Below are 56166 nucleotides of genomic sequence, written 5' to 3' on the forward strand. Positions count from 1 at the left end.
GTAGAGATTGAAGAACTGAAAAATCAAATCAGTGAAATTCGAGGACGTATTTCCGAACACCAGATCCAAGTTCGCATCAACAATGCCCTCGCTTCGATCGAAACCATTGCTGGTCAGATCCTACCAACACTAGACGCGGAATGGCCTGATGCAGCAATCAACTTTATGCTCGCAGATCTTACAATTAAGGTCGTGCAAGGAACGCGAGATGACTATCTTTGGGAAATTGGCAGTGGTGCGAATTGGCTTGCCTATCACGTCTCCATGACGCTGGCATTCCAGCGGTTTTTCCTACAAACACCGGCCCATCCGGTTCCTAATTTCTTGATTTATGATCAGCCAAGTCAAGTCTATTTCCCACAGAGCCCGCGCGATGATGAGGTCTCAGACGCCGACTGGCACAATGAAGACATCGTGGCGGTTCGCAAAGTGTTCACCGCCGTCAGTCTCGAGACTCAGAAGGCGAGAGGTAATCTTCAAGTCATTCTGCTTGATCATGCGGACGAAAAAGTCTGGGGTGATATTGAAAACGTTATGCTCATTGAAGAATGGCGCGACGATCAAAAGCTTGTGCCAGTTGAGTGGCTTCAAAGTGAGCGCTTAAATTGACCAGTTCAACTGAGCTCACGAAAATAGAATGAAAGCAGCGACCTCTGTGCAGCGCAACGGTGACAAACCGAGACATCCAGTTACTATACACGCGCTTCCAAGTACGGTCGCTTTTTAGAATGAAAGATAACCTGGTTCACCCACGGAGTCCGCATTGGTTGACAGATGACAAAATCCGTAAATGACGGTCAAACATATTCTGCAAAAATTACAGAAACCAACCTGGCGCTCGCCGATCTCAAGTTGTCTTGGGTAACGGCGCAGTACACCGCTGAAGACGGGCTCGGCCCGCTCCAATCAATGCACGAGGCTGGCGATTCCGTCGTTGCGATCGCGAAAGACGGTCCTGATGGCATGACCATCATCGGCAGTGGTGTTTTGGTCGCACCCGGATTGATTCTGACAGCGACGCATGTGCTAGAAGATTTTAAGGGTAGTGGCCATTCGCCGGTGTTTATGACTTTTCTGCCAAACGGCACGCGGATTTGGCTGCCTTATGATGTTTGTACGATTTCCGGTCCGAGCGCACATGATGACAAGCGGAAGTTGACGTCAGACATGTCCCTACTGAGCTGCACGTTAAACTCGGACGCATTATCTGACAAACCGTTAATGATTGCGCCCATGAAAGTGGTCTTACCGCTCATCGGGGACCGTCTTTGGGCCTTTGGTTTCAGACACCAACATATTGAAGACGGTGTCCCCTCGGTCACGCCGTTCGTGTCATCCGGACTGGTATCCGGAGCCTTTCCCCATGGCCGGGGTGAATGGATGCCGTCGCCATGTATCGAAGTTGAAATGGAAGCCCTTAGCGGTATGAGCGGTGGCCCAGTGGTCAACGACGAAGGAGAGCTTGTTGGAATTGTCTCATCTTCGCTCGATAATGGGGGGCCATCTTTCATAACTCTCATCTGGGAAGCGTTGCGTCTTGAGGTCAATTGTCCGCCCCCAATGTTTGACCGGTTCCATCAAATTAACATCTTGCGAGCGCACAGACTTGGTCAAGCAAAAGTAGCCGGCAAGGTCGAAGACAAACCGTGGGGCGATGTCGTTATCAGCTTTTCCGACGCGGAGCAGGATCTCTACACCAGATCAACAGCCATACCTTCTCATGTTGACGAGATGCCACCTGCTGAGCAGAAGTTTACAACTATGCAAATCGAGGCGTTTGTCGAGCGCTACGACGGCGATATGGAAGACGCCGTTGAAGAGGGGGCGGAGCGGACACTTGAGAATTTGTCGCTACCGGAAGTCCTTCCATTTCTTGCAACGTCAGACGTTCCTCAGGATTGCCTCAATCTTATCACAGATGCGTCGGTGGAGGTCTTTGAGGGGATAGAAGACTTTGAAGTTATTTCGATTAAGGAAACACAAACCCAAAAACTATCGATCCAGTGCTACTTTCATCTCAGGTCTGTTGTCTGGATTGTTTCCGTACCGACCGCAGAATATGAAAGTCACGTAAGCGCTCTGGCCGTCCATTTCATGAATCCTGAATCTTCAGATGGAGTGACAAAAATGGAGTTGATCCAAAGATGTTCGTTTAAAGCGACGATCACTTTCGACCGCCAGTCAGAGGCTTTTGATGACTATGGTGTTGAATGGTCCGCAGTGCGTCGGCGTAAGAACCGGACATCGAAACGATGACGAAAAACTCCTAAGGTGTGAGCAGAAACGTTGCTGTTGATCAAGCGGCGTTTATGACCTCAGCGTAATGCTCTGCTGCATTGATCATGCCCTGATGGGTCTGGCATGTTCCTGGCGCGGCGCCACGTGCTCGGTCGCCCGCAAGAAGCGTGCTTGCGCGAAGTGTGAGTTCGCCGCAAGCTCGATTTTGCGCCTGCAGCGAAAGTCGGGAAAGCGGGCTGTAGCTGCAGCATCCAGACGGCACGCTGGATGGCAGTTCTGGGCCCGAAGTACCTCAATTGACGCTACCGTATTGGCGTGTCGCCAATATAGGCCTTGGTTGTCGACGCAGGAAGACCCTAAAGTGGGGGTTGGATGCAACGCTTACGGAAGAATGGATCATCTGAAGCAATCTTCAGATCCGCTTCGGATGCCCGAAACGCCGCTTGCGCAATGCTTTGGATGTCGGCACCCGAATCAAGCAAGGCAATGACTTCACGCCATTTTTTCGACCCTTGCAACGTGCCGAGCCGAATATGGCCCATGCTGTCCTCCCAAACTAAGGACAGGCTGAATCAGATCAAGGCAAAAAGCAAAGGACTTCTAGTCGCAATGCTTACCTAGCGCTTACCCGCCTGATTAAACCAAACGCAACAAAACTGCTAAGTTATTGAAAAAAGTGGTGAGCCGTGATGGGTTCGAACCATCGACCTACTGATTAAAAGTCAGTTGCTCTACCAACTGAGCTAACGGCCCACTGGGGGGCGTATTAGGAAGGTGGCGCGTTGGGGTCAACCCCCAAATGTCATCTTATCTGGAATAGTCCAAACACTTGGCTTATATGGCCCAAATGAACATGCAAAACCAATCATATTTGCCCTTCGTGAAAATGCATGGGCTAGGAAACGACTTTGTTGTTGTGGACGAACGGGGAATCACCCCGCGCGTTGACGCAACCTTGGCAATTGCGATTGCGGATCGGCATCGCGGCGTCGGCTTCGACCAGCTTGCTGTCTTGTCCGATACCCCCAATGCCGACGTGCATCTGACGTTTTGGAACAGTGATGGGTCACTGTCGGCGGCCTGCGGGAATGCAACCCGCTGTATCGCCCGATTCCTAATGGATGAGACAGGGCGCGATGCGCTGACAATCACCACAGACCGCGGCACGCTTTATGCGCGCGACGCTGTCGATGGGCTAACCTCGGTGAATATGGGGCATCCGCAATTGCGCTGGGATGAGGTCCCGCTCGCGTATGAGGTTGATACGCTTTCTTTACCTATTGATGGCACCCCTGTTGCAACAGGCATGGGCAATCCGCATTGTACCTTCTTTGTCGATGACGCTGAGGCCATCGATCTCGCGGCCCGTGGTGCCGAGGTCGAATACGATCCGCTGTATCCGGAACGTACGAACGTACAATTCGCGAGCCTGATCGGCCCCGATCATCTGCGGATGCGTGTTTGGGAACGCGGGGTTGGCGTGACGCTGGCCTCAGGCTCGTCCTCATGTGCAACTGCTGTCGCAGCGGCGCGGCGCGGGATTACCGGGCGCAAGGTGCAGATCGATTTGGACGGCGGCACGCTGCACATCGACTGGCGCGATGATGGGGTTTGGATGACAGGCCCAACTGCGCATGTCTTTGATGGGCAATGGCGGCTGTGATGGTTGGCAATGCGCCCAAGTTTTCCAACCACGGATGCCGGCTGAACGCTTACGAATCCGAGGCGATGAAGGAACTTGCCACATCGGCGGGCGTCGAGAACGCTGTGATCGTCAACACCTGCGCGGTGACGGCTGAGGCCGTGCGCAAAGCCCGCCAAGATATTCGCAAACTGCGCCGCGACAACCCGGACGCGAAACTGATCGTGACCGGTTGTGCCGCGCAGACTGAGCCCGACACGTTTGCAAACATGGCCGAAGTCGATGTCGTAATCGGCAATACCGAAAAGATGAACCCGGCGACTTGGGCCAATATGGCACCCGATTTGATCGGACAGACCGAACCCGTACAAGTAGATGACATCATGTCGGTCACAGAGACTGCTGGCCATCTGATCGACGGTTTCGGCACCCGGAGCCGCGCCTATGTGCAGGTTCAAAATGGCTGCGATCACCGCTGTACATTCTGCATCATTCCCTATGGCCGCGGCAATTCACGGTCCGTACCTGCGGGCGTTGTCGTCGACCAAATCAAGCGACTGGTTGATCGCGGCTATAACGAGGTCGTGCTGACAGGCGTTGACCTGACCAGCTGGGGTGCGGATTTGCCAGCGGCGCCAAAGCTAGGCGATCTGGTGATGCGCATTCTAAAGCTGGTGCCAGATTTGCCACGGCTGCGGATCAGTTCGATCGATAGTATCGAAGTTGATGAAAATCTGATGCAGGCAATTGCAACCGAACCACGGTTGATGCCGCATTTGCATCTGTCTCTGCAACATGGCGATGATATGATCCTCAAACGGATGAAGCGCCGCCATCTGCGTGATGACGCGATCAAATTCTGCGAGGATGCTCGCAAATTGCGCCCAGATATGACCTTTGGTGCCGATATTATTGCCGGATTTCCAACTGAAACGGACGCCCATTTTGCCAATTCAATCAAGCTAGTGGACGATTGCGACCTAACTTGGCTGCATGTTTTCCCTTATTCCAAGCGCGAAGGCACCCCAGCAGCAAAAATTCCGACGCAGGTGAACGGGAACACGATCAAAAACCGTGCAGCACAGCTACGCAGCGCGGGCGCCGCCAAGGTCACCGCGCATTTACAGGCGCAAATTGGCGCGACCCATCATATCTTGATGGAAAATCCACGCATGGGGCGGACTGGACAGTTTGCCGAAGTTAGCTTTGCCAACGATCAGCCCGAAAGCCAGATCGTCACTGCCCAAATTACCGGCGTCGATGGCACACAGTTGCAGGTCGGATAATGCGCACGCTCCCAACTTTCTGGTCATTCCGGCGCTGCCCCTATGCAATGCGCGCGCGGCTGGCCATTCAATCAAGCAAGCAACAGGTTGTGCTGCGCGAAATTGTATTACGCGATAAGCCCACCCCATTCTTAGAGGCTTCGGCCAAGGGCACGGTGCCCGTTTTACAACTGCCAGACCGCGTGATTGACGAAAGCCGCGACATTATGATTTGGGCACTCACGCAAAATGACCCCGAAAATTGGCTAGATATGCCGTCAGAGGGCATGGATCTTATCACGACCTGCGAAGGCCCATTCAAACAGGCGCTGGACCACACGAAATACGCGGTACGCTATCCAGATTTGGACGAAGCGGAACAGCGCGAAAAAGCGATGGGGTTTTTACGCGACTTAAACACCCGATTGGCGGAAAATGCTTACTTGATGGGTGATCAGATACGGCTCGCGGATATGGCGATCCTTCCTTTTGTGCGGCAATTCGCAAATACTGATCGTGCGTGGTTTGACGCGCAGGGGTTAGGGCCCCTCACACGGTGGCTGGATGAATTTCTGACTTCGGATCGGTTTTCGACCATCATCACCAAATATCCCCCTTGGCAAGACGGGCAGGATCGGGTTTTGTTCCCCCAGACCTAAACCGAGGGAAATACAATGAAATTATTGATGTCGCCCGCGTCTCCGTTTGTACGCAAAGCCCGCGTTGTCATCCGTGAACTAGGGCTGACAGACAGTATTCCAGAGGTTCCAATTAGCACCAGCGCCTTGGCGTCTAATTCGACGATTGTTGCCGCCAATCCCATCGGTAAAATTCCCGCCTTGGTCCGCGATGATGGGCCCGCCATCTATGATAGCCGTGTAATTACGCGCTATTTGAACGATTACGCGGACGGGTCGCTTTATCCCGATGCGCAAATCTGGGAATTACTGACGCTTGAGGCGACTGCAGATGCTATTATGGAAGCTGCGCTTGCCATGACCTATGAAATCCGCTTGCGACCCGAAAATGAACGTTCACCGGATTGGATCGAAGCCCAATGGGCGAAGGCAGCCCGCGGCATTAGTGCTGTCAACAAAATGTGGATGAGCCATTTGAACGGCCCTTTGAACATCGGGCAGATCGCGATTGGCTGCGCACTATCCTATGTCGACCTACGCCATGACGCGCGTGGTTGGCGCAATGGCAACACGGCCCTATCTGATTGGCACGCAAAGTTTATTCAGCGCGACAGCTTGATTGCCACCGCGCCACAATAATCAAAAGTTAAAGCTGACGCCCATGTTCACCGCATTGGTGAACACGTCAGTTTCAACGGTGCCGCCGCTATCAAGATCAGCTTTGTTGGCTGAAAACGTGCCTTTATATTCCCCAAAAACAGACCATTGGTCGTTGATGGGGTAGGTAGCGCCCGCGATCCATGTGGCTGCAGGCCCAGTCAATTGGTAACCGAATGTTTCTGACGTACCATTCGTGACCTCTACATGCGGAATCGCAACGCCAATCCCGCCACCGACATAGGGTGTCAGGTCACCAAATGCGCCATTCCAACGGTGGTAGGCATTCACAGTCAGTGTGTTTAGCCCATCCGTGAATTCAAGAACCTCATAGCCTGCTGGCAATTCGCCATCTTCCGGGTAAATTTTGTTGTGCGCAAAATCGAGCCCGTATCCAAATGTGTCGCTTCGCCAACGAGTCGCGCGAATCCCATAATAAATAGGGGCTGAAGATGACCGCCCCTCCCATGAAATTGAGAAATCATCGTCGCCAATCACGTCGTCACGCACAGAAACATCTGATGAAGGTGCAGACTGTACGCCGCCATAAAAGCTCAACTCTACCTGTGCTGCAGCTGCAGCTGGGGTCATAAAAATCAAGGCAATAAGTGTGAGCGCGCGTGACATCGGGTTTTCCTACGAGAGAGTGGCAGTTCTTAAAACCGAACTATGCGGGGTACCCATCACTAACAAGTCACCATTAAGAGAGAATTAAATGTTCAAAGTGAAATGTGTCTGCGGCGACACAAAAACCATATAATTCAGCGATGCGTTGGCGAGAATCCGATCATCTCAGACGAGAGTTGGCGTACCCTAGTGCAATTCAAATCGAGAAAATCTGTGCCGTGATTCTTTGGATCATGTTTACGAAGTCTTGGTTGTTTCGCCACAATAAAGACGACAATGGCGCCTGCGCCCTATTGTCCGCTGGACGGATCATGTTTTCATGGATAAACAGCGCCAGAATGGGCTGAATTTTTTTGGCCCGTCTTTCCCGTGGGCAATCGGCCCAACCAAAGAATCGGAGATGCAAGCCGTGTCACATGCAGACGATCATCAGGGCACACGCCGCGACTTTATATACTATGCAACCGCCGGAGCCGGTGTTGTTGCAACAGGTGCAGCGGTGTGGCCACTGGTCAACCAAATGAACCCTTCAGCTGACGTTCTGGCGCTTGCGTCAATTCGCGTCGATATCAGCGCCGTTGCGCCGGGCACACAATTGACTGTGCTGTGGCAAGGTAAGCCTGTTTTCATCCGGTCACGTACCGAAGAAGAAATCGCTGCTGCCCGCGCCGTAGACGTATCGGAATTGCCTGACCAAGGTGCCGAAAACGAAAACCTTCTTGGTGAAGAAGATGCCTCTGACGAAAACCGCGCATTGTCCGAAGATGGGACATGGCTAGTTCAGATGGGTATTTGCACGCACCTTGGCTGTGTGCCTTTGGGCGAACAAGGTGACTTTGGCGGCTGGTTCTGCCCATGCCACGGGTCGCACTACGATACAGCCGGCCGTATCCGTAAAGGTCCTGCACCGCGCAACCTTCTCGTCCCTGTTGCGTCTTTCGTAGACGAAACAACAATTCAACTCGGTTAAGGAGCGCGCACCATGTCTGGTATTCCCCACGACCATTACGAACCAAAGACTGGCATCGAAAAGTGGCTGCACACGCGCCTACCGATTGTCGGGCTTGTCTATGACACCCTGATGTTGCCAACACCAAAGAACCTCAACTGGATGTGGATCTGGGGCATTGTTCTGGCATTCACGCTGGTTCTGCAAATTGCGACTGGCATCGTGCTTGTCATGCACTACACGCCGCACGTTGATCTGGCCTTCGCGTCGGTTGAACACATCATGCGCGACGTGAACGGCGGCCATATGATCCGCTATTTCCACGCAAACGGGGCGTCATTGTTCTTTGTTGCAGTTTATTTGCACATGTTCCGCGGCCTGTACTACGGGTCTTACAAAGCGCCTCGCGAAGTCACTTGGATCATCGGCATGCTGATGTACCTGATGATGATGGGTACTGCGTTTATGGGCTATGTTTTGCCTTGGGGCCAAATGTCGTTCCACGGGACGGCTGTTATTACTGGTCTGTTCGGTGCGATCCCATTCATTGGTGAATCAATCCAAACATGGCTTCTGGGTGCATCTGCGGTTGGGCAACCTGCGCTAAACCGCTTCTTCTCACTGCACTATCTGCTGCCATTTGTTCTGCTGGGCCTAACAATCGTTCACGTTTGGGCATTCCACACAACCGGCAACAACAACCCAACAGGTGTTGAAGTCCGCCGGACAAGCAAAGAAGACGCAGCGAAAGATACGCTTCCATTCTGGCCTTACTTTGTGATCAAAGATCTGTTCGCATTGGCCATTGTTTTGGCTGTGTTCATGGCGATCGTCGGATTCATGCCAAACTACCTTGGCCACCCCGATAACTACGTCCCAGCGAACCCGCTGGCGACACCGTCGCACATCGTTCCAGAATGGTACTTCTTGCCATTCTACGCCATCCTGCGTGCTTTCACGGCCGATGTTTGGATCGTGCAACTGGTGAACTTTGTAAGCTTTGGGATCATCGACGCAAAGTTCTTTGGGGTTCTGGCCATGTTTGGTGCGATTGCTGTAATGGCGCTGGCACCTTGGCTGGACACATCATCTGTTCGTTCGGGCCGTTACCGTCCGATGTTCAAATGGTGGTTCGCGCTGTTGGCCTTCGACTTCATGGTTTTGATGTGGGTCGGTGCGATGCCAACTGACGGTATCTACCCATACATCTCTTTGATCGCTGCAACCTATTGGTTCGGTTACTTCCTTGTTCTTCTGCCACTGCTTGGCGTGATCGAAAAACCGCTACCACAGCCCGCAACAATCGAAGACGACTTTAACGCGCACTACGCGCCGAAAGCCGGGGCTGACGCCTCTGCCAACTCGGCCGAGTGAGAAAGGACCAATGAAAATGTTCCGCAAACTCACACTGACCGCCGCAACGGCGCTTGCCCTGACAACAGGGCAGGCGATCGCCGAAAGCGAAACACATGTCCATGATTATGACTTTTCGTTTGAGGGTCCTTTCGGCAGCTACGATCAGATGCAACTTCAGCGCGGCCTTCAGATCTACACTGAAGTTTGTTCTAGCTGTCACGGCCTTGAATATGTTGCCTTTCGCACATTGCATGACGAAGGCGGCCCAGCACTGCCTGAAGATCAAATGCGTGCTTACGCCGAATTCTACGAGGTCTACGACCCAGAAGTAGACGATTACCGGCTCGCAACACCTGCGGATAAGTTCCCCGCTGTTACAAGCGCAAACGCACCTGATCTATCATTGATGGCCAAATCACGCGCTGGATTCCACGGTCCCTTGGGTACCGGGATCAACCAATTCGTTAAAGGTATGGGCGGTGCGGAATATATCGCATCGATCATCGCTGGCTATGAAGAAGCACCTGATTGCGCACCCGAGGATTTCGACGGCTACTACAACGTGGCATTCGCGTCCGGTGGCTATCCTGATTCATGTATCGATGACCACGGTCACAACATGGTGCCGGGCAGCTGGATCGGGATGGCACAACCGCTTTGGGGTGACGATGTTGAATTCGCCGATGGCCATTCCACGGACATCCACCACGAAGCACAAGATGTCGCGGCCTTCCTGATGTGGACCGCAGAGCCTAAAATGATGGCACGCAAGCAGGCTGGCCTGTCCGGTGTGATCTTGCTGATCCTTCTGTCTGTGTTGCTATACCTCACAAACAAACGTCTGTGGGCGCCACACAAGCATAAAGACTGATCTAATATGTCACTGAATTAGAAAAGGCCCGCCAACTGGTGGGCCTTTTTTGTGGCGTAGGGTGGATCTTGATCCACCTTACTTGCCAAGATACGCAGCCAACACAGGCGGCGGATTATCAAACAGCGCAGCTGTCGGAACAGGGTCCGTGACAACGCCATCCGCCACAACTGCGACCGCATCCGCAATCCGTTTTGCGTCATCCGGATCATGGGTCACCATAATTACAGAGCGCCCCTGATCCGTTAACCGCTGCTTTACAAGATCAAGCATCTCGGCTTTGAGACTTGGTCCCAGCGCAGCAAAGGGTTCATCCAATAACACTAGCGGACGATCCGCCAATAGAACCCGCGCCAATGCCGCCCGGCTTTGTTGACCGCCCGAAAGCGCAGCCGGTTTGCGTGTTCCCATCCCCGCCAGACCCACGCTTTCAAGCACCACATTCACATGCGACATCTGACTGGCAGACAGGCGCAGCCCAGGCCGTAACCCCAGCCCAACATTCTGCGCGATTGTCAAATGTGGAAACAAGTTGTTGTCCTGAAATAGCATGCTAATCGGGCGACCCGCAGGGGATTGCGCTGTTATATCCGCGCTCGCCCAGGACACGCGCCCTGACGCTGGGGTCAAAAACCCGGCAATCGCTGCAAGCAGGGTGGATTTTCCCGCGCCTGATGGGCCGATTAATGCGGTAATCGCGCCCGTCGCAAATCGCAAATCCGCCCGCAAAGAAAAATCGTCGTACCGCAGTTCAAGATCTTCACAAATCAACATCGCTACGTCCCCAATGGTCGCAAATCCAAAAAATGAGCAAACTGATCCCCAATAAAATCACTGCCGCACCTGCTGCGGCATCCATCCGGTAAGCTCCCATAAGCCGGTGCATTGCAAGCGGTAGGGTTTCTTCGGCCTTGCCTGCAAATAGGGCAATCACCCCCAGATCACCCATCGACAGCGCCGCTGAGAGGCCTGCACCAAAACCCAAAGGCCGCCTAATCCGTGGTAAAACCACGATCCGCAGCCACGCCCAGCGCGTCAGCCCAACGGAGGCCCCAAGCCGTCCGAAATCTTCATGCACCGCAACAATCGCCGGACCAATTGCGCGCAAGACGAAAGGCAGGGCAAGCGTCGCGTTCACCAACATCGTAATCACCAAGGCAACATCGCTTGGGCTGACAAAAGGATAGACGATGAGAAATGCACCCGTCCCGACAACAAGCCCAGAGGCAGCAAGAGGCAACACGCCAACCACCGCAACAGCACGCCCACCCAATAAGCCCAACGCAATCGACATCGTACAGCACAACGTGGCTGAGCCGATAGCCACCAAAACAGACCGCATAGCGGCCAACCAGACAGAGCTTGGCATTTCCAACAACCCGGGAAGGCCGCGTAGCATAACCATCGTAAGCGGAATCAAAAGAAACAGGGCTGCCAAAGCGATTGCAAGGTAGTCCCAAAACGGGCGGCGCATGTCCCAGCGTGTGACTGTGCGATCAAACCCTGCGCCCATCGCGTCAACTCCAGTGACGCGCCAAGCAATCACTGCAGCCACGGCACAAAGACCAAACTGAATGCACGCCAGCATTGCCGCACGTCCAAGATCGAAATCAAACCGCAGCGCTTGATAAATTGCCAATTCCACCGTCGTACTTTTTGGGCCGCGGCCCAAGGTAAGTGCGACAGCAAAGCTGGTCAAACAAATAAGAAAAATAACTAAAAACGTGCTTGGTACCACGGCGCGCAGCATCGGAACTTCCAACACCCTGCCAATCGGCACGTTTAAACTGGCCGCCAATCGAAACCGCTCGGATGGGATCGCAAGCCAGCCTTGCAGGATAAACCGCACTGCCAGCGGAAGGTTAAAGAATACATGCGCTAGAATGACACCGTGAAACCCATAGATCGAAACAGGTTCTATTCCGGCCCAAATCAGTATATAATTCAAGATCCCATTGCGCCCAAAGACGGCGATCAATCCCACAACAGCAACGATCACCGGCAATAAAAATGGGGCGCCAAGCAGGGTTATCAAAGCCTGCCGTCCCCAAAATCTGCGTCGCGCCAAGGCCCTTGCAACCGGGATCGCGAGAACAACGCTTATCAGTGCGGACAATAAGGCCTGCACGACCGTAAACCGGATCGCGGCCCAATCCGCCGCGCCAAGACCTGTCGTCAGGTCCGCCCGCAGCGCCACCGCTGCGAGCGTCCCAAGCGTCAACGCAAGCACCAGCGCCCCCGAAAGGACGCCGGGCCAGCGTGGACTTATTGAGACAGCGCGTTGCGCCATTCTTCAAGAGCTTCCGCCCGGATTGCTGCAGCATCCTCGGGTGATTTCAACAGCGATACGGCTGGCGTCACCAAGGTTTCGAACCCATCGGGAAGACCGGCTTGTGGTGTCACCGCCGGATACATCCAATTTGTGGTTGGGATAATCGATTGGAACCCTTCAGACACGATGAATGCCATGAATTGGTCGGCCAGCTCCGGTTGATCCGTGCTAGCAAGCTTGGCCGCAACTTCGACCTGCATGTAATGGCCTTCTTCAAAGGGCCATGCCACTTTGCTGGCGTCTTCTTCGGCGATCAGGTGATAGGCAGGCGAAGTCGTGTAGGACAGCACTGCATCAGCCTCGCCATCAAGGAACATGCCATAGGCTTCGGACCAACCGGGCGTGACTGTAACGATGTTATCAGAAAGTTCAGCCCAGATGTCAGCCGCTTCGTCCGGATAGGCTTCTTTCACCCACATCAACAAGCCAAGGCCGGGGGTAGATGAGCGCGGGTCTTGAATAACGATTTTCAGATCACCAGTAGCGAGGTTCCGCAAAGAGACGGCCGCTTCGGCGTCTGCATTCCCAACAAAGGCGAAATAGCCCCAGTCGAAAGGCAAGAATTCTGCATCATCCCATGCGATCGGCAGATCAAGATCTGCTGTCACACCATGCGGCGCAAACAACCCGGTCTCACGCGCGGCAGCGGTCAGGTTGGTATCCAACCCCAATACCACATCAAATTCAGTCCGCGGCCCTTCAAGCTGGATGCGTGCCAACAGGGCAGCCCCATCAGAGCTACCAACGAATTCAAGGTCGCAGGCGCATTCTGCTTCGAATGCGGTTTCAATTGCGGGGCCGGGACCCCAATCGCTAACAAAGCTGTCATATGTCAAAACTTGCAGTACCGGGGTCTCAGCCAATGTGCTTGTAGCACAAAGGGCAAGTCCCGCGACAACTGGCAGATAGATTGGTTTTTGCATCATATCCTCCAAATGCGACGGGCGGAATGGGGGATAGCGTGATTGCCATACCTTCCCTCCGCCGGTCTTAACCGGTTCAGGTTCAACGGGTCCGCTTGCGCATCTCAGCCGATATGGCCCCCCGAGGTGCGGCTTACATACGCATGTTTTACCAAAATGCAAAGACCACGAAACTCTGCGGGTATCAGGGTTGATCTTTCGTTACATCTTGCCTTGAAAGCCGCAGGCACAGGCCAAGTTTAGGAGATACCAATGCAAGATGCGCTCGTTCAATTTCTTCTTCGCACAACCACACAAGATTCAGCCCATGACATCGGACACCTGCACCGCGTTTGGCGAAATGCACAGATCATTGCAGACCAAGAACCGCCTAGTGACCGGGTTGTACTGCTGCATGCCGCCTATCTGCACGACCTCGTTAATTTGCCCAAATCACACCCAAACCGCGCCAATGCCTCTGCGATCTCGGCCGAGAAAGCCAAACTATTCTTGCGCGATCAGGGACTGAGCAGCGCGCAAATCGATGCAACCTGCCATGCGATTGTCGCACATAGTTTTTCGGCCAATGTCAGCCCACAGACGCTTGAAGCAAAAATTATTCAAGACGCAGACCGGATCGAGGCGCTAGGCGCAGTGGGTTTAGCCCGATGCTTTGCCGTGTCGGGCGCTTTGGGGCGTCCGTTGTTTGATCCGGCCGACCCGTTTGCGACGACCCGCGCGCTGGACGACCAATCCTTTGCAATAGACCACTTTGCGGTAAAATTGCTGCGCCTTCCTGACACCATGCAAACGACGTCCGGCCGTGATCTTGCCGCGCAACGCGCTGACATCCTGCGCACGTATCTGGACGACCTCGCACAAGAGCTGAATTTTCCCGTCTCTGGCTGGTAGAAAAGCAGCCCCGCAGCCGCGATTGAATGTGGCGCGATGTTCCTGTAATCCAAGGCCAATCAATGGGGCGCGCATATGTCGATGAATAGTTTTGGTCACCTTTTCAAATTCACAACCTGGGGCGAAAGCCATGGGCCAGCACTGGGCGCGACCGTTGATGGCTGCCCACCCGGCGTGCCAATTGACGCGGCGATGCTGCAACAATGGCTAGATAAACGTCGCCCGGGCCTGAACAAAAACACAACCCAACGCAATGAACCTGATGCGGTTGAAATCCTGTCCGGTGTGTTTGAGGGCAAATCAACCGGCACCCCAATTCAGCTAATGATCCGCAATACCGATCAACGGTCCAAGGATTACGGCGATATTGCCAACACCTTCAGGCCCGGTCACGCGGATATCACCTATCACCAAAAATACGGCATCCGCGATTATCGTGGCGGCGGTCGGTCATCAGCGCGCGAAACGGCTGCGCGGGTTGCGGCTGGTGGGGTTGCGCGCGAAGCAATCAAAGCGATTGCGCCCAACGTCCAGATCAGAGGCTACATGACCCAAATGGGGAGCAAAGCCATTGATCGTGCCAATATCGACTGGGATCAGATCGATCAGAACGATTTTTTCTGCCCAGACGCGCAAGCCGCCGCAGAATGGAACGACTATTTGGCTTGGCTGCGCAAAGACGATCATAACTCAGTTGGTGCGATCATCGAAGTTGTCGCCCGCGGGGTCCCGGCGGGGATCGGTGCCCCGGTTTATGCTAAGTTAGACACTGATTTGGCCGCCGCGATGATGTCGATTAACGCCGTTAAAGGTGTTGAGATTGGCGAAGGAATGAACGCCGCATCGCTCACAGGGCGTGACAACGCGGATGAAATTTTTATGGGACCAAACGGGCCTGAGTATAGTTCAAACCACGCAGGCGGCATTTTGGGTGGGATCAGTACTGGGCAAGACATTGTCGTGCGTTTTGCGGTCAAACCAACATCATCTATCCTCAGCCCGCGCAAATCGATCCGCATGGATGGGTCCCCGATGGAAGTCATCACCAAAGGCCGCCATGATCCTTGTGTCGGCATCCGTGCAGTGCCTGTGGGAGAGGCGATGATGGCCTGTGTAATCTTGGATCACCTGCTCTTGGATCGCGGTCAAACAGCTGGCACACGCGGGAAAATCGGATAACTGCGCCTTGCGTAGCAGCTATGATAGCTGTTGCAAAAAACCCATTGCGGCTTAAAATACTTAGTAATTATTGACTTATTTTCGTTATTCGGCAACAAATTTGGCGCGTGGTTTATATCGCAGCCATGCGTGATAGAGTTCGAAATTTGAGGCATATAAAATGAAACTATTTACCGCCGTCTTTGGCACATCAACTGTTGCCGCCATCTCTGCTTATGCGGGTGGTGTTGCGGATATGATTGTTGAAACCGCACCCGTTGTTATGGAACCCACCGAAACAGTCGGTTCAAGCGCCCCTAGCTGGGTTATTCCCGTAATTATCATCGCAGCCCTTGTTGGCGCTGCAGCGTTGTCTGGCGACGACGATGATGATGACACCGGCGGCCTATACTAAGGCTTTTAGTACCAATTTACATCTTTTGAAATTGGTCTAGGAAACGATCATGATCGGTGAAAAGCCACATATTATGATCGGTATATGTACGCGGCAGCGGAACACGCTGCTGCGTCGTTTAATTGACGGCATCCAAGATCAACCTATGCCCGCAGGGTATAGCGTTGAGATTGTTGTTATTGATAACAACGATGTTCCTACAGCAGAACCTGCGCTAGATGGTACCGCAACCCGCTTTCCCATTTCTGTCGAACATGAACCGCAAGCGGGTCTGGTATTTGCGCGCAATCATGCGCTAGACGCCGCCACTGCACGCGGGGCAACTTGGTTTATCGGCGTCGACGACGACGAATGGGTCGATGAAAACTGGCTGGCGGAAATGGTTGATGGCTTTGAGACGCACAGCTCTCCGGTGCTGATCGCACAATGTATCTATGAATATGACGGCGCGCTCAGCCCGTACCGGCAGGCGCGTCAACTCCAATCGCTGACCAAAGGCAAACGCCCTTCGATCCTTTCCAGCGGCAACTATGCAATCCATCGCCGCATTTTCGCGGACGATGACGGGCTGAGTATGCGCTTTGATCCGTTTTTTAATGAAAGCGGTGGTGAAGACGTTGATTTCTTTCTGCGCATTCAACACATCCACGGCTATGTTGCCGCATCTGTCCCCGGTTCAATTGTCTACGAAGCTTGGGATGGTGAACGCGCGACGCTCAGCTATCATCTAAAACGGTGCCTCCGCAATCAAGTGGCGGGCTACCATATCCTACGGCGACACCGACGGCTGGGGCTCTATGGCAATGTTATTCAAAATGCTTTTCGTGTGATGGTAAAAACGAACCGACATCTTGTCTACGGCATTGGCAAGCTACTGCTTGGTGCATTGACCGTTCCGTTCAAGCGTAACGAAGGTCAGAAATTAATCGGTCTCGGGATGGAAAGATGCGTTCTCGCGGCAGCCCTTGGGGCGTTTTTGTTCGGGATGTTACCCGTCGGCTATGGCGCAAGTGTTCAAGGGTCGCCTGATGGCGTCAGACCAAACAGCTAAGGCGCAACCGGTTGCTTTGACAATTGCACCGCCAGAATCCCGCCGGCGATGATCACAACACCGATGATATCCAAAACGCCGATTGCTTCGCCCAACAGCAAGGCCGCAATGGCCACGCCTAGGAATGGGTTTAAAAAGTGGAATGTCGATGCTTTGACGGCGCCAATCCGTCCCACCAGCATGAACCACACCCATGTGGCCGCCAAACCGGGGATCAGCGTAGTATAGACGAACGCCACGATCAGTTGCCAGTTCCAAGTGACGACCCAATCCTCAAGCATTAATGCCGGGCCCGCCAAGATCGTCGCCCCCACAAGCATTTGCAGCCCGACGATCATCAAGACATTTCCGCCTGATGCTGCACCCATGACGGCCAATGTCGCAACCGTCAGCGATACGACTCCGATCACACATAAAAGCAAACCAAATGGGTCAACACCACCTTGCAGCCGCGCACCCATAATCAAGGCAACGCCGATCACCCCAGCGACCAACCCGGCTAGCCCTAGCGGCCGAACCTTGGTTCCGAAAACCACCCATCCAACCAACGCGACAAGCAATGGCATTGTCGAGGCGATAATTGCGGCCAATGACGCAGGCACGGTTTGCATCGCGACAAAGTTCAGGCCCAGATAGAGAGCGTTTTGGCACAGGCCAAAGATCAACACACCGGTCCATTGTCGGGGCGTTAGCTTGGCCGACTGCCCAAGTGCAAAGGCGATCATGACGCCTAACAACCCGGAAATGAAAAACCGAAGCGCAAGAGCGCTAAGCGGCGGGGCATATTCCACGATCACCCGCGCAGAAGTGAAGGCCGAAGACCACATCGCCGCAAAAGCGAGCCCCATGAGAATTGCTTTGATATCCATTGCGGGACGTTTGCTGAACACCCAAGAAACGTCAATCCAAGATCGCAATTACATTGTATCAATACGATTGTGCGGCCGCACCAAACCGCGCACAAAAAAGGGCCGCCCGATCCGGGCGACCCTTATAAACAGTACATTCAGCATCAGGCCAAATGATTTAGCCGTTCACGCTGTCTTTCAGCGCTTTGGCGATTGTCATTTTGACAACCTTGTCGGCTTCTTTTTTGATCTGTTCGCCTGTGGCAGGGTTGCGGACCATACGCTCTGGGCGCTCACGGCAATAAATTTTGCCGACACCAGGAAGCGTCACAGCACCGCCGCCGGAAACTTCTTTGGTGATGATGCCTGTCACGGCGTCCAATGCAGCGCCTGCTGCTTTTTTATCTGTGCCAAGTTCTTCAGCTAGTGCAGCAACAAGTTGCGCCTTCGTTAGTGGTTTAGTCGCCATTTTCTGGTCTCCCTTAATTGCCCGCCCTATGGGGCCTCTACCCGCGCATTTAACGGTATGTTGTGGCACACCACAACGATTAGTGTGCACTTTCAAGTTAAAATAGCGACTTTTCGCCCGTTTTTTACGACTTTATAGGAATGCGGTCTCTTCAAAGCTGCGTAATTTGCGGCTGTGGATACGTTCCAGCGGCATTTCACGCAACCGTTCCATCGCCCGAATACCGATCATCAGGTGCGCCGCGACCTGTGTTTTGTAGAATCCAGAAGCCATTCCGGGTAGCTTTAGCTCCCCATGCAACGGCTTATCACTGACGCATAGCAGCGTGCCATAAGGCACCCGGAACCGGAAACCATTGGCCGCAATTGTCGCGCTTTCCATATCAAGCGCGACCGCACGCGATTGCGACAACCGCTGCACCGGACCTGACTGATCGCGCAACTCCCAGTTACGATTGTCAATCGTCGCCACTGTGCCCGTCCGCATAATCCGCTTGAGCTCGTAACCTTCAAGCTTGGTCACATCGGCCACGGCAGTTTCCAGCGCAATCTGGATTTCAGCCAATGCCGGGATCGGCACCCAAACGGGTAAATCATCATCCAACACGTGATCTTCACGCAAATACGCGTGCGCCAAGACAAAATCACCAAGTCGCTGCGAATTGCGCAGCCCAGCGCAGTGCCCAACCATCAACCACGCATGTGGGCGCAACACTGCGATATGATCCGTCGCGGTTTTTGCGTTCGACGGGCCAACGCCGATATTGACCAAGGTAATCCCGCCGCCATTCGCGCGTTTGAGGTGATAGGTCGGCATCTGCGGCAGCTTTGCGGGTTCAGCGATAACCGTGTCCGCATCCGTGATTTCCACGTTTCCCGTACTCACAAAGCTGGTGTAGCCGCTGTTAGCGTCCGCCAACATTGCCCGCGCATAGTTTTCAAACTCTTCAACATAGAATTGGTAGTTGGTGAACAGCACGTGATTTTGAAAATGCTCGGCTGCGGTCGCGGTGTAATGTGACAGCCGCGCAAGTGAATAATCTACCCGCTGAGCGGTAAAGGGCGCAAGCGGCTGTGCGCCGTCAGGATAGGCGAACCCTTCGCCATTCACGATCGCATCATGCGTTGTCGACAGGTCTGGCACGTCAAAATTATCGCGCAGGTTAAAATCCAGCGACCCATCTTGGGGAACAGTTAATGTTGGATCATTTGCGACGGCAAAATGCACAGGCATCACCGTATCGGATGGGCCAATAACAACCGGTACGCCATGACTGTTCAGCAAAAGTTGGATCTGCTGTTCCAGATAGGATTCAAACAGGTCTGGCCGCGTAACAGTGGTTGCATAGGTTCCCGGTTCCGCGACATGACCAAACGACAGGCGCGTATCCTTCTTGGCGTGAGTTGTCGTGGTCAGGCGAATTTCAGGGTAATAGGCGCGCACGCGGGTTTCGGGTTGGCCGGCGTCCATGGCTTCTTGGAAACGCGCTGACAAAAACCCTGCGGCGGTATCATACAGGGACCGCAACCGCGCGACGGCGGCTTTTGCATCGGTAAACGCTTCGTGGCCGGGCACATCGGGTGTCCGGGTCTTGACCTGTTGGGTATTGTTCATAGGTCGTCCTCAAATAAATCAGTCAATTCAAATTTCTCAACGTCCACCAGCCCCAGATCAGAAATCCGCAACGAGGGGATGACAACAAGCGCCAAAAGCGAATGTTGCATATAGGCGTTGTTTAAGGTGCAGCCACATGCGTTCATGGCAGCAACCATTTCATCGGCCTTCGCCGCAACCTGAGCGGCAGGTTGATCAGACATAAGCCCCGCAATTGGCAGTTCAACCAGCGCCAGTTCTTTGCCATCTTTCCAGATGGTGACACCACCGCCGACTTCACCCAGTCGATTGGCCGCTGCTGCCATGTTGTCGCGGTCAGTGCCCACGACAATCATATGGTGGCTATCATGCGCCACAGTCGAGGCCATCGCCATATTACCCGTGTATCCAAAGCCCGAGACAAAGGCGTTCACGACTTTACCGGTACCTTGATGCCGTTCAACAAGTGCGATCTGGTAAGTGTCATCTGCGCCTTCGACCAGCCCATCAACAACGGGAAGTTCAGCGGTAAGGGCTTCGGTCGGGGCCTGGTTTTCGACGACACCGATCACCTTGACCTTAACCTTATTCTTGCCACCAGGGGCAGTGATCGCGAAATCATCGCCGCCCAACGCCTTGCCCATATTCACGGTTTGGCGCGCGTCGGTGGGCCAATCATAATGTGGGCATTCGACGGTTATCTTACCATCAATAGCAACCGTGCGACCACGTGCAATCACCCGTTCTACCGGCAGCGTTACTAAGTCAGACGTCAATATTACATCCGCCCGGCGCCCCGGCGCAATCGACCCCAATTCCCGTTCCAAGCCAAAATGCGTGGCCGTGTTGATCGTCGCCATCTGCAACGCAATCAACGGATCACAGCCGCACGCGATCGCGTGGCGTACAACGCGGTTCATATGACCATCGTTCACCAGCGTCCCAGAATGGCAATCATCGGTGCAAAGGATAAAGTTGCGCGGATCAAGACCACGTTCCGTGATCGCTGTGATCTGGCTTTCGACGTCATACCATGCGGACCCAAGCCGCATCATTGATTTCATGCCCAACCGCACCCGCGCGATTGCGTCGGCTTCGGCGGTGCCTTCGTGGTCATCAGCCGCGCCACCTGCAACATAGGCAGCAAAGGCGTTGCCTTTGTCCGGGCTGGCGTAATGGCCGCCAACGGTTTTGCCCGCATTCATTGTCGCAGCCATTTCGGCCAACATTTGCGGATCGCCATTGATCACACCAGGGAAATTCATCATTTCACCCAGACCAATAATACCGGGCCACGCCATGGCTTCGGCCACATCTTCGGCGGATATTTCGAAACCTGTTGTTTCAAGCCCCGGAGCAGAGGGGGCGCAGGATGGCATCTGCGTATAGATATTGATGGGCTGCATCAGGGCTTCGTCATGCATCATGCGCACGCCACGCAGGCCCAGCACGTTGGCAATTTCATGCGGGTCCGTGAACATCGTTGTTGTACCATGGGGTATCACCGCGGCGGCAAATTCAGCCGGGGTCAGCATCCCGCTTTCGATATGCATATGCCCATCGCAGAGACCCGGAATCAAATATCGGCCCGCCGCATCAATGATCTCTGTATCTGGCCCAATACAATGGCTGGCGTCCGGACCCACATAGGCAAAGCGCCCGCCCGCAATGGCGACTTGCCACCCGTCGAGCACTTCGCGGGACTGCACGTTAACGAGTTTACCGCCAGAAATGACAAGGTCAGCATGCGCGCGCCCTGCGGCAACAGCGACCAAACGGGGGGCCAATTCGGCCCAAGATTTGATGTGATATTCCATCCCCAATGGTTTCACCGATTTTAGCCGGTTTCAAGAGGGGATGGACCGCAAAAAGGTAAAGGGGCCGCACTGGATTCCCAATGTAGCCCCTGCAACAATCGGTGTTTAGCTGGCGTTAAAACGTCGCCAAGAATGCGTAGATGTCAGCCGCTTGCTGTGCATCGCGGACCTGATAGGCCATTTTACCGCGGGCGCGGCCGTCGCCAGTTGCTTCGCGCAGATATGCTGTTGGGTTTTGTACATAAGCAACGAATGATTCTTCATCCCATGTTGCGCCTGTCTCGCCCAGCGCAACCAGCGCATCGCCATACCGGAAGTCTTCGATCGCGCCCAATGCGCGGCCATCTATCCCGTAAAGGTTTGGACCCGTGCGCGCATTGCGACCAGCAAGCACTTCGCCAGCATCGTCACGCACAACGTGGCAAGCAACGCATTGACGGTTAAATTGCTGTTCGCCAGCTGCTGCATCACCTTCGGCAAGCACAGGAGAAGCAAGTGCGGCCAAGGTCGCGGCGAGTGTAATAGTTTTCATGATCGTTGTCCTTTTTCGATCTGATCAATGACTGTTTGCCCCAGTCGCATAAAATATAGTGTACTGGGCAGTCTAAACCAACCTTAAAGGCAATTATTCTATGCTGCGATGCATCAAAACATCGCAGCTTTGCCGCCATCGTGTGTAGCATGGCGGCAAAGCTTGGTTTCGTCACGATTTGCTTGATCTTTGTGCATGCGCGCGCAATTGGGCCTCTTTGCGTTCGATTTCATAGGTTTTGCGCGGACGTCCATCGTGAACCCAATTGTCTGGCGCATCCCAGCGGGCATTGCGTGTTGCGGTCAGGAAGCTGTTGGAAAGTATTGATAGCATGACTATTCCTTTCTGAATGTTGATGATGAACAAATAAAAGGATTGCAGTGTTTATGCGACTCTGTAAGATTTTCATTATGTTAGTTGAGCTTTCATATGAACTGGCGTGATGTCCCTTCGCTTTCGGCGCTGCGTGCCTTTGATGCGGCTGCCCGCGCGGGGTCTTTTTCGCAAGCCGCCCGTGAACTAAACGTCACCCACGCCGCTATCGCCCAACACGTGCGTTCTGTCGAATCCGACCTTGGGGCATCATTGCTCGTACGTCAGGGGCGCGGAGTGGTGCTAACGGATGCGGGTGCGCGTTTGGCTGATGCGCTTTCGGATGGGTTCGGGCAAATTATTGCAGGTGTAAAATCCGTGCGCGCCGATGTGGACGCCCGACCGCTGTCGATCACCGCAACCCATAACTTTGCAGAAAGCTGGCTGATGCCAAGAATCGGGAAATTTTGGGCCAAGTACCCTGAAATCGCTCTGTCCATTGTTCCAAGCAACAAGCTTGTAGATCTGCGCAAAGACGGGTTTGATGTTGGCATCAGATACGGTGATGGAAACTGGCCGGGGCTTGAAACGACGCATCTGCTTGCCGCCGACTATACGGTTGTTGCGGCGCCGGGCATTGTCAAAACCGATCAAATCGCACAATCCGGCGCAACATGGTTTTTCGAAGACGCTCATCAGGAATCGCAACGCTGGGTCCGCGAGGCTGGGTTAATCGGGCCCTCACAAAAATCTGTCACCGTTTCCACATTGGGCATGGCCCTATCTGCCGTACGGGCAGGCGGCGGCATAACCATCGCAGCCAGCGCATTGGTAAGCGATGATATCAAGGATGGGCGGCTTGTCGCGTTAAGCCAAACCCAACCTGAACGAATTGGGTATTACATCATTCATCCGCCCGGCGTTCTATCGGACAGAGTTAAGACATTTAAGAAATGGCTGTTGAAAGCGCTTTAGCGCGGGCTGCGTTTTGCCAAAATCCGTTGCAGCGTCCGGCGGTGCATCGAAAGCCTGCGCGCCGTCTCAGACACATTGCGATCACACAGTTCATACACCCGTTGAATATGTTCCCAACGCACGCGGTCCGCGCTCATTGGGTTTTCTGGTGGTGGAGGAAGGGCCGCATCACCTGCCAATAATGCATTTGTCACATCATTAGCGTCCGCAGGTTTCGCCAAATAGTCAGTCGCGCCAATTTTTACAGCCGCCACCGCAGTTGCAATCGCACCATATCCAGTCAGAACGACAATCCGACTTTCGGGACGCTTTGCACGCAGCAGTTCAACCACATCCAACCCGTTCCCATCTTCTAGCCGCAAATCAACAACGGCATAGGCTGGCGGGCGCACATTTGCGATTGCCTTGCCAGCCGCCACAGATTCAGCCGTTTCAACAGCAAATCCGCGTTTTTCCATCGCCTTGGCCAGTCGCCGCAAGAACGCTTCGTCATCATCAACAAGAAGAAGGCTCTTATCGTCGCCCAGATCCAATGGCTCGGTCATTATGGTGCGTTCCTCGCTAGTGTCCGCCTAAGTGTAGGTTTATAGCACCCTTCGTCAACCTGTGATCATGCACGCGGCGACCTGAGCAACGTGCTCTGCGCTGTCGTCGCGTCCGAATATGGCTGCAACACCGGATTCCGGAAGCGCCAAATAGGTCGAAGTCGAATGGGTGATCAGATAGTAATCCGGGTCTCCGTCCTCTTTTTGATAAAATGTGCGATAGGCTTGCGATACAGCTGCGACCTGTGTGTCCGTTCCCGTGAGCCCGATCATTTTAGGATGAAAATTATCGGCATAGTCACGCACCACATCCACGCTATCGCGATCTGGGTCGATTGAGATGAACACTGGTGTCGCGCTTAGCCCTTGGTCAGCCAAAATATCAATTGCCGCTGCGTTGCGCGCATTGTCGAGCGGGCAAACATCGGGGCAGAACGTATAGCCGAAATAGATCAATGTAGGCTCAACGATCACATCGCGATCCGTCACAATGGCCCCGGTTTCGCTACGCAAGGTAAACGGCCCGCCGGTGTCACTTCCGACCATTGCAACACAATCGGGTACTGGCACCAGCTGGGTGATCGCAAAGGTCGTGCCAAGCACGCCCACAACCGTTGTTCCTGCAAGTACTGCGATCAATTTAGACATCTACGTCCCTTTCCCTATTCACGCATTGATCCCCCAAGCGGCGCTGCTTATCAATGATCTACCTTGCCAACGGGATCACACATATGTCTGTTTCTGACTTTAGCCAGTTTCAACAGCAGCAACGTAGCAATTGGATACGGCTGCGCACGCTGACGTCCCTGCGCTGGGTCGCGACGATGGGGCAGACCGCCGCAATTCTAATGGTTAGCATGGTCTACGGTCTTCAAATCAACCTTGGTCTTGCCACCCTATTTATCGGGGTTTCTGTTGTTGCCAATCTTGTCGCGACCGTTGGATATCCCGAAAACACTCGGCTTTCTGAGCGTGGCGCGTCGCTTTGGCTGGTTTTTGATTTGGTGCAGCTTGGTCTTTTGTTGGCCATCGCAGGCGGGCTGAATAACCCTTTTGCGATGTTGATGTTGGCGCCCGTCACGATTGCCGCCACTGTTCTCCACCTGAGCACGACGGTTTTTCTTGGGCTAACGGCCATCACAATCATCACGACAATCAGCCAATTACATATGCCAATCACGATGTCTGATGGCACGGTTTTGGTGCTTCCTGGGATATTTCAATTCGGATTTTGGGCCTCGATCGTCATTGGGATCGTGTTCTTGTCGGTCTACGCGCGCCAAGTCACCACCGAAATGCATGCCATGCGCGAAGCTCTGGTCGCCACGCAACTCGCGCTCGCGCGTGAACAAAAGCTCACGGATCTTGGAGGCGTTGTGGCGGCCGCGGCGCATGAGCTCGGCACACCTCTGGCAACAATCAAACTTGTTGCGAGTGAAATGAAAGAAGACCTCGGCGATCATCCCGATCTGTTTGAGGATGCCAGCCTTATCGGCCAACAGGCCGACCGATGTCGCGACATCTTGCATTCAATGGGGCGCGCCGGAAAAGACGATTTGCACATGCGCCACGCACCGTTGGAGGCCGTTGTACGCGAAGCCGCAGAGCCACATATGGAGCGCGGTAAACATGTGCAATTTCAAATCGATACATCCCAAGATCAGCCGACCATCGCGCGGCGCCCCGAAATCATCCATGGTCTGCGCAATCTGATCCAAAACGCCGTCGATTTTGCGCAGACCGAAGTCTGCGTCGCCCTAACTTGGACAAACACCACCCTGAATGTACGCATTTCAGACGATGGTCCGGGGTTTCCTGGGTCTGTCATCGGGCGGATCGGCGACCCTTACGTGCGACAACGCCGACAATCCGAAAATGCGACGCGCCCCGGTTATAAGGGCATGGGATTAGGGTTGTTTATCGCCAAGACCCTTTTGGAACGCTCTGGCGCTCGGCTTGCATTTGCGAACAGCCGCAGGGCTGGCTTGGGTGAAAGCGGAGCCGTCATTGACGTTACTTGGACGCGCGATGCACTGCCAAATAGCGGCGACCGCGCAAGCACACCCTTGGGTGAAAACCAACAAAACAGCGCTGGTACATAAGTCCGGGATCACGCTTAACCTCGCATTAACCTCAATTAGCGATGTTCATCCTCAGTTTTAATGGGGACGTCGTCAGATGGTCGTTAGCTTCTTCGTGACCACAGCTATGGGCTGTTGCTTGGTGCTCTTATGTGCCGTTACCTTCAAGTCTCGGCGTGACCTGCGGTACCTTAATCGACAACTTGAATTGTCCACGCCCCCATTCGATGACAAAGCTATATTTCTTTTTCATGATAGTGACTTAGTTGATGCGACACCCCAAGCCACGGCATTGTTTTCTGGTGGTACAGATGGCCTGTCAGACCTAGATGCGCTTGTCCAGCTGCTTGCGCCACATGTCCCCAATCTACGGCAGATCACTGAAAATCCGCCCGCCACGAAAACACGAATCGACGGGGTGACGACAGATTCGATCTGGATTGAAATCAATGAAACGGGCGGCCGCACGCGCATTGTTGTCAACGGAACCCACGGCAAACTTTGTATCGAAAAAAAAGCGACGATCGCGCAAGAAATTCAGCTATCCGAACTTGCGATGCTACGCGACCTAACCCAGCACAGCCCACAATTGGTTTGGCAAGAAACGTCCGATGGGAGACTTTTATGGGCAAATCAAACCTACCTTACATTCGCCGATAGCATGCTTTCGCCCGCCAAAGGCGCCCCAAAAACCTGGCCTAGCACGTCAATATTCCCCGGCCTGCACGAAACGCTTGGGGCGGGCACAACGGGGGCGCGTCGCCTTTCCGTAAAGTCACACGACCAATCAACCGAGCATTGGTTTGACATCACTAGCACCCCGTTTAACGCTGGTTTTTTACACTACGCAAGCGACGCAAATGGAATCGTGCGCGCCGAACGCGAGCGACAGAATTTCAAGCAAACCTTAGGGAAAACATTTGCAGAGCTTTCTTGTGGGTTAGCCGTTTTCGACAAGAACCGTCGATTGACCACGTTTAATCCGGCGATCCTTGATCTCACCGGGTTACAGTTCGAATTTCTGAGCAATCGGCCAACGCTTGACACAGTTTTAGACAGGCTACGCGAAAAACGGATGCTGCCGGAACCCAAGAATTACGCGAATTGGCGCGCAAAATTTACTGCTGTCGAGGAGGCGGCAAAAGACGGAAGCTATCGCGAAACATGGGCGCTTCCGGATGGGCAAACCTACCGGGTCTCGGGGCGTCCACATCCTGACGGGGCATTTGCGTTTATGTTCGAAGATATTAGCGCCGAAGTTTCGCTCGCCCGCAGGTTTCGTGACGACATTGAAACTGGGCAAGCTGTGTTGGACGCTATGCCGGATGCGGTTGCAGTATTTTCAGCTGCGGGAACGTTGCTGATTTCCAATCAGGCGTACACGGATTTTTGGCAAACAAATCCAGCCGTTTACCACGAACAACGGTCGCTCCAAACTGAAATGAAAGTCTGGAAAAACTACAGCACAAACACACAGATTTGGTCACGCATACGCAGTTTCATCCATCAAGCCGGTCAACGTGACGCGTGGAGCGATACAACATTTCTGGATGATGGTCGCCAATTGACCTGCCACACCAACCCAATTGCCGCTGGCAAAACGCTGGTTCGGTTTACAACAACCGCCAAGGTGAAGCCAGAAATTCAGAAACTGATGATGCGCGACCCTGCGATCCAGATTGGAAAACGCTGATTTCACCTTGCAGACGCGGTGACAAGCAATAGTGTTTCGCCATGACTACCATTGCACTTCCAACCGAAACAGAGACCGTAAAACTCGCCCAGCGCATCGCGGGCATTTTATCTCCCGGCGATACTTTATTGCTATCCGGCGAAATCGGCGCTGGAAAATCCGCTTTTTCGCGCGCGTTAATCCGTGCAAGACTTGGCCGAATGGAAGACGTGCCGTCGCCGACATTTACGCTTGTACAAACCTATGATGATCCGTCAGGTGACATCTGGCATTGCGATCTTTACCGTTTAACCCACCCAGATGAAATTTTTGAACTTGGTCTGGACGAAGCCTTTGCCACCGCAATTTGCCTCATTGAATGGCCGGATCGGTTAGGCCCAGATGCGCCAAGCACCGCCTTGCAGATGAAATTTCACGCAGGCGACACCGCGCATAGCGTTGAAATCACCACGTCCGCCGCTTGGGCCGACCGATTAGAGGGCGTGCTATGACCGGGCGCGCCGATCTCATCGACAGATTTCTAACGAATTCTGAGTGGGCCAATTGGCAGCGCCTCGCACTGGCCGGCGACGCATCAAGCCGCCGGTATGAACGGTTAAGCAATGGTCGATCTCAAGTCATCTTGATGGACGCACCGCCCGAAAACGGCGCATTAACGGAACCTTTCGCGCGTATCACGAAACTATTGCAGGATATAAATCTAAGCCCACCTGACGTATTGGCACACGATAAAACTCTTGGAATCATGATTTTATCGGATCTAGGCCCGGATGACTTCGCGGGATGGCTGAAACAACACCCAACAGAATCTTTGGGGCTTTACCGCGCCGCGACAGAAGTGTTGGTGCATTTGCAAAACACACCTGCGCCCGATGACCTTATCCATATGACACCAGAAGTCGGCGCACAAATGGTCGAAATCACCGGCGAGTTCTACGCAGCAAAGCCGACACCCGACCTCACCCAAGAAATGCAACGCGCTATGGATGTTCTTGCCCCTGTCGCCGACACGCTATCTCTGCGCGATTACCATGCGGAAAACTTAATCTGGCGGCCAGATCAGCACGGCCTCGCACGGGTGGGGTTGCTTGATTATCAAGACGCATTTATCGCACCAACAGGTTATGATTTGGCATCGCTTTTGCGCGATGTCCGGCGCGATATTGACCCTGCGCTTGCGCAAGAAATCACCGCATATTTTATGGCCAAGACCAAAGCTAGTCGCGAATTTCCGGCACAATTAGCCTGTCTTGGTGCCCAGCGAAATCTGCGCATTTTGGGCGTGTTTGCACGCCTATCAAAGGTCATGGGCAAAAAACGCTATATTGATTTAATCCCGCGCGTCTGGGCGAATTTAATGGCTGATCTGCGGCATCCCGCGCTGAAGCAGCTAGATCAAGCGGTACGCGATACGCTTCCCACGCCAGATGAGGCCACATTGATCAGGTTACGCAGATGACAACACCCATTCTTTTATTCGCGGCCGGGCTAGGCACACGTATGGGCGCGTTAACCAAGACCATGCCGAAGCCATTGGTGAAGGTCGCGGGTAAACCTTTAATTGATCACGCACTCGCGTTCACTCAGATATCGGCGGTCGGAAACAAGGTCGTGAATGTGCACTACTGTGCTGATCAAATGCACGCGCATTTGGCCGGACGAGGTATTGCAATTTCAGATGAGACTGACTTGCTACGCGACACAGGCGGCGGATTGCGCCATGCCCTGCCGTTGTTAGGTGCAAGCCCCACGTTAACCATGAACACCGACGCCGTTTGGCGCGGGCCAAACCCGATTGAAACGGTGTTGAACGCTTGGCACGATGATATGGAAGCGCTGCTTTTGGTGGTCGAAAAACGCAATGTACATGGCCATTTAGGCAAAGGCGATTTTCGGTTGGGTGCTGAAAACCGGCTGCACCGCGCCCCCGACATGATTTATACTGGGGTGCAGATGATCCGCACGGAAACGATTGATCACATTGATGATCTTTCTTTTTCGCTCAATCTCGCGTGGAATGATATTGCCACACGCGGCGGGCTTTATGGCGTAAAGTATGACGGCCAATGGTGCGACGTCGGCCAACCCTCAAGCATCCCTGTCGCCGAGGCGATGTTGCATGTTTAATCCCACCGACAGCCCCCGCATTTTCGGCAGCGCCCTTGGCGTGGATTTCGCGCAATCACTGGTCGATGGGCTGGTGACGCGAGGGCGCGATATGTCGCTGCACGACTGGGCACGCACCGAAATTTACGTCAACACCGCGCGCATGGAGAGTCGAATAAGAGGTATATTCGTCTCCGGTCCAGCACGACTCTTTCCGAAAATAAAGCTCCTATCAGAGCTTTCAGATGATCCTCGGATAGACGTCCCCAAAGCAATTTCTCCACTACGCCGAAGGTTTGAACTGCTGCAAGCCGTCGCAAAACTGATCGAACAACAGCCCGATATCGCGCCACGCGCCGCGTTTTATGACCTGTCGGATAGTCTTGCAAAGCTGATGGACGAAATGCAGGGAGAAGGCGTCAGCCCTGATACGATTGCCAATCTTGATGTCTCGGATCAATCTGGGCACTGGGCGCGGTCGCTTGCGTTTATTCAGATTATTTCAGCATATTTTGGCACCGCGCAAGACGCCCCAGACAAGGAATCCCGTCAAAGATTGGTTGTTGAAGCGCTTGCGCAAAAATGGGCTGAAACCCCGCCAACGCACCCGATTATCGTGGCCGGTTCAACTGGATCGCGTGGCGCGACCGCGCTTTTTATGCAAGCTGTCGCGGCATTGCCCCAAGGGGCGATTATCCTGCCCGGGTTTGACTTTGACCTGCCTGATCCGGTCTGGCACGCGATGGACGATGAAATCACCGCCGAAGATCACCCACAATTTCGGTTCCGGCGCTTGATGGATATGATGGAGTTTCAGCGTGAAGATGTACAAAATTGGTCAGATGTTTCACCTGTGCACCCTGAACGCAACAAGCTGATTTCATTATCTTTAAGACCCGCACCCGTCACCAGCCAATGGCTGACAGAGGGGCCGGACCTTGGCGACCTTTCGGTAGCGACCAAAGGATTAACCTTGGTCGAAGCCGCATCACCCCGTGCAGAGGCCGAGACAATCGCGCTACGTTTACGCCAAGCCGTAGAGGATGGAATCACCGCTGCGCTGATCTCGCCTGATCGGATGTTAACCAGACAGGTGACCGCAGCCTTGGATCGCTGGGATATTCGCCCCGACGACAGTGCCGGCACACCGTTGCAATTATCGCCACCGGGCCGAATGCTGCGCCATGTGGCGGATATGCTGGGCAAACCACTGACCGGTGAAATGCTGTTGGTCTTGCTCAAGCATCCTTTGTGTAACTCGACCGACACCGAACGCGGGCCGCATTTGCGCCACGCGCGCGAACTCGAACTCTATCTACGGCGCAACGGTCCACCCTTTCCTACGCCTGAAACGCTCCGTGATTGGGCGAAGCTTGGCGAAGGGCGCGACGATTGGGCCAAATGGTTGGCCGATACGGTTTTCGATTTCGCCACCCCACGCGAAGTGCCGCTGGCCGATCACCTTGCAACGCATATTGATCTGACCCAACGCCTATGCGCAGGGCCTGCGGGCGGCGAAGCCGGTGCATTATGGCAAGAGGCCGCTGGCCGCGCGGCGCGTAAAACTCGCGATGAAATTGCCCAAAACGCAGCGTACGCAGGCGAGATGCAAAGCAAGGACTACGCGGCACTCTTTGGTGCGATTCTTTCCGAAGGCACTGTACCTGAACACAACAAGAACCATAGGCAGATTCTCATCTGGGGTACGCTCGAAGCCCGCGTGCAGGGCGTTGACCTTGCAATTTTAGGCGGCATGAATGACGGGATTTGGCCAAAATCCCCAACACCCGATCCTTGGCTTAACCGTGTGATGCGCGCCAAGGCGGGGTTGCCATTGCCAGAACGATTGATCGGTCTATCAGCTCATGATTATCAACAGGCTATCGCAGCCAAAGAGGTTTGGATTACCCGTGCAAAACGGTCGTCGGATGCTGAAACCGTGCCATCGCGCTGGGTGAATAGATTAACCAACCTCTTACGCGGCTTACCGCAGCAAAACGGTGTGGTCGCTTTAGATGCGATGTTAGATCGCGGGCGCAAATGGTCCGATATGGCTGCCGCTCTTTCACGCGCAGATCACCGTAGTGAACCAGCATCGCGTCCGTCGCCTTGCCCGCCCTTAAACGCGCGACCAGATCAGCTTTCAGTGACACAGATTAAAACGCTGATCCGCGATCCTTTTGCGATTTATGCGCGCAAAGTGCTGCGCCTTAATCCGCTTGATCCGCTTGCACCCACAGCTGACGCACCGCTGCGTGGGACGATTGTGCACGAAGTCTTGGAAAAATTTATCGCGGGCGGCTTTGCACCTGATGATCGGGACGCATTGATGAATATCGCCCGTGATTGTTTCACCGCCAAATGCCCTTGGCCTACGATCCGCGCGCAATGGATCGCCCGTATGGATAAATCCGCCGACGCATTTTTAGCGGATGAGGTCACACGCCAAACACTATCTGACAACCGCGTTATCGAAAAACGGGGTGCGATTATGGTTCCCAACGTTGGGGTAAAGCTAACATGCATGGCCGACCGGATCGACATAACCCCAGACGAGCAAGCGTTGATCTATGACTACAAAACAGGCGTCGTTCCAAGCGAAAAACAGCAAGAGAATTTTGACAAACAGCTTTTGCTTGAAGCTGCGATGGTGGAACGCGGGGCCTTTACCGATATCGGAATAAAACCCGTGCAAGCGGCGACATTTATTGGGGTGAATGCAACAATGAAAACGAGCGCGGCGCCGCTAGCGAAAAACCCTCCTGATCAGGTTTGGGCAGAGTTAGAGACGCTTTTTGCGCATTGGCAGCGTATCGACCGTGGGTATACCGCCCGCATCGCCTTGTTTTCGAAAACCGACTACAGCCCATATGATCACCTGTCGCGCTTTGGCGAATGGGACACAAGTGACGATCCAAAACCACTGGTGCTGACATGATCCGCGATGCAGCCTCCCAACGCCAAGTTGATGCTGCCGATCCGCAAACATCCACATGGCTTTCTGCCAATGCTGGGTCCGGCAAAACCCGCGTGCTGACAGATCGCGTGGCGCGGTTGTTGTTGGAAAAAGTATCGCCACAAAACATCCTGTGTTTGACCTATACCAAAGCCGCCGCGGCCGAGATGCAGAACCGTTTGTTTAAACGGCTAGGTGCATGGGCAATGATGGCCGATGCGGATTTGCGCGCAGATTTGCAATCGCTTGGCGTTGACCGTCTGATTGATGACCAACAATTGCGCGAGGCCCGGACCCTGTTCGCCCGCGCGATTGAAACGCCCGGCGGTCTGAAGATTCAGACCATTCACTCATTTTGTGCCGGCGTTCTGCGACGTTTCCCGCTTGAAGCCCAAGTCAGTCCGCAATTTCGTGAAATGGAGGACCGCGCGAGCGAGATTTTACGCGCCGAGGTGATGGATGAACTGGTCACGGGTGACCACGCCCCGATTATCGACGATCTGCTGCGCTATTTTACTGGCGCGGAACTGTCATCTTTGACGGCTGAAGTGGCGCAAAAGCGAGAGGCTTTCGCGCGCGATATGCCGCGCGACGCGATTTGCGATCTGTTGGGCGTTGATCCCAGCTTATCGGCAGATCTACTCGTGTCGCAGATTTTGAACCAATCTGCGCTTAATGCGGTCCACCAGCTTGCCGCGATTTGCCGGAAAGGCAGCGCGACCGAGACCAAAGCAGCTGCGCAGCTTGATAAGGTCGCAAAAACGGCTCCGGCAGCGCTCAGCGACCTTGCGCTTTTAGAGGGTGTGTTTCTGTTTGGCAGCACCGCCAAGCAGCCGTTTGGCGCAAAGGTCGGCAAATTTCCAACCAAAGCCACACGCGACGCCCATGCAGAGCTGATGGACGATGTCGAAGCACTTATGATCAACCTCCAAGACGCACGCGAAGATCGCCTGAACCTACTTGCCCTCGAACGCACGCTTGCGATTTACCGTTTTGGCAGTGTTTTTGTGCCCGCCTACGAACAGCGGAAACTAATGATGGGTGCTTTGGATTTTGACGATCTTATTCGCAAGGCCAAAGCCCTATTAACCGACCGCGATGTCGCGCAATGGGTGCTGTTTCGTTTGGATGGCGGAATTGACCACGTGCTGGTCGACGAAGCCCAAGACACAAGCCCAACACAATGGGCCGTGATCGAACAATTGACCCAAGAATTCGCCAGTGGCGAAGGCGCGCACCCAGATCGCGCCCGGACTGTTTTTGTTGTTGGTGATAAAAAACAATCAATCTACTCGTTCCAGGGCGCAGACCCTGCAGCTTTCGATGCGATGAAATCGCATTTTCAGTGCGCACATCAGGCAGTTGAAAAGCCGTTTGAAGTCACATCGCTTGACCATTCATTCCGGTCTTCGCAAGCCATTCTATCGGTCGTTGATGCCACATTCACCGGGGACCGCACTGCCGGAATGGACGACCACCTGACCCATGTTGCGTTCAAAGAAAACATGCCCGGCCGCGTTGATCTATGGCCCGTCGTTGAAAAAGCCGCCGTTGATGATCCGCGTAACTGGTTTGATCCCGTCGATCTTCCGTCCGACACGGATCACAACGTATTGCTGGCCAACCGTGTGGCGACGCAAATCAAACGTATGATTGCGCAAGAAACTTTGCCTGATGAAATTGGCAATAGCGGCACCTATCACCGCCGTCTGATTACTGAAGGCGATTTTTTGATCCTCGTGCAGCGCCGGTCCGATCTGTTTTCCGAAATCATCCGCGCGTGTAAATCTGCTGGGCTCAAGATTGCAGGGGCTGACCGTTTGCGGGTTGGTGCCGAACTTGCCGTGAAAGATCTTGCCGCCTTGATGAACTTTCTGGCCTTACCCGAAGACGACCTGTCATTGGCTGCGGCCCTACGTTCACCTTTGTTTGATTGGTCCGAACAGGATTTGTTCACGTTGGCGCACCACCGGCCCGCGAAGTCGCTTCTATGGCAGGAGTTAAGACGTTCTAAACATACAAACACATATGCGGCTATTGACGACCTTCTAGATCAAGCGGATTTTTTGCGCCCCTATGACTTGATTGAACGCATTTTGACCCGTCATGACGGACGCCGCAAACTGCTCGCGCGGTTGGGGCCAGAGGCCGAAGACGGGATCGATGCCTTGCTGTCGCAGGCACTCGCCTATGAAAGCACCGGCGTGCCGAGCCTGACCGGGTTTTTGACGTGGATGGAAACCGACGATCTTGAGGTCAAACGCCAGATGGACAGCCAAGGCGACCAAATCAGGGTGATGACGGTGCACGGCTCCAAAGGGCTTGAAGCCCCGATTGTTATTTTGCCGGATACAGCCAAACGACGCGTCGATGTGCGTGACGAATTACTTCCAGTTGGCGACCACGTTGTTTGGAAAACCCCGGCGCAGGTCTCTGCCACTGTGATGCAAGACATCCGCGAAGATTTTGTTGCCAAACAGGTCCGCGAACGCATGCGGCTTTTGTATGTGGCAATGACACGGGCCGAAAAATGGCTGATTGTCGGTGCCGCTGGGGATGTCGGTGACGGGGATGACAGCTGGTACAATATCGTTGCCGATGGCATGGCCGCGCGTGGCGATAGCGACGTACAAATTGATGGCATGGACGTGCGCCGGGTAGCGCATTTAGACTGGGATGGCGGCGAACTGTATCTGCCTGATCCGAAGCCAATGGTTGAAATCGCTATGCCCACATTCGGCGCCATCCCCGAACCAAAGATCAGCACAACAATTTCTCCATCTGAATTTGAAGGCGCCAAAGTCATGCCCGGCGATCCAGCCAAAATGGATCATGAAGACGCGCTAGAACGCGGGACTAAAATTCACCGCTTGCTTGAATACCTGCCGCAAACCACACCAAACGCGCGCCATGCATTGGGGCTGCGCGTAGTGAACAACCAAGACGCCGATCTTGTGGACGAGGTTATCGCGCTATTGGAGCATCCAGAACTTGCGGCGCTCTGGCACCCTGACGCGCTGACAGAAATCGACATCACAGCTGATTTGCCAGGTATCGGCCGTATCCACGGCACAATTGATCGGTTGATTATCACCGACACCGAAGTCTTGGCGATTGACTATAAGTCAAATCATGTCGTTCCGAATATTCCCTCACAAACGCCACTTGGCGTCCTGCGACAAATGGCAGCTTATTTTGCGGCGTTGCGTCAAATCTATCCCGATCGCGCCATAAAAATGGGCATCCTTTGGACAGCAACCGCGCATTTTGCTGAACTGTCCGAGGAACTTCTTCACGAAACCCTGAACGGTCTTGCGATCCCTTGACCAACAGAGATTGGGTACATAGGTTCAGCTTCCAATGATATTCGCCAAGGAGCAGCCCAATGGCAACCGTAGCAGTAACCGACGCAACCTTTGATGCCGAAGTCCTTAAATCAGATATCCCCGTTGTCGTAGACTTCTGGGCAGAATGGTGTGGCCCATGTAAACAAATCGGCCCAGCGCTTGAAGAACTGTCTGCCGAATATGACGGCAAGGTCAAAATCGTCAAAGTCAACGTCGACGAAAACCCCAATTCACCCTCACAAATGGGCGTACGCGGTATTCCAGCACTGTTCATGTTTAAAGGCGGCGAAGTCGTTTCAAACAAAACAGGCGCAGCACCCAAAGCGGCCCTGCAAGGCTGGATCGACGAATCCATCTAAGCATAAAAAAATATTTAATATCGGGCGCCCATCGTGGCGCCCTTTTTCGTTTCAAACGGGCCAGCCATGCCGAAGAAGCGCTTCACGAATGATCGTTTGCGTCTCAGGGCGGCCCGCGTTGATCGCTTGTTTTTGTAAAAACCAATAGAGATAGGCAGCGTAATCAGGCGCATGCCCAGCGCGCGCGGCAAAGGCATTTGCAACGCCCATTTGATCCACATTCAACGCGATATGATGAAAATCAGTTTTGCCAAATAGGATCAGTGGCTTTTCAAGAAAATAGCCGTGAAACCCAAGGCTCGAATTTTGGGTAACGACGTAATCGCAATCCCGCAGCAGCGCATCCATTTTGTCTGTTTGCACTGAAAGCTGATCATAAGTTTCAGTCAGCTTTGTCAGCGCGTCCATTTCACTGTCGCTATAGGTTTCTGACGGGTGCAGCGTCGCGATGATTTCGCGCTTTGGTTCATGCTGCAAGGTGGCTTTGATCATGTCGATAGGACTGCAAAACTGAAACGAACGCCGGGTGGAGAGCCGCCCTTGAAGCGGCATAAACACAAACCCACCCCGCTTTGGTTCTCCCCAAAATAGTTTGCTGCGCCAACGCCGGTAAAACCTCTGCGCCCTTTGTGGATCCACCTGAGAGCCGTCAAATTCGGTGCGCGCGACGGGCCAATCCCAACGTTTGCTTTGCTTTTCAATATGCCAAAAGGGCCCAACGTAAGTTTTGCGCAGCGTTAAACCACGCGTGTCGACCGGATCATCCATTAAGAACAAGCTGCGTCCCGGTCGCGACATCGCTTGCAACCGCCCCAATTCGTCGTTGTGATCATAAGCGAGATCAAAACCCGCTGCCCTAAGAACTGCACTCATTTGGCCGATAAAGTTCTGGTTGCCGCTCTCGGCTTGCCGGCGCATCTTTGCGTTCAAATAGAATGTGACAGTGTTTTCAGCGCTCATGCTGCCAAGGCTACAAGTGCGGCACCATCTCGGCAAGACGTTGGGGTTGTTTGCCTGCGCGCTCCTCGCCATATAAGACCCAACCCGCAAGGAGACGATTATGACCCGCGAAGAATTCCCCGGTTGGCACGGCACCACAATTATTGGCGTGCGCAAGAATGGCAAAGTTGTAATCGCGGGCGACGGGCAGGTCAGCCTTGGTCAGACTGTAATTAAAGGCACCGCGCGCAAGGTGCGCCGCCTGTCTCCCGGTGGCCAAGATGTAATTGCTGGTTTTGCAGGCTCCACCGCTGATGCCTTTACCTTGCTGGAACGGCTTGAGAAGAAGCTCGAAGCGACCCCCGGACAATTGGCCCGTGCGAGCGTCGATTTGGCCAAGGATTGGCGCACCGATAAGTATCTACAGAAACTAGAGGCAATGTTGATCGTGACCGATGGCAAAGATCTGTTTGTAATTACAGGTGCGGGCGATGTTCTAGAACCAGAGCACGACATCGCGGCAATCGGATCAGGCGGAAATTTTGCCTTGGCCGCTGGACGCGCGATGATGGATACCGAACTAGACGCCGAAGAGGTCGCCCGCAAAGCGATGGCAATTGCCGCTGATATTTGTGTTTATACCAACGGCAAATTGACTGTTGAATCTATCGGTTAACCGATGGGCGCGATTGCTAAGCCAACGCTGAATTCTTCGCACCAAACCCAAACTTCGTTGTAATCTGCGGTATTGATGCCTTCTGGTGCCGTGAATTGCGACGCGCCAGCAAAGTTTTCAAGCGGCCCCATGATCGTTGCCGGGTCAAACACGCCATCCTTGCCCAGCGCGATTTTAGGATCAGGCGCGCCATCAAAGACAAAATCAGAAAGAAGGTTCACGGAACTACCCGCAATCTCGGCTGTACCCGTGACCGTATGCCCGTTGATCCCTTCCCATGTGCCCAAACGGCCATGACCACCCGCAAAAGCAGGCGCTGCGGTGGCCCCAAGTAAAACGGCGATAAAGCTACGTCTGTTCATTTAAACTCTCCCCTTCATATTTGGTTGATCGTACAGTGGGCTGGTTTTCAAACAATCACCCCCACGCGTTTGTGAAGCGTTGCAATTTACGGCAAAAGAAACACAGCGCACTTGGCGTTATCCATCACAGCGCTTAGGTAAGGGCGAGCCAGAGGAACACCAATGATCGAACGCAATGATATCCGTGCCGCCGTCGCAAGCGGGTTAATCGACGAACGACAGGCCGCTGGTTTGATTACTTTGGCCGATAGCCGACGTGGCGCGCGTGAAAATCTTGATCCCGGTGATGAACCGTTTGAGCTGTTCAAAGGTTTCAACGAAATCTTCATTGTGATCGGGATGCTGATCCTATCGGTTGGATGGATGGGTGTTGTCTCGCTTGCGCTTGGTGACAGTATCGTTGACCTTCAGGAATACGCTGCAGTTGTTGCGCTCATTGGCGCGGGGCTTTTGTGGTTGCTGTCTGAATATTTTGTGCGCAAACGGCGCATGGTTGCCCCTGCAATCGCGCTATCGGTTATGTTTGCGTCAAACGCGGCTTTTGGTTTCATCGCCGTGATGACTGAACCCTTTATGATCGCGCAGAATGATTATTCTAGCGTGCCCCTGCCGCTGTTTATCGCGACGCTTGCGCTATTTATCTACTGGTGGCGTTTCCGCGTGCCCTTTGCGATGGCAATGATTGCCGTTGGCTTGTTTATCGTGGCGATTGTCTATGCAGCCAGCCGTGGTGGGCAGGTGAATGACATCAGCGATTTCTTCCTTTTGTCCGCAGGCGGACCGTTTGCATGGATCACCTTGGTCTTGGGGCTACTGGTCTTTGCCGTCGCGATGATATTCGACATGAGCGACCCGCACCGCGTCACCCGGCGAAGCGCCAATGGGTTTTGGCTGCATGTTGTTGCAGCGCCCGCGCTGGTAAACACTGTCGCGCTTTCACTGTTGGACCGCGATACGTCGGGTGCAAACCTTGTGCTTCTTGCATTCCTTGCGCTGTTTGCAATTGTCGCCATTGTCATTGATCGACGGTCATTCTTGATTGCCGCAATTGGCTATATCGTTGCGCTGGCCGCCACAATCCTTGATGGGGACGGGGCCGCCTTGACGGTTCTGATCCTAGGAATTGTGCTGCTATTGCTTGGTGCGTTCTGGGAACGGATCCGCGCCCGTGTGCTTAAACTGATGCCCGGGTTTATCCCGCTGCATCGTCTACCTCCATCTCATGCTTAAGGACTGACATGACAGACCTGACCCCCCGCGAAATCGTATCCGAACTTGACCGGTTTATTATTGGTCAAAGCGACGCCAAGCGCGCCGTGGCTGTAGCGCTGCGCAACCGTTGGCGGCGTAAACAATTAGGCGATGATCTGCGTGACGAAGTTTACCCCAAGAATATCCTGATGATTGGGCCCACTGGTGTTGGGAAAACCGAAATTAGCCGTCGTTTAGCGAAACTCGCGCGTGCGCCGTTTATTAAGGTTGAGGCCACCAAATTCACCGAAGTTGGTTATGTCGGCCGCGATGTTGAACAGATTATCCGCGATTTGGTTGACACAGCCATCTTAGACACCCGCGAGCACATGCGCGAGGACGTCAAAGCCAAAGCCCAACAAGCCGCCGAAGACCGCGTGATTTCAGCTGTTGCTGGCACAGATGCCCGTGACGCCACGCGCGACATGTTTCGTCGGAAGCTTAAGGCAGGTGAACTTGATAACACCGTCATCGAGCTTGAACTGGCCGATACATCCAACCCGATGGGCGGCTTTGAAATCCCCGGTCAGCCCGGTGGCATGGGCGGGATGATGAACCTTGGTGAATTGTTCGGAAAAATGGGCGGTGGCCGCACCGTTAAGAAACAGATGACTGTCGCCGAAAGCTATGAAGCCCTGATCGCGGATGAGGCCGACAAACTGCTGGACGACGAAACCGTCACCAAAGCCGCTCTAGAAGCGGTTGAACAAAACGGCATCGTTTTTTTGGATGAAATCGACAAAGTTTGCGCGAAATCGGACGCCCGCGGCGGCGATGTTTCCCGTGAGGGTGTGCAGCGCGATCTGCTGCCCCTGATCGAAGGCACAACGGTTTCCACTAAACACGGGCCGATCAAGACAGACCATATTCTATTCATCGCATCCGGCGCATTCCATGTCGCCAAACCTTCGGATCTGCTGCCCGAACTTCAAGGCCGCTTGCCCATCCGCGTTGAATTGCAAGCGCTGACCGAAGGCGATTTTGTCCGCATCCTAACCGAAACAGACAACGCGCTAACGCTGCAATACACCGCGTTGATGAAGACCGAAGAGGTCACCGTGACGTTCGCTCCCGATGGGATCGCGGCGCTGGCGAAAATCGCTGCCGAAGTAAACGAATCCGTTGAAAACATTGGCGCACGTCGGCTTTACACTGTGATGGAACGGGTATTTGAGGACCTGTCTTTCAACGCGCCTGACCGCAGCGGCGATGAGATCACCGTGAATGCGGCGTTTGTCGAAGAACACCTTGGTGCACTTTCGCGTTCAACGGATGTGAGCCGCTACGTCTTGTGATTTTACGGCATCGCGCGATTGGGGCTTCCCTTTTGCGCGATGCACGATCACCAAAGGCACATGACATCATTCGCCCCCTATATCCGGTTTATCCGTGACAATGCGCCCTATCTCGCGGTTGGGGCGCTTTTGTCTTTTCTATCAAGTTTCGGGCAAACCTTTCTGATTGCGGCCTTCGCCGGAGAAATCCGCACGGAATACGGGTTATCAAACGGTGATTGGGGGCTGATCTATATGGTCGCCACGATGGTGTCGGCAGGCGTCATGATCTTTGCTGGCGGGCTCACAGACCGGTTTCGGGCGCGGTCCATCAGCGTGGTTGTTCTGGCGTGTCTGGCACTTTCATGTCTTGCGATGGCGCTAAACACCCATGTCATCGGGCTATTCATCATCATATTTTGCCTCAGGTTTTTTGGCCAAGGTATGACCAGCACAATTTCCATTGTCTCGATTTCGCGCTGGTTCATCGCAACACGTGGCCGCGCATTGGCAATTTCTACGGTAGGATTTGTCACCGCCGAGGCAATTCTTCCACTTTCAAGCGTTTGGCTTAAATCATATCTTCCATGGCGCATCATTTGGGTGGGGTTTGCGGGCTTCATTCTAGTCATGATCCCTGTGATATGGCGATTGCTGAAGCTAGAACGCACACCCCAAGCAACCACAAAAGCGGACAACTCCGCTGGGATGGACGATAAACATTGGACCCGCGCGCAAGCCCTACGTCATCCGCTATTCTGGACTTTGGCACCGACGATGGCCTTATTTCCAATGTTCGCCACGACGTTTTGGTTTCACCAAGTCCACTTTGCCGAGATTAAAGGGTGGGAACACTTGAACCTTGTCGCTGTCTTTCCATTTGGAACGTTCACCTTCATGGGGTCCACATTCTTGTTTGGTTGGGCCGTGGACAAATTTGGGGCCGGGCGGTTGCTACCCATTTACCTGCTGCCATATTCTGCGGCCTTCATCATCCACGCCTTTGCACCAACAATTGCTTGGACGGCCTTTGGCGTGATCTTGATGGGGCTTGCGGGTGGCGGGCAGGCGACATTGCCCGGATCAGTCTGGAGCACATATTTCGGCACCGCCCACATCGGATCGATCAAATCAGCGGCCGTGGCGCTGATGGTGCTGGGGTCAGCAATTGGGCCGGGGATGTCGGGGTGGTTGATCGATATAGGCGTTGGATTTGAAACGCAGTTGCTTTTCTATTCAGCAACATTCGTGATCGGGTCGGTTGCCATGATCCCAGCGCTTCGCGCGGCGACCGCTCGGCTACCGGCCACGCCGTAGATAGACGTAATAGGCGCCATGCCCGCCGTGTTTCAAATGCGCTGGCGTCACCTGCAAAATGGCATGATTTAAAGGCGGAAGCGCAAGCCATTGCGGCACTTGGTGACGCAGCACGCCTTGGCGCGTTGGAATGGGGCCGCCATCGTCGCGGTCTTTGCCTTTGCCCGTAATCACCAAAACCAAACGCCGACCAACCGCATGTGATCCCAGAATAAACGCCACCAATTCGGGGTGGGCTTCGTTCATCGTCATACCATGCAAATCGATCCGCGCCTCTGGCACCAATTTCCCGCGCCGCATTTTACCAAAGGATTTATGATCCATATGCACGGGCGCACGGTTCAACCGCTCTGTAACACTCGGCAAAATATCATGCGGGCGGTGCGCGTTTGCTTTTTGTCCGACCTTGAAGTTCGGTACAGGCGAAGGGCCTATATCACGCGGTTTGGGCTTTGGTTTGAATGGTTTGGGTTCCGCAGCCGGGGCTTTGTGATCAAGCGGCACCGCTCGTTCAGCGACCCGGTCCCAAAGTGCGCGTTCTTCGTCAGACAGATTACGGGGGCGACGCATTAGGATAGTCCCCCGATCAATTTCTGCGCTTCCATATGTGGGACTAGGGCTATCATCCGCCCCCCGTCATTGACCTGTCCGGCCAATGCACCGGCCTTTGCACCTGTGCCAAAGAATATATCTGCGCGCTGCGCACCTTTGATCGCGGATCCGGTATCTTGGGCAACCATCAACCGTTCCATACCAACGCGTTCAATCCACACTGGGGACCCAAGCGGCGTAATATTGGGATCGACGGCAATGGACCTGCCTGCTGTAATTGACTTTCCCATTGCACCTATTGGGCCTTGATCAGCAGGCACTTGGGTAATTTCACGGAAAAACACGTAGCTTTCATTTTCCCACAAAAGCGCAGTCCCCGCCGTACCGTTTTCGCGCACCCACGTCCGAATGGTTTCTGGGTTCACATTTGATACGCCTCGGGCAATTAGTATCTTACCGATAGAGATATAATCCCGCCCGTTTTTGCCAGCGAAGCCGACGCGCATCATCGACCCATCCGGCAAACAAATCCGCCCAGATCCCTGCACTTGCAAAAAGAACAGATCAACAGGGTCGGATAGCCAAGCGATCTCTAATCCTTGGCCCGCAAGCGGCGCGTCAGCATCGATTTGGCCCCGTGAATATGCGTTAGGATCCTTTGGCAAGGCATACACCGGTATTTGGAACTGTTCCGTTTTCTCGCGAGAACCGATCAGCTCAGGCTCAAAATACCCGGTGAAAACCATATCTGCACCATCTTCAATCAAAACGGGCTGAAAATGTTCTTCAAAGAAAACTCGTGCCGAGGGAGCGGAAACCGCAATTACCGTCCACTCGGCATTGCTATGCAGAAAAACATCAAGGGCGGCCTGATGATCATCAGCCGCCCATCCGTTCAAATCCTCAAACGATTTTTCCGTATATGTCAGTCCGGCCATCGCCTGCCTGCACCTTATTCGCCTGTCGCGACCAGTTTCCAGTTTGGATCACCCGCGTCCATGACGCGCGAGAATGTCCAAGTATCTTTCTGACGCTTCACTTCTTTATCGCTACCTTCGACGATATCACCGCCAATATCGCGCACAACTGATGTCATTTCAGATTTAAAGCGCATTGAGATTTCCGCCTCTTTCGTGGCATCATCAAATTCTGCCTCAACCAGTGACATATCGCTGACACCAATGAATGTGGCATCGACAGTCAACCCTTTGGCTTTGCGATCTTCGACAACAAATGCGAATGCTTCATAGACTTCATCTGAGATGAAGGCTTTGATTTCATTCAAGTCGCCCTTTTCAAACGCCATCAAGATCATTTCATAGGCGCCACGTGCGCCACCTAGAAATTCCGATACGTTGAACGACGGATCAACGCGTTTCATCGCGGCCAGCGCGATCGCCGCATCACTACCTTCGGCTACGTGATCGTTGATGTCCCAATCTGGGCCGTCCTGCACAATCTCAAGATTAGGTTTTTTACGGCGGTCCTCTTCCGGTTTGCGCGCGACAGGTTTTTCAAAACCTTCACGCGTTCCCAATACGCCACGTAGACGCAGGATCAAAAAAACGGCGATGCCAGCAAGCACCAAGAGTTCAACAAAAGAGTTCATCAGGGCCTCAATCAAGGTAGGGCATGGAAAACTGCCCGGTCCAACCCTATGTAGGTGCTGTACAAGGCCAAGTCCACCTTGGCCGGAACAAGTTTAGAAAGGCGCCCTGCTATGTGGCTACTGCTGGCATTTATCGCGGTCCCCATGATCGAAATCGCACTGTTTATTCAGGTTGGCGGAATAATCGGGATTTGGTGGACACTTTTGATCGTCCTGACAACGGCGGTTGCCGGTTCATATCTGGTACGCCAACAAGGGTTACGCGAACTTGGAAAGCTGCAACAATCGTTTTCCGAGATGCACGATCCGTCCGAACCTTTGGCCAATGGGGCGATGATCCTATTTTCTGGGGCTCTTTTGCTAACGCCAGGGTTTTTTACTGATATTGTTGGACTTTCGCTTTTGGTGCCAAAGGTGCGCAAAGCCGCCTATGTCTGGGGGCGTTCAAAGGTGAAGGTCGCGACATTTAGCGCTGGTGGGACGCAGCAGCGACCGCAGCACCCCCAAGATCAAGTCATAGATGGCGATTTTCAGGATGTAACCGGGGATAAAAAGCCAACACATCCGCCATCTGGCTGGACGCAGCATTGAGCCTTGCCAGATTGGCTGTTAGGAAAACGCCAACAGAATTTAACCGGAGCAGTTTATAATGTCTGATACCCCTGAAAACGGTGCCGCCGCAGCGCAGGCCCCTCAAGTCACTAGCCGCGTGATCGCGCAATACATTCGCGATATGTCTTTCGAAAACATCCTTGCCCAAAAAGGTGTTTCTGGCGACGCGCAGCCTGAAATTCAGGTCCAAGTAAACCTTGATGCACGCAAACGTTCTGCGGACAACCAGTACGAAGTCATCACAAAGCTGAACATCACAAGCAAAACCAAAGAAAAAGGTGAGCCGCTGTTCGTTCTTGAACTTGAATATGCTGGCGTTTTCCAAATTGAAGGCGTGCCAGAAGCACAAATGCACCCTTACTTGCTGATCGAATGCCCACGCATCACGTTCCCATTCGTGCGCCGCATCGTCAGCGACGTCACTCGTGACGGTGGTTTCCCAGCCCTGAACCTTGAAACAATTGATTTTGTTTCACTTTACCGTTCTGAATTGGCGCGCCGCGCCGAAGCTGAAAAAGCAAAAGAAACAGTTAACTAAGCTTTTTCCACAAAGCATCGTCGCCCAATTTGTCAACAAAGGCAGTATGGGCGGCGGTTTCTTCGGCTGTGCGTTTAGACGCCAAGGGCTGGGGCCGCGCCGATGGGCGCCATTCTTCGGATTGATTGCTATTTGTTTTTGCACGCCCATCAGAGGCAAGCGCAAAATCTGGCTGACGGCCACCGATCAGTTCTAGGTACACTTCCGCCAGAATTTCACTGTCAAGCAACGCGCCGTGCAACGTCCGCGACGAGTTGTCGATGCTAAAACGGCGACAAAGCGCATCAAGTGACGCAGGCGATCCGGGGAATTTGCGCCGCGCAATTGCCAAAGTATCCAACGATTGATCCATCGGCAAAAGGGGAAGACCGAGCCAGCCCAGCTCTGCGTTCAGGAATTTCATATCAAATGCAGCATTGTGAATGACCATCCGCGCATCACCGACAAAATCGACAAAGCTTTGTGCGATATCTTTGAACACGGGTTTATCGCGCAGGATGACTTGGCCGGGTTGCGGGTCTTGTGGGGGTTCTAGTAGATCAGGCCCAATCCCATGAATTGCGAACGCGTCGGCGGGCATTCTGCGTTCAGGGTTGATATATTCGTGGTAGGTCCGGCCAGTCGGCATGTGACCGATCAGTTCAATCGCACCTATTTCAACGATACGGTCGCCGTCGTTGGGTTCAAACCCGGTAGTTTCAGTATCAAGTACGATCTCGCGCATCGGTTTGCCCTTTTAACTTTGCAATCAGGTTTTGCACGGCAAGGGCGGTCGCGTCTAGCGTCAGCGTTTCGATTATGTGATCGGCCCGGTCACGTTTTTCAGCGTCAGGTATCTGTCGCGCGCAGATCATTTCAAATTGCGTTTCCGTCATGCCCGGTCGTGCCATGACCCGCGACTTTTGAACATCCGTTGGGGCCGACACAACCAAAACGGAATCGAGCCATGCATCTGCGCCAGTTTCAAACAACAGTGGAATATCAAACACAACGAGCGGGTCATTGTGATCTGCAATAAACTTTTTGCGGCTTGTTGCAACAAGCGGATGCACGACCTCTTCGAGTTGAAAAAGTACTTTCGGATCTTGCGCGAGCACGGTTTTTAACACGTCGCGTGACACCGCACCATCAACGATTGCTGCGGGCAAAAATCTGGCTATTGGCGCCACGGCTGCACCACCATTTGCATATAGCTCATGAACCGTAGCATCAGCATCCCAGACAGGAATGCCCGCATCGCGAAACATTTGCGCGGTCGCGGATTTGCCCATGCCAATCGACCCGGTCAAACCCAATAAATGTGTCACGCTAAAACAGCCCGACGGGTTGCTTCATCGACCTCGGGCCGCCGCCCAAACCAGCGTTCAAATCCAGGAACGCCTTGGTGCAACAACATACCCAACCCATCAACCGCCGTGCAGCCGACGGCTTCGGCAGCTTTTAAAAACGGGGTCCGTAGCGGGTTATAAACAATATCGGTCACAACTGTTTCAGGGCGCAATGCGTCTAGCGAAACCTTAAAATCTGCAGCGCCTTTCATACCAAGCGACGTCGTGTTGACCAGCAAATGCGCGTCGGCCAGAGCCGTGTCAGCCCGTACCCAATCAACGACACGAATCCGCGCGCCAAAATCAGCGCGTAGCGCTTCCGCCTTGGCCCGGGTGCGATTGCTGATGATAATTTCGGGAACGCCGGCATCCGCAAGCGCTACAATAATTGCGCGCGCAGCGCCCCCAGCGCCGAATATCATCGCGGAACCAGATTTAGGGTCCCAATCGGGGGCACCCTGCCGCAAATTAGAAATGAAACCGTAACCGTCTGTATTATCTGCGAAAATACGCCCGTCTTCAGTGAAAGTAAGCGTATTTGCAGCGCCAATAAGCGTTGCGCGGTCCGTGATTTTATCCGCGAATTCCAACACAGCAATCTTATGTGGAAGCGTGACATTCATACCAACAAACCCTTGATTGGGCAGTTCTCGTAGCGTTTTTCCTAAATCCTGTTCGCTGACTTCCAACGCAGTATAGGCGCCTTCAATCCCATACCGATCAAGCCAGTAGCTGTGCAATTTCGGAGACAGAGAATGTGAAATCGGGTTGCCGATCACGCAGGCGCGCGGCGTATTAGTCATGAGGGCAAATCCCCGCGCAATGTCAGATATGATAGTAGTTCCAAAAGTGGCAGCCCCAGCACGTTGAAATAATCCCCATCAATGCGTGTGAACAAACGCACGCCTTCCTCTTCGAGCTTATAGGCTCCGACACTGTGGCGGATGCTTTCCCAGTTCCGATCGACATAATCCTGCAAATATGTGTCGCTTGCGTCACGCATTTGCAGCCGAACAGTGCCAACATGACGCCAGAGCGGCTTGCCTTCGCCATAAATGACCGCCGCTGAGAGCAATTGATGTTTATCGCCGCGCAGTGATTGCAGTTGTTCGAGCGCCCGAGCCGGTGTTTCGGGTTTTGATAATATTGTGCGACCCTTCGCTAAAATTTGATCACAACCGATGACAAGTGCATCTGGATGTTTCGCCGCAACGCGCTGTGCTTTGAGTTCTGCGAGAGTATCGGCAATATCTCGCGGTGACGCCTCTTCGGCGGTCAGCGACTGACGGATCATATCTTCATCGATGCGTGCTTTGGCGACGGAGAACGGCACGGCCGCATTACGTAATAAGGTCGCGCGAATTTCAGAACCAGAAGCCAAAATAATCGGGGTGGTCATGTGGATAACCCTTTGGAAAAACGATGTGTCAGCCTGCGGACGGTCAGAGGGATAAAGATCACCACCCATAAGCCTGTGCGAAAGTCACGAGTTGTGCCACCTGTTATGCCGATTTTTCCACCGTGGGAAAGCATAAGTCGACCCTGTGGAAGAATCGTCTCTCAAGTCAGTGTCAATATGAAGTCGGCACCTATCTGCAATCAAAAAATCGCTGATAAAATATTGATAAATATAAATTATTTTTGAAATATCTGCCTCTAAGTCAAAATTTTTCTGCTTGTTTTCCCTTGGGATAAGTCTGCGGATGAAAAAACAAACCACAGAAATTCGCTGTACTAACAACATCATCATCTTTTCTTTCTTTATATATTTATTAAGAGTGACTGACCGAAAGTGAGGCGATAACATGCTCGATTTTCTAAGTGCGTATTATGATTGGATCAAAGCGATCCATATCATGGCCGTGATTTCATGGATGGCGGGGATGTTTTATCTACCGCGCCTATTTGTTTATCACGCAGAACGGGCAGAAGTTGGATCAGACTTGGATCAAACGTTTCAAATTATGGAAGAGAAACTGCTACGCGTCATTATTAATCCTGCGATGATAGTCACATGGGTAGCTGGGTTGATCATGTTGTCGATGGGCGCTTTTGATTGGGGATCTGTTTGGTCATGGTCGAAGATTATCGCTGTGCTGCTTATGAGCGGGTTTCACGGCTGGTTGAGTAAGCGCCGTAAAGAGTTTGTTGCTGGGGTGAATACGCGCTCTGGGCGGGTTTACAGGCTTGCTAATGAGGTCCCGACAGTGCTGATGGTGATTATCGTGGTGTCGGTCGTCGTAAGGCCGTTTTAGCGGCGCGTTGACTTGGGGCGCCTAGTTGCCTATATCGGTTCCAGCTTCCCGTCCGGGAAAAGCATTTTCCATTTCTAAAACTGAATGACACTGGCCTACGGGTGAGTGCTGGATTTTATCATGTCACTACACCGTTTGAACCTGTCTGACCTAAAGGCGCAAAGCCCCAAGGATCTGTTGTCGCTTGCTGAAGAGCTAGAGATTGAGAATGCGTCCACCATGCGCAAAGGCGACATGATGTTCGCCATTCTCAAAGAACGCGCGGACGAAGAATGGGTGATTGGCGGAGATGGTGTTCTTGAAGTTCTTCAAGACGGTTTTGGTTTTTTGCGGTCGCCAGAGGCAAACTATCTGCCGGGCCCGGATGATATTTACGTATCACCAGATATGATCCGTAAACATTCATTGCGCACTGGCGATACCGTCGAGGGCGTGATGAAAGAGCCAAACGATACCGAGCGTTACTTTGCGCTGACAGTCGTTGAGGCAATCAACTTTGAAGCGCCAGAAAAGGCGAAACACAAAGTTGCCTTTGATAACCTGACGCCATTGTATCCAGAAGAGCGGTTGAAGATGGAGGTCGAAGATCCGACGATCAAAGACCGATCTGCCCGGATTATTGATTTGGTATCGCCAATCGGAAAAGGGCAACGTGCCCTAATCGTGGCACCACCGCGGACGGGTAAGACGGTTCTGCTGCAGAACATTGCAAACTCCATCGAGAAGAACCACCCGGAATGCTATCTGATCGTTTTGTTGATCGATGAACGCCCCGAAGAGGTGACCGACATGCAGCGGTCTGTAAAGGGTGAAGTTGTATCATCGACATTTGATGAACCCGCGACGCGCCACGTTGCCGTATCTGAGATGGTTATTGAAAAGGCAAAACGCTTGGTCGAGCATAAGCGCGATGTTGTTATTCTGCTGGATTCTATTACGCGATTAGGCCGGGCATTTAACACGACCGTACCGTCATCCGGCAAGGTTTTGACCGGTGGTGTAGACGCGAATGCGCTGCAACGTCCAAAGCGTTTCTTTGGGGCTGCACGGAATATCGAAGAAGGTGGGTCACTGACGATCATTGCGACTGCGCTGATCGATACCGGGTCACGGATGGATGAAGTTATCTTTGAAGAATTCAAAGGGACGGGTAACTCCGAGATCGTGTTGGATCGCAAAGTTGCAGATAAACGCGTCTTCCCGGCAATGGATATCTTGAAATCCGGGACCCGGAAGGAAGAGTTGCTGGTTGATAAGGGCGATTTGGCCAAGACATATGTGCTGCGTCGAATCTTGAACCCAATGGGAACAACAGATGCGATCGAGTTCTTGATTGGGAAGTTGAAGCAAACGAAGACAAATTCGGACTTCTTCGATTCGATGAATACGTAACTTATTGTTATAAGACAATGGGTTGAATGATGGATACGATTTTTGCCTTAGCCACAGCCAAGGGCCGTGCCGGTGTGGCCGTGGTGCGTTTGTCTGGACCTCATGCGGTTAGATCTGCAGGAAAGTTGATGGGTGATGTACCTGTTAGCCGTGGCGTGCGTGAGCTGCGAAATCAGGCAGGGCAGCTTCTTGATGAGGCCTTTGTGCTGCGGTTTACAGAGGGCAAGAGTTTCACCGGGGAAGAGGTTGTTGAGCTACACCTTCATGGGAGCCCAGCGGTGCTTGCGACTGTCTTGCGAGAGCTTGGAGATGATCCTGATTTGCGGCCGGCTGAGGCTGGGGAATTCACTCATCGCGCAATGGACAATGGGCAGCTTGATCTTGCACAGGTTGAAGGCCTCGCAGATTTGATCGACGCGGAAACGGAAAGTCAACGTAGGCAAGCGGTCCGTGTTTTTTCTGGCGCTTTGGGAATGTTGGCTGATGGTTGGCGGGTAAAACTGATCCGCGCGGCAGCACTTTTGGAAGCCACAATTGATTTCGCGGATGAAGAAGTTCCGGTTGATGTTTCACCTGAGGTTCGAGAGCTCATCGGTGTGGTGAAGGAGGAAATGCGACGCGAAGCCAAAGGGGTGCAGATTGCAGAACGTTTGCGCGACGGTTTTGAGGTGGCGATTATAGGTGCACCAAATGTCGGAAAATCCACGTTGTTGAACCGGCTTGCCGGACGCGATGTTGCAATTACTTCTGAAATTGCGGGAACAACGCGTGACGTGATCGAGGTACGGCTTGATCTGGATGGTATAGCGGTAACCCTTCTTGATACGGCAGGATTGCGCGATACCGATGATATAGTAGAGGAGCTGGGTGTCCAGCGCGCGAGAGAGCGGGCGGAACGGGCAGACATACGCGTACATATGTTGTTGACAAATGATACAAGACCTCAAAATATTGGGGTAGATGATATTTTGGTTCAGGCAAAATCAGACTTGGGCCATGAAGGCGGCCTAGCTGTTTCTGGCCAAACAGGCGCAGGCGTTGATGCCTTGGTTGATCAAATTTCAGCGATTTTGAAGGAACGAGTAGCTTCTGTTGGAATTGCGATGCGAGAACGGCACCGCGTCGCGATGCTGCGCGCAATCGATTTTTTGGAAGTGGCAGAGAAAGATCTGAGTAGCGATTTGGGTATGACTGATTTGATTGCTGAAGAACTGCGGTCGGCAATTCGCGCAGTGGATAGCCTTGTCGGGCGCGTTGATGTAGAACAGGTCCTTGATGAGATCTTTTCGAGTTTCTGCATCGGTAAATAGGAGTGTTTCACGTGAAACATTGTGACTTCGACGTGATCGTAATTGGTGGCGGACATGCGGGGGCCGAAGCCGCCCACGCGTCTGCACGAATGGGTGCGCGCACGGCACTAGTGACATTAACGAAGCAATCTATTGGGGTAATGTCTTGTAATCCGGCAATTGGCGGGCTGGGTAAAGGGCACCTCGTGCGCGAGATTGATGCACTAGATGGCGTTATGGCGCGTGTCGCAGATCGGGCGGGCATCCAGTTTAGGTTGTTAAACCGCAAAAAGGGGCCTGCTGTTCAAGGCCCGCGGGCCCAAGCAGACCGCGAAATATACCGCAAAACGATGCAAGCAGAGCTAAATGTAGTAGAAAACCTCACGATCATTGAAGGAGAGGCGGTCGATCTCATTGTGAAAAGCGGTCGCGTTGCGGGTGTTGTGATGGCGGGGGATACGCAGCTTTCGGCGAATAGCGTGATCTTAACGACTGGTACATTTTTGCGCGGCGTCATTCATATTGGAGATGTCTCACGCCCCGGTGGCCGTATGGGTGACAGACCATCTGTCAAAATGGCGGAACGGCTAGACAGTTTTGAGTTAGCGCTCGGGCGGTTGAAGACGGGAACTCCGCCAAGACTTGATGGGCGCACAATTCGTTGGGATTTATTGGAAGCACAACCAAGTGATGTGGATCCGACGATGTTTTCGTTTATGTCCAACGGCGTTTTTGCGCCGCAAATTGATTGCGGAATAACACATACAAATGAACGGACTCATGATATTATCCGGGCAAACCTTGACCGATCGGCCATGTATGGAGGGCATATTGATGGAGTAGGCCCGCGATATTGCCCTTCTATTGAAGATAAGGTTGTGCGGTTCGCTGATAAGACGTCCCACCAGATTTTTCTTGAACCTGAAGGTGTAAATGATGACACCGTTTATCCGAATGGCATTTCCACATCGCTTCCAGAAGAGATACAACGAGATTATGTAAATTCTATCTATGGCCTTGAAAATGCTAAGATATTGCAGCCTGGATATGCGATTGAATATGATTATGTGGATCCCAGATCGCTGACAGCAACGCTAGAACTGCGGGATGTGCCGGGGCTTTATCTCGCTGGTCAAATTAATGGCACAACTGGTTATGAAGAAGCGGCGGCGCAGGGGCTTGTCGCTGGGTTGAATGCCGCTGCGCATTCTCAGGATGCGGAACCGATCAAATTCAGTCGCCGACATTCTTATATTGGCGTAATGATCGATGACTTGATTACAAAAGGTGTTTCAGAACCATACCGCATGTTTACTTCTCGGGCAGAATTTAGACTGTCGCTGCGGGCGGATAACGCCGATCAAAGGTTGACGGCGTTTGGGCATGCAATTGGTTGCGTGGGTCATGAGCGATGGGCGCAGTTTTCTGACAAGATGGAAAAAATCTCGGCAGTGCAATCGTCACTGTCGAATATTTTCCTTTCGTCACGGGATATTGCGGCCCAAGGTGCAAATTTGAACGTTGATGGGCCACGCCGTTCTGCGCTTGAAGCGCTGGCGTTGACCGATTTTGATTTTCCGCAGTTGATCCGTCTGTTACCCGAATTGTCAGATATCTCGATTGATGTTCGTGATCAGATCAAAAAGGACGCGCTGTATGCACATTATGTGCAACGTCAGCAGTCGGATGTTGCAGCGATGGAGCGTGATGAAAAGCAAGTTATTCCAGCTGAAATCAATTACCGCGCGGTGAAAGGGCTTTCAAATGAGCTCGTAAGTAAGCTTGAATCCATTCGGCCGTCCGATATCGCGCAGGCGGGTCGAATTGAAGGGATGACCCCGGCGGGGCTTATGCTCATTGTTGCGATGATAAAGCGCGATCAAAAAGCCAAGACAGGTAGCTGATATGGGATATGATGTAGGCGGGGTGAATGTTTCACGTGAAACATTCGATGATCTGCACAGGTTCTCGGAACTTGTACAAAAGTGGACGGCCAAGATTAATCTTATATCGCCGAGCACTGTGAGTTCGCTGTGGGAACGACATATCGTTGATTCTGCACAGATTTATGCGTCAGCGCCCAAGACCTACGACAAATGGGTCGATATTGGCAGTGGCGGTGGGTTTCCTGGCATTGTTGTTGCTATAATTGGTAAGGTTGCGCAACCAAATGCAAAATTTATTTTGATCGAAAGCGACCAACGGAAAGCAACATTTTTGCGTTCTGCCATCAGAGAGTTGAATTTACCTGCAAAAGTACTTGCTGAACGTATTGAAAGTGCCGCCCCTCAAGATGCAGATATAGTATCTGCACGCGCGCTATCTACCTTATCTATGCTTTTGCCATTTGTAGATCGCCATTTGAAACCGGAAGGGCAAGCTGTTCTTCACAAAGGAAAAAGAGCGAGAGAAGAAGTTGCCGATGCCGCGATAAACTGGCGGTTTGCGCTTGAAGACTCGACTAGTTTGACCGATCCTGAAGCTCAAATTCTTATTGTCAAAGGGATATCCCGTGTCAGTGAATAGCTGCAAAATTATCGCGATCGCGAACCAAAAAGGCGGAGTCGGCAAAACGACGACCACGATCAACTTGGGCGCAGCATTGGCTGAAAAAAAGAGAAAAGTCCTTTTGATTGACCTAGATCCACAGGGAAACGCATCAACCGGACTAGGTATTGAGCATGATCAGCGTAGCATCACAACATATGACCTGTTGTCGGGCGATGCGACAATGGAGGAGGCAGCGGGCGCAACCTCGATCAAGAATCTTTCCATCATTCCTGCAACAACTGATCTCAGCTCTGCCGATATTGAACTGATGGACAACGAAAAGCGCAGTTTTTTACTGCGCTACGTGCTGCAAGAGGCGTCGCAATCTGTCGCAAAATACGACTATATATTGATAGATTGCCCACCATCTCTCAATATATTGACAGTAAATGCGATGGTGGCCGCGGATTCCATTTTGGTACCGCTGCAAAGTGAATTCTTTGCACTTGAAGGCCTATCGCAGCTTATCCTAACTGTGCGTGATGTTCGCCAGTCAGCGAATCCAGATTTAAGCATCGAAGGCATTGTTCTGACAATGTATGACAGCCGTAATAATCTTTCGATCCAAGTCGAAGACGATGCCCGCGAAAACATGGGCGATATGGTTTTCAAAACGGTAATCCCGCGCAACGTTCGACTAAGCGAAGCTCCATCGTTTGCAATGCCGGTTTTGGAATATGATGGAGCCTCAAAGGGGGCTATCGCCTATCGCGCACTTGCGCGTGAAGTCATTCAAAAAAATACAAAAAAGAGGGCATAAATCATGGCAGGAAATGCAAAAAAATCACGCGGTTTAGGGCGTGGCCTGTCAGCTTTGATGTCCGATGTCGGGCAGGACGATACTTCAATTGATAACCCACGCCGCCCAGATCTACTTGTTCCAGTCGAACATATTGTCCCGAATCCCGATCAGCCGCGCCGTACGTTCCGGGATGAAGCACTCAATGATCTGGCGGCATCGATTGCTGAAAAAGGCATTATTCAGCCACTTATTGTGCGGGCATCGCCTAATAACCCCAGCACTTATGAAATTGTCGCGGGTGAGCGGCGTTGGCGCGCGGCGCAGATGGCAAAACTGCACGAAATCCCCGTTCTTTTGCGTGAATATACGGATACCGAAGTTCTCGAAGTCGCAATTATTGAAAATATTCAACGCGACGATCTGAATGCCGTTGATGAGGCGGCCGGGTATCGTCAACTGATGGATCGCTTTGGCCATACACAAGAACAGCTTGCGACCGCACTGGGTAAAAGCCGTAGTCATATTGCCAACCTTTTGCGCCTATTGAACTTGCCGGACGAGGTTCAAACCTACCTTGTGCAGGGTCAACTGTCCGCAGGTCATGCGCGTGCATTGGTCGGGAATGAGCGCGCAAAAGAAATCGCGCGCGAAGTGATTCAGCGTAATCTGTCTGTGCGCGAAACCGAAAAATTGGTCAAGCAGGGCCCAGCGGTCAAACGACGCTCGGTTTCCGGTGCGCCTGTCGCGAAGGATGCGGATACAGTGCAAATCGAAAATGAGCTTACAGCTGCATTGCGGATGAAAGTAACGATCGATCATAAGGCCGGCGAAGAG

At 53.1% G+C, this 56166-nt stretch carries 57 protein-coding genes, 1 tRNA gene and 1 riboswitch (2 of these 59 only partly in view); of the genes, 35 read left to right on the plus strand and 23 right to left on the minus strand.

The window, feature by feature from the left end; translation table 11 throughout:
• Positions 1-609: the 3' end of a DUF3732 domain-containing protein gene (locus Yoon_RS11620; RefSeq protein WP_238112398.1), read on the plus strand. It extends 1359 nt beyond the left edge of the window; 609 of the gene's 1968 nt are visible here — the last part of the coding sequence; its start codon lies beyond the left edge, outside the window; the stop codon is at positions 607-609.
• 165 nt (positions 610-774) lie between these two features.
• The gene (locus Yoon_RS11625) at positions 775-2256 is read left to right on the plus strand and encodes a serine protease (RefSeq protein ID WP_238112399.1); all 1482 of its coding nucleotides are present in this window, start codon (positions 775-777) and stop codon (positions 2254-2256) included.
• A 338-nt stretch (positions 2257-2594) separates the two neighbouring features.
• Here Yoon_RS11625 and Yoon_RS11630 read toward each other — a convergent pair whose 3' ends face one another.
• Positions 2595-2780 carry a hypothetical protein gene (locus tag Yoon_RS11630; RefSeq protein ID WP_238112400.1) on the minus strand — a complete coding sequence of 62 codons (186 nt, stop codon included), beginning with the start codon at positions 2778-2780 and terminating at the stop codon, positions 2595-2597.
• Positions 2781-2915: 135 nt separating this feature from the next.
• Positions 2916-2991: transfer RNA gene (locus Yoon_RS11635), tRNA-Lys, on the minus strand.
• Positions 2992-3085: 94 nt separating this feature from the next.
• On the opposite strand from Yoon_RS11635, the gene dapF reads away from it, so the two are divergent.
• Genes dapF through Yoon_RS11655 form a run of 4 tightly spaced genes read left to right on the plus strand, consistent with a single transcriptional unit; the run spans position 3086 to position 6422 of the window.
• Positions 3086-3901, plus strand: a complete 816-nt coding sequence (dapF, locus tag Yoon_RS11640; RefSeq protein ID WP_370642160.1) for a diaminopimelate epimerase — start codon at positions 3086-3088, stop codon at positions 3899-3901.
• Entirely contained in the window at positions 3889-5166 is a 1278-nt protein-coding gene (gene mtaB / locus Yoon_RS11645) for a tRNA (N(6)-L-threonylcarbamoyladenosine(37)-C(2))-methylthiotransferase MtaB (RefSeq protein WP_238112402.1), read from the plus strand. The genes dapF and mtaB overlap by 13 nt, the downstream gene beginning before the upstream one ends.
• On the plus strand, positions 5166-5804 hold the full coding sequence (locus Yoon_RS11650; protein WP_238112403.1) for a glutathione S-transferase: 639 nt from the start codon (positions 5166-5168) through the stop codon (positions 5802-5804). The genes mtaB and Yoon_RS11650 overlap by 1 nt, the downstream gene beginning before the upstream one ends.
• A gap of 15 nt (positions 5805-5819) precedes the next feature.
• Positions 5820-6422, plus strand: coding sequence for a glutathione S-transferase (locus Yoon_RS11655; RefSeq protein ID WP_238112405.1), 603 nt, complete (start codon positions 5820-5822; stop codon positions 6420-6422).
• Here Yoon_RS11655 and Yoon_RS11660 read toward each other — a convergent pair whose 3' ends face one another.
• The gene (locus Yoon_RS11660; RefSeq protein WP_238112406.1) at positions 6423-7067 is read right to left on the minus strand and encodes an outer membrane beta-barrel protein; all 645 of its coding nucleotides are present in this window, start codon (positions 7065-7067) and stop codon (positions 6423-6425) included.
• A gap of 409 nt (positions 7068-7476) precedes the next feature.
• On the opposite strand from Yoon_RS11660, the gene petA reads away from it, so the two are divergent.
• From petA to Yoon_RS11675, 3 genes are read left to right on the plus strand one after another with little or no spacing between them, the layout of a single operon-like run.
• Positions 7477-8037: a ubiquinol-cytochrome c reductase iron-sulfur subunit gene (gene petA, locus Yoon_RS11665; protein ID WP_238112650.1), complete on the plus strand. Its 561-nt coding sequence runs from the start codon at positions 7477-7479 to the stop codon at positions 8035-8037.
• Positions 8038-8049: 12 nt separating this feature from the next.
• Complete coding sequence (gene petB / locus Yoon_RS11670) at positions 8050-9390, plus strand: cytochrome b (RefSeq protein WP_238112408.1); 1341 nt, start codon at positions 8050-8052, stop codon at positions 9388-9390.
• A 10-nt stretch (positions 9391-9400) separates the two neighbouring features.
• The gene (locus tag Yoon_RS11675; protein ID WP_304957298.1) at positions 9401-10243 is read left to right on the plus strand and encodes a cytochrome c1; all 843 of its coding nucleotides are present in this window, start codon (positions 9401-9403) and stop codon (positions 10241-10243) included.
• Between the two features lie 78 nt (positions 10244-10321).
• On the opposite strand, the gene Yoon_RS11680 is transcribed toward Yoon_RS11675, so the two are convergent.
• The 3 genes from Yoon_RS11680 to thiB are packed head-to-tail and all read right to left on the minus strand — an operon-like array spanning position 10322 to position 13498.
• Positions 10322-11017, minus strand: coding sequence for an ATP-binding cassette domain-containing protein (locus tag Yoon_RS11680; protein WP_238112412.1), 696 nt, complete (start codon positions 11015-11017; stop codon positions 10322-10324).
• Positions 11004-12533 carry a thiamine/thiamine pyrophosphate ABC transporter permease ThiP gene (locus Yoon_RS11685; protein ID WP_238112413.1) on the minus strand — a complete coding sequence of 510 codons (1530 nt, stop codon included), beginning with the start codon at positions 12531-12533 and terminating at the stop codon, positions 11004-11006. The genes Yoon_RS11680 and Yoon_RS11685 overlap by 14 nt, the downstream gene beginning before the upstream one ends.
• Positions 12509-13498, minus strand: a complete 990-nt coding sequence (gene thiB, locus Yoon_RS11690) for a thiamine ABC transporter substrate binding subunit (RefSeq protein WP_238112651.1) — start codon at positions 13496-13498, stop codon at positions 12509-12511. Before thiB ends, Yoon_RS11685 begins: the two co-directional genes overlap by 25 nt.
• A 36-nt stretch (positions 13499-13534) precedes the next feature.
• Positions 13535-13632: riboswitch (TPP riboswitch) on the minus strand.
• A 118-nt stretch (positions 13633-13750) separates the two neighbouring features.
• Here thiB and Yoon_RS11695 point away from each other — a divergent pair.
• From Yoon_RS11695 to Yoon_RS11710, 4 genes are all read left to right on the plus strand, one after another.
• Positions 13751-14389 (plus strand): HD domain-containing protein, encoded by a 639-nt coding sequence (locus tag Yoon_RS11695; protein ID WP_238112414.1) that lies wholly within the window; start codon positions 13751-13753, stop codon positions 14387-14389.
• Positions 14390-14464: 75 nt separating this feature from the next.
• Positions 14465-15568 (plus strand): chorismate synthase, encoded by a 1104-nt coding sequence (aroC, locus tag Yoon_RS11700; RefSeq protein WP_238112415.1) that lies wholly within the window; start codon positions 14465-14467, stop codon positions 15566-15568.
• Positions 15569-15728: 160 nt separating this feature from the next.
• Positions 15729-15962: a hypothetical protein gene (locus tag Yoon_RS11705; protein ID WP_238112416.1), complete on the plus strand. Its 234-nt coding sequence runs from the start codon at positions 15729-15731 to the stop codon at positions 15960-15962.
• A 49-nt stretch (positions 15963-16011) separates the two neighbouring features.
• Positions 16012-17013: a glycosyltransferase family 2 protein gene (locus Yoon_RS11710; protein WP_238112417.1), complete on the plus strand. Its 1002-nt coding sequence runs from the start codon at positions 16012-16014 to the stop codon at positions 17011-17013.
• Here the strand turns inward: Yoon_RS11710 and Yoon_RS11715 are convergent.
• The 6 genes from Yoon_RS11715 to Yoon_RS11740 form a co-directional block, all read right to left on the minus strand.
• A complete protein-coding gene (locus tag Yoon_RS11715; protein WP_238112418.1) occupies positions 17010-17882 on the minus strand; it encodes a DMT family transporter in 873 nt (290 codons plus the stop codon). The two genes, Yoon_RS11710 and Yoon_RS11715, sit on opposite strands and share 4 nt — an antisense overlap.
• Positions 17883-18039: 157 nt before the next feature.
• Entirely contained in the window at positions 18040-18330 is a 291-nt protein-coding gene (locus Yoon_RS11720) for an HU family DNA-binding protein (protein ID WP_113778325.1), read from the minus strand.
• A gap of 132 nt (positions 18331-18462) precedes the next feature.
• The gene (locus Yoon_RS11725; RefSeq protein ID WP_238112419.1) at positions 18463-19944 is read right to left on the minus strand and encodes an AMP nucleosidase; all 1482 of its coding nucleotides are present in this window, start codon (positions 19942-19944) and stop codon (positions 18463-18465) included.
• A complete protein-coding gene (gene ade, locus Yoon_RS11730) occupies positions 19941-21740 on the minus strand; it encodes an adenine deaminase (protein WP_238112421.1) in 1800 nt (599 codons plus the stop codon). Before ade ends, Yoon_RS11725 begins: the two co-directional genes overlap by 4 nt.
• 115 nt (positions 21741-21855) lie before the next feature.
• Positions 21856-22272: a cytochrome c family protein gene (locus Yoon_RS11735; RefSeq protein WP_238112422.1), complete on the minus strand. Its 417-nt coding sequence runs from the start codon at positions 22270-22272 to the stop codon at positions 21856-21858.
• A 171-nt stretch (positions 22273-22443) separates the two neighbouring features.
• Entirely contained in the window at positions 22444-22605 is a 162-nt protein-coding gene (locus tag Yoon_RS11740) for a hypothetical protein (RefSeq protein ID WP_181820928.1), read from the minus strand.
• A gap of 96 nt (positions 22606-22701) precedes the next feature.
• On the opposite strand from Yoon_RS11740, the gene Yoon_RS11745 reads away from it, so the two are divergent.
• A complete protein-coding gene (locus Yoon_RS11745; protein ID WP_238112424.1) occupies positions 22702-23559 on the plus strand; it encodes a LysR substrate-binding domain-containing protein in 858 nt (285 codons plus the stop codon).
• Here the strand turns inward: Yoon_RS11745 and Yoon_RS11750 are convergent.
• Positions 23556-24104, minus strand: coding sequence for an ActR/PrrA/RegA family redox response regulator transcription factor (locus Yoon_RS11750; RefSeq protein ID WP_238112426.1), 549 nt, complete (start codon positions 24102-24104; stop codon positions 23556-23558). The genes Yoon_RS11745 and Yoon_RS11750 overlap by 4 nt on opposite strands.
• Positions 24105-24158: 54 nt before the next feature.
• Complete coding sequence (locus Yoon_RS11755; RefSeq protein ID WP_238112427.1) at positions 24159-24752, minus strand: SCO family protein; 594 nt, start codon at positions 24750-24752, stop codon at positions 24159-24161.
• An 83-nt stretch (positions 24753-24835) separates the two neighbouring features.
• Between Yoon_RS11755 and regB the strand changes: the two genes are divergently transcribed.
• From regB to trxA, 8 genes are all read left to right on the plus strand, one after another.
• Positions 24836-26206 carry a sensor histidine kinase RegB gene (regB, locus tag Yoon_RS11760; protein WP_238112428.1) on the plus strand — a complete coding sequence of 457 codons (1371 nt, stop codon included), beginning with the start codon at positions 24836-24838 and terminating at the stop codon, positions 26204-26206.
• A gap of 187 nt (positions 26207-26393) precedes the next feature.
• Entirely contained in the window at positions 26394-27878 is a 1485-nt protein-coding gene (locus Yoon_RS11765; RefSeq protein ID WP_238112429.1) for a PAS-domain containing protein, read from the plus strand.
• A 41-nt stretch (positions 27879-27919) separates the two neighbouring features.
• Positions 27920-28369: a tRNA (adenosine(37)-N6)-threonylcarbamoyltransferase complex ATPase subunit type 1 TsaE gene (tsaE, locus tag Yoon_RS11770; protein WP_238112430.1), complete on the plus strand. Its 450-nt coding sequence runs from the start codon at positions 27920-27922 to the stop codon at positions 28367-28369.
• The gene (locus tag Yoon_RS11775) at positions 28366-29337 is read left to right on the plus strand and encodes an aminoglycoside phosphotransferase family protein (RefSeq protein ID WP_238112431.1); all 972 of its coding nucleotides are present in this window, start codon (positions 28366-28368) and stop codon (positions 29335-29337) included. The genes tsaE and Yoon_RS11775 overlap by 4 nt, the downstream gene beginning before the upstream one ends.
• A complete protein-coding gene (locus tag Yoon_RS11780) occupies positions 29334-30005 on the plus strand; it encodes a nucleotidyltransferase family protein (RefSeq protein WP_238112432.1) in 672 nt (223 codons plus the stop codon). The genes Yoon_RS11775 and Yoon_RS11780 overlap by 4 nt, the downstream gene beginning before the upstream one ends.
• Positions 29998-32922 (plus strand): double-strand break repair protein AddB, encoded by a 2925-nt coding sequence (gene addB, locus Yoon_RS11785; protein WP_238112433.1) that lies wholly within the window; start codon positions 29998-30000, stop codon positions 32920-32922. The genes Yoon_RS11780 and addB overlap by 8 nt, the downstream gene beginning before the upstream one ends.
• Positions 32919-36266 (plus strand): double-strand break repair helicase AddA, encoded by a 3348-nt coding sequence (gene addA / locus Yoon_RS11790; protein WP_238112434.1) that lies wholly within the window; start codon positions 32919-32921, stop codon positions 36264-36266. Before addB ends, addA begins: the two co-directional genes overlap by 4 nt.
• Positions 36267-36325: 59 nt before the next feature.
• Positions 36326-36646 carry a thioredoxin gene (gene trxA / locus Yoon_RS11795; protein ID WP_238112435.1) on the plus strand — a complete coding sequence of 107 codons (321 nt, stop codon included), beginning with the start codon at positions 36326-36328 and terminating at the stop codon, positions 36644-36646.
• A gap of 51 nt (positions 36647-36697) precedes the next feature.
• Here trxA and Yoon_RS11800 read toward each other — a convergent pair whose 3' ends face one another.
• Entirely contained in the window at positions 36698-37606 is a 909-nt protein-coding gene (locus Yoon_RS11800; protein ID WP_238112436.1) for a capsular biosynthesis protein, read from the minus strand.
• Between the two features lie 100 nt (positions 37607-37706).
• Here Yoon_RS11800 and hslV point away from each other — a divergent pair, with 100 nt between their 5' ends.
• Positions 37707-38261: an ATP-dependent protease subunit HslV gene (gene hslV, locus Yoon_RS11805; RefSeq protein WP_238112437.1), complete on the plus strand. Its 555-nt coding sequence runs from the start codon at positions 37707-37709 to the stop codon at positions 38259-38261.
• Here hslV and Yoon_RS11810 read toward each other — a convergent pair.
• On the minus strand, positions 38258-38623 hold the full coding sequence (locus tag Yoon_RS11810; RefSeq protein ID WP_238112438.1) for a DM13 domain-containing protein: 366 nt from the start codon (positions 38621-38623) through the stop codon (positions 38258-38260). The genes hslV and Yoon_RS11810 overlap by 4 nt on opposite strands.
• 162 nt (positions 38624-38785) lie before the next feature.
• Between Yoon_RS11810 and Yoon_RS11815 the strand changes: the two genes are divergently transcribed.
• Genes Yoon_RS11815 through Yoon_RS11825 form a run of 3 tightly spaced genes read left to right on the plus strand, consistent with a single transcriptional unit; the run spans position 38786 to position 42465 of the window.
• The gene (locus Yoon_RS11815; RefSeq protein WP_238112439.1) at positions 38786-39853 is read left to right on the plus strand and encodes a hypothetical protein; all 1068 of its coding nucleotides are present in this window, start codon (positions 38786-38788) and stop codon (positions 39851-39853) included.
• A gap of 8 nt (positions 39854-39861) precedes the next feature.
• Positions 39862-41169 carry an ATP-dependent protease ATPase subunit HslU gene (gene hslU, locus Yoon_RS11820; RefSeq protein WP_238112440.1) on the plus strand — a complete coding sequence of 436 codons (1308 nt, stop codon included), beginning with the start codon at positions 39862-39864 and terminating at the stop codon, positions 41167-41169.
• 60 nt (positions 41170-41229) lie between these two features.
• Positions 41230-42465 (plus strand): MFS transporter, encoded by a 1236-nt coding sequence (locus Yoon_RS11825; RefSeq protein WP_238112442.1) that lies wholly within the window; start codon positions 41230-41232, stop codon positions 42463-42465.
• Here Yoon_RS11825 and Yoon_RS11830 read toward each other — a convergent pair.
• The 3 genes from Yoon_RS11830 to Yoon_RS11840 are packed head-to-tail and all read right to left on the minus strand — an operon-like array spanning position 42448 to position 44626.
• Positions 42448-43035 (minus strand): Smr/MutS family protein, encoded by a 588-nt coding sequence (locus Yoon_RS11830; RefSeq protein ID WP_238112443.1) that lies wholly within the window; start codon positions 43033-43035, stop codon positions 42448-42450. The two genes, Yoon_RS11825 and Yoon_RS11830, sit on opposite strands and share 18 nt — an antisense overlap.
• Complete coding sequence (locus Yoon_RS11835; RefSeq protein WP_238112444.1) at positions 43035-43955, minus strand: murein transglycosylase A; 921 nt, start codon at positions 43953-43955, stop codon at positions 43035-43037. Before Yoon_RS11835 ends, Yoon_RS11830 begins: the two co-directional genes overlap by 1 nt.
• A 14-nt stretch (positions 43956-43969) precedes the next feature.
• The gene (locus tag Yoon_RS11840) at positions 43970-44626 is read right to left on the minus strand and encodes a Tim44/TimA family putative adaptor protein (RefSeq protein ID WP_238112445.1); all 657 of its coding nucleotides are present in this window, start codon (positions 44624-44626) and stop codon (positions 43970-43972) included.
• 111 nt (positions 44627-44737) lie between these two features.
• Between Yoon_RS11840 and Yoon_RS11845 the strand changes: the two genes are divergently transcribed.
• Positions 44738-45217: an FxsA family protein gene (locus Yoon_RS11845; protein ID WP_238112446.1), complete on the plus strand. Its 480-nt coding sequence runs from the start codon at positions 44738-44740 to the stop codon at positions 45215-45217.
• Positions 45218-45275: 58 nt separating this feature from the next.
• Positions 45276-45776: a protein-export chaperone SecB gene (gene secB, locus Yoon_RS11850; protein ID WP_238112447.1), complete on the plus strand. Its 501-nt coding sequence runs from the start codon at positions 45276-45278 to the stop codon at positions 45774-45776.
• Here the strand turns inward: secB and dnaQ are convergent.
• The 4 genes from dnaQ to Yoon_RS11870 are packed head-to-tail and all read right to left on the minus strand — an operon-like array spanning position 45769 to position 48503.
• Positions 45769-46500 carry a DNA polymerase III subunit epsilon gene (gene dnaQ, locus Yoon_RS11855; RefSeq protein ID WP_238112448.1) on the minus strand — a complete coding sequence of 244 codons (732 nt, stop codon included), beginning with the start codon at positions 46498-46500 and terminating at the stop codon, positions 45769-45771. The two genes, secB and dnaQ, sit on opposite strands and share 8 nt — an antisense overlap.
• Entirely contained in the window at positions 46481-47083 is a 603-nt protein-coding gene (gene coaE, locus Yoon_RS11860; protein ID WP_238112449.1) for a dephospho-CoA kinase, read from the minus strand. The genes dnaQ and coaE overlap by 20 nt, the downstream gene beginning before the upstream one ends.
• Positions 47080-47907 carry a shikimate dehydrogenase gene (locus tag Yoon_RS11865; protein ID WP_238112450.1) on the minus strand — a complete coding sequence of 276 codons (828 nt, stop codon included), beginning with the start codon at positions 47905-47907 and terminating at the stop codon, positions 47080-47082. The genes coaE and Yoon_RS11865 overlap by 4 nt, the downstream gene beginning before the upstream one ends.
• On the minus strand, positions 47904-48503 hold the full coding sequence (locus tag Yoon_RS11870) for a nucleoside triphosphate pyrophosphatase (protein ID WP_238112452.1): 600 nt from the start codon (positions 48501-48503) through the stop codon (positions 47904-47906). The genes Yoon_RS11865 and Yoon_RS11870 overlap by 4 nt, the downstream gene beginning before the upstream one ends.
• A gap of 406 nt (positions 48504-48909) precedes the next feature.
• Here Yoon_RS11870 and hemJ point away from each other — a divergent pair, with 406 nt between their 5' ends.
• From hemJ to Yoon_RS11905, 7 genes are all read left to right on the plus strand, one after another.
• Complete coding sequence (gene hemJ / locus Yoon_RS11875; RefSeq protein ID WP_238112454.1) at positions 48910-49359, plus strand: protoporphyrinogen oxidase HemJ; 450 nt, start codon at positions 48910-48912, stop codon at positions 49357-49359.
• Between the two features lie 120 nt (positions 49360-49479).
• A complete protein-coding gene (rho, locus tag Yoon_RS11880) occupies positions 49480-50751 on the plus strand; it encodes a transcription termination factor Rho (protein WP_113778413.1) in 1272 nt (423 codons plus the stop codon).
• 29 nt (positions 50752-50780) lie between these two features.
• Complete coding sequence (mnmE, locus tag Yoon_RS11885; RefSeq protein ID WP_238112652.1) at positions 50781-52061, plus strand: tRNA uridine-5-carboxymethylaminomethyl(34) synthesis GTPase MnmE; 1281 nt, start codon at positions 50781-50783, stop codon at positions 52059-52061.
• Positions 52062-52072: 11 nt separating this feature from the next.
• Complete coding sequence (gene mnmG, locus Yoon_RS11890) at positions 52073-53944, plus strand: tRNA uridine-5-carboxymethylaminomethyl(34) synthesis enzyme MnmG (protein ID WP_238112456.1); 1872 nt, start codon at positions 52073-52075, stop codon at positions 53942-53944.
• 1 nt (position 53945) lies between these two features.
• On the plus strand, positions 53946-54566 hold the full coding sequence (gene rsmG, locus Yoon_RS11895; RefSeq protein ID WP_238112457.1) for a 16S rRNA (guanine(527)-N(7))-methyltransferase RsmG: 621 nt from the start codon (positions 53946-53948) through the stop codon (positions 54564-54566).
• The gene (locus Yoon_RS11900) at positions 54553-55350 is read left to right on the plus strand and encodes a ParA family protein (RefSeq protein ID WP_370642162.1); all 798 of its coding nucleotides are present in this window, start codon (positions 54553-54555) and stop codon (positions 55348-55350) included. Before rsmG ends, Yoon_RS11900 begins: the two co-directional genes overlap by 14 nt.
• 3 nt (positions 55351-55353) lie before the next feature.
• Positions 55354-56166: the 5' portion of a ParB/RepB/Spo0J family partition protein gene (locus tag Yoon_RS11905; RefSeq protein WP_238112458.1), read on the plus strand. It continues 75 nt past the right edge of the window; 813 of the gene's 888 nt are visible here — the first part of the coding sequence; the start codon lies at positions 55354-55356; the stop codon falls past the right edge of the window.

The sequence above is a fragment of the Yoonia sp. I 8.24 genome, from assembly GCF_022096995.1.
Taxonomy (GTDB): Bacteria; Pseudomonadota; Alphaproteobacteria; order Rhodobacterales; family Rhodobacteraceae; genus Yoonia.

Excerpts from the sequence above, each read along its gene's own strand:
- Yoon_RS11625 (WP_238112399.1), top strand. The coding sequence starts at position 775 with ATGACAAAATCCGTAAATGACGGTCAAACATATTCTGCAAAAATTACA.
- Yoon_RS11630 (WP_238112400.1), bottom strand. The coding sequence starts at position 2,780 with ATGGGCCATATTCGGCTCGGCACGTTGCAAGGGTCGAAAAAATGGCGT.
- dapF (WP_370642160.1), top strand. The coding sequence starts at position 3,086 with ATGAACATGCAAAACCAATCATATTTGCCCTTCGTGAAAATGCATGGG.
- mtaB (WP_238112402.1), top strand. The coding sequence starts at position 3,889 with ATGGCGGCTGTGATGGTTGGCAATGCGCCCAAGTTTTCCAACCACGGA.
- Yoon_RS11650 (WP_238112403.1), top strand. The coding sequence starts at position 5,166 with ATGCGCACGCTCCCAACTTTCTGGTCATTCCGGCGCTGCCCCTATGCA.
- Yoon_RS11655 (WP_238112405.1), top strand. The coding sequence starts at position 5,820 with ATGAAATTATTGATGTCGCCCGCGTCTCCGTTTGTACGCAAAGCCCGC.
- Yoon_RS11660 (WP_238112406.1), bottom strand. The coding sequence starts at position 7,067 with ATGTCACGCGCGCTCACACTTATTGCCTTGATTTTTATGACCCCAGCT.
- petB (WP_238112408.1), top strand. The coding sequence starts at position 8,050 with ATGTCTGGTATTCCCCACGACCATTACGAACCAAAGACTGGCATCGAA.
- Yoon_RS11675 (WP_304957298.1), top strand. The coding sequence starts at position 9,401 with ATGAAAATGTTCCGCAAACTCACACTGACCGCCGCAACGGCGCTTGCC.
- Yoon_RS11680 (WP_238112412.1), bottom strand. The coding sequence starts at position 11,017 with ATGTTGATTTGTGAAGATCTTGAACTGCGGTACGACGATTTTTCTTTG.
- Yoon_RS11685 (WP_238112413.1), bottom strand. The coding sequence starts at position 12,533 with ATGGCGCAACGCGCTGTCTCAATAAGTCCACGCTGGCCCGGCGTCCTT.
- thiB (WP_238112651.1), bottom strand. The coding sequence starts at position 13,498 with ATGCAAAAACCAATCTATCTGCCAGTTGTCGCGGGACTTGCCCTTTGT.
- Yoon_RS11695 (WP_238112414.1), top strand. The coding sequence starts at position 13,751 with ATGCAAGATGCGCTCGTTCAATTTCTTCTTCGCACAACCACACAAGAT.
- aroC (WP_238112415.1), top strand. The coding sequence starts at position 14,465 with ATGTCGATGAATAGTTTTGGTCACCTTTTCAAATTCACAACCTGGGGC.
- Yoon_RS11705 (WP_238112416.1), top strand. The coding sequence starts at position 15,729 with ATGAAACTATTTACCGCCGTCTTTGGCACATCAACTGTTGCCGCCATC.
- Yoon_RS11710 (WP_238112417.1), top strand. The coding sequence starts at position 16,012 with ATGATCGGTGAAAAGCCACATATTATGATCGGTATATGTACGCGGCAG.
- Yoon_RS11715 (WP_238112418.1), bottom strand. The coding sequence starts at position 17,882 with ATGGATATCAAAGCAATTCTCATGGGGCTCGCTTTTGCGGCGATGTGG.
- Yoon_RS11720 (WP_113778325.1), bottom strand. The coding sequence starts at position 18,330 with ATGGCGACTAAACCACTAACGAAGGCGCAACTTGTTGCTGCACTAGCT.
- Yoon_RS11725 (WP_238112419.1), bottom strand. The coding sequence starts at position 19,944 with ATGAACAATACCCAACAGGTCAAGACCCGGACACCCGATGTGCCCGGC.
- ade (WP_238112421.1), bottom strand. The coding sequence starts at position 21,740 with ATGGAATATCACATCAAATCTTGGGCCGAATTGGCCCCCCGTTTGGTC.
- Yoon_RS11735 (WP_238112422.1), bottom strand. The coding sequence starts at position 22,272 with ATGAAAACTATTACACTCGCCGCGACCTTGGCCGCACTTGCTTCTCCT.
- Yoon_RS11740 (WP_181820928.1), bottom strand. The coding sequence starts at position 22,605 with ATGCTATCAATACTTTCCAACAGCTTCCTGACCGCAACACGCAATGCC.
- Yoon_RS11745 (WP_238112424.1), top strand. The coding sequence starts at position 22,702 with ATGAACTGGCGTGATGTCCCTTCGCTTTCGGCGCTGCGTGCCTTTGAT.
- Yoon_RS11750 (WP_238112426.1), bottom strand. The coding sequence starts at position 24,104 with ATGACCGAGCCATTGGATCTGGGCGACGATAAGAGCCTTCTTCTTGTT.
- Yoon_RS11755 (WP_238112427.1), bottom strand. The coding sequence starts at position 24,752 with ATGTCTAAATTGATCGCAGTACTTGCAGGAACAACGGTTGTGGGCGTG.
- regB (WP_238112428.1), top strand. The coding sequence starts at position 24,836 with ATGTCTGTTTCTGACTTTAGCCAGTTTCAACAGCAGCAACGTAGCAAT.
- tsaE (WP_238112430.1), top strand. The coding sequence starts at position 27,920 with ATGACTACCATTGCACTTCCAACCGAAACAGAGACCGTAAAACTCGCC.
- Yoon_RS11775 (WP_238112431.1), top strand. The coding sequence starts at position 28,366 with ATGACCGGGCGCGCCGATCTCATCGACAGATTTCTAACGAATTCTGAG.
- Yoon_RS11780 (WP_238112432.1), top strand. The coding sequence starts at position 29,334 with ATGACAACACCCATTCTTTTATTCGCGGCCGGGCTAGGCACACGTATG.
- addB (WP_238112433.1), top strand. The coding sequence starts at position 29,998 with ATGTTTAATCCCACCGACAGCCCCCGCATTTTCGGCAGCGCCCTTGGC.
- addA (WP_238112434.1), top strand. The coding sequence starts at position 32,919 with ATGATCCGCGATGCAGCCTCCCAACGCCAAGTTGATGCTGCCGATCCG.
- trxA (WP_238112435.1), top strand. The coding sequence starts at position 36,326 with ATGGCAACCGTAGCAGTAACCGACGCAACCTTTGATGCCGAAGTCCTT.
- Yoon_RS11800 (WP_238112436.1), bottom strand. The coding sequence starts at position 37,606 with ATGAGCGCTGAAAACACTGTCACATTCTATTTGAACGCAAAGATGCGC.
- hslV (WP_238112437.1), top strand. The coding sequence starts at position 37,707 with ATGACCCGCGAAGAATTCCCCGGTTGGCACGGCACCACAATTATTGGC.
- Yoon_RS11810 (WP_238112438.1), bottom strand. The coding sequence starts at position 38,623 with ATGAACAGACGTAGCTTTATCGCCGTTTTACTTGGGGCCACCGCAGCG.
- Yoon_RS11815 (WP_238112439.1), top strand. The coding sequence starts at position 38,786 with ATGATCGAACGCAATGATATCCGTGCCGCCGTCGCAAGCGGGTTAATC.
- hslU (WP_238112440.1), top strand. The coding sequence starts at position 39,862 with ATGACAGACCTGACCCCCCGCGAAATCGTATCCGAACTTGACCGGTTT.
- Yoon_RS11825 (WP_238112442.1), top strand. The coding sequence starts at position 41,230 with ATGACATCATTCGCCCCCTATATCCGGTTTATCCGTGACAATGCGCCC.
- Yoon_RS11830 (WP_238112443.1), bottom strand. The coding sequence starts at position 43,035 with ATGCGTCGCCCCCGTAATCTGTCTGACGAAGAACGCGCACTTTGGGAC.
- Yoon_RS11835 (WP_238112444.1), bottom strand. The coding sequence starts at position 43,955 with ATGGCCGGACTGACATATACGGAAAAATCGTTTGAGGATTTGAACGGA.
- Yoon_RS11840 (WP_238112445.1), bottom strand. The coding sequence starts at position 44,626 with ATGAACTCTTTTGTTGAACTCTTGGTGCTTGCTGGCATCGCCGTTTTT.
- Yoon_RS11845 (WP_238112446.1), top strand. The coding sequence starts at position 44,738 with ATGTGGCTACTGCTGGCATTTATCGCGGTCCCCATGATCGAAATCGCA.
- secB (WP_238112447.1), top strand. The coding sequence starts at position 45,276 with ATGTCTGATACCCCTGAAAACGGTGCCGCCGCAGCGCAGGCCCCTCAA.
- dnaQ (WP_238112448.1), bottom strand. The coding sequence starts at position 46,500 with ATGCGCGAGATCGTACTTGATACTGAAACTACCGGGTTTGAACCCAAC.
- Yoon_RS11865 (WP_238112450.1), bottom strand. The coding sequence starts at position 47,907 with ATGACTAATACGCCGCGCGCCTGCGTGATCGGCAACCCGATTTCACAT.
- Yoon_RS11870 (WP_238112452.1), bottom strand. The coding sequence starts at position 48,503 with ATGACCACCCCGATTATTTTGGCTTCTGGTTCTGAAATTCGCGCGACC.
- hemJ (WP_238112454.1), top strand. The coding sequence starts at position 48,910 with ATGCTCGATTTTCTAAGTGCGTATTATGATTGGATCAAAGCGATCCAT.
- rho (WP_113778413.1), top strand. The coding sequence starts at position 49,480 with ATGTCACTACACCGTTTGAACCTGTCTGACCTAAAGGCGCAAAGCCCC.
- mnmE (WP_238112652.1), top strand. The coding sequence starts at position 50,781 with ATGGATACGATTTTTGCCTTAGCCACAGCCAAGGGCCGTGCCGGTGTG.
- rsmG (WP_238112457.1), top strand. The coding sequence starts at position 53,946 with ATGGGATATGATGTAGGCGGGGTGAATGTTTCACGTGAAACATTCGAT.